A 52,009-nucleotide genomic window follows, 5' to 3' on the forward strand; every position below is an offset into this window, starting at 1 on the left:
CCCCGTCGACCTGGTTGGCTCCGGCGTCGACCACGTCCACCAGGACCGTCTCCAGCCTGTCCAGCTCCCGGAGCTCGATCACGAACGAGGCAGTGCACTCGTAGCCGAGGAACTTGCGCTCGCCGCCGTACGTCCAGGAGGACTTCAGGTCCAACTGGGACGTGGAGACCGCGGAGTCGGGGACGTTGTGGTTCCGCAGGGCCTCGCGGACCTGGTTGACCGCTGCCCGGGTGACCTCGAAGGCCTCACCGGGCTTCTGCCGTGTCTGGTTGATTGCGACCCGCAGCCGAGCGAGGTCCGGTGCGGCGTCCACGCTGGCAGCGCCGAAGACGGACATGCCCCAGGGGTTCTCTATGGATTGAGTGTCGTTCATGGCATGAATCCAACCAGCCGGGTGTGCCTTTCGGCAGGTGGATTTCCGTGGCAAGAGGGCTGGGCTGCCGGCGCTGGCTGGAGGACGACGCAGATGAGTGGGTCGCTTGCGGGGAGGCCCTGACCTCAGCGGCCTGCCGGTCGATAGCGTGTCCGACATGGTGACCTTGCTGAGCGATGATGAGCTGGAGCGCTCGCCGGTGGTGGCGAATCGGGCGATGAACCGCGAACGGGCCCTGACCGGCGTCAACAGCTACGCGCGTGAACTCGGCCTCGACCCGGCCCAATGGCTGCTCGACCGGCCCGAGCTCGGGTCGTGGCTGGACCTGTGCAGCGGTGAGGGACTGGCCTTGACGGCGGCGGCAGGTCGACTGCCGGCCGCCACGGTTCTCACCGGGGTCGACCTGGTGGGCCCAATTGGCCTGCGGCGTGTTGCACCAAACGTCCGGCTGATCGTGGCCTCGCTCGCTGACTGGGCGCCCCGGCAACCGTATGACCTGATCACCTGTGTGCACGGGCTGCACTACATCGGCGACAAGCTTGGTCTGCTCGGCCGAGCTGCCGGTTGGCTCAGCCCCGACGGACTGTTTCTCGCCCAGCTCGACCCGGCCTCACTACGCCGTGTCGACGGTCGGAGTCTGGCGAGGCCGGGGCTCGCGGCGCTGCGGGCGGCCGGGTTCGAGTATCAGCCGCGGCGGCATTTGCTGACGCTGCGAGGTCGGCGGAGCGTCAGGCTCCCGTTCGACTATCTCGGTGCAGATACGACTGCCGGACCCACCTACACGGGTCAGCCCGCAGTGGCGTCCTACTACGGCTGAGCCAACTTCACTGCCGCGCGCATCTCCTCCGCCCAGATACGCCGTGGATCGAGGTGCAGTTCGTTCTGCATGAGGCAGTCCGCCACGAGAGTGCCTACCGGATTGCCGCACGCGCACAGCTGGTTCGGGCCGTACATGCCGCTCGGTCCGCAGCAGCCGATCCATGGCTCCCGTTCGGGGGAGTCGTGGAGTGCGACGGCGTCGTCAGGGTGGAGGACCACCGTGTCCCTTGGGCCTGCGGATTTGAGAAACGCACCATTGCGGACCACGGTCATGTTCGCCATCGCGGCGACCGCTTCCTGTGGGTCGTCGTTCGGGATGAACGGTGCGCCGAACGGCTCCGGGTCGACGGCATAGCAGCCGCGCGGCACGGTGGAGGGCGCGATCTGCTGCTCCACCGGCTCGGGCCGCGTCGGGAACGGCGTGAGCGGCGTCAATGACTCGGTCAGAGGCTGGTTGCAGCGCACACAGCGGAAGACCGTCACAGGCTCGCCTCCACGTGGGGCTGCGGCCGGAACTCGTGCACCACCTCGATGCGGCCGACAATGTGCCGGTTGAACTCGTCCAACTCCTCCGCCGGCAACCACAGTTCGAGGATCGTGCGTCCGCCGGCCTGCCTGAGGCGGAATGTGCAGGGCGGGCACGCCCGGGATCATCGCGATCCCGAGGCCGGCCAGCACCAGCAGGGACGGGGCGGGCACACGCAAACGCCCGGCGAAAGTGGCCACGGTGGTGGCCAGGACGACCAGGAGCAGGATGATCCCCACGGCGTGCATCAGCGGCAGGCTCCATCACAAAGAGCGGGGCGCCGCCGCCCTATCGCCGCAGTCGTCCCCCGAGCCGACCAGACTTCCCGGCACACCTGAGGCGGTCATTTTATCGGGATGTTAGCGGGGGTGTCAGTCAGGGAGTCGGGGCTGCCGACTCCCGCCGCCGCGCCCGCCGCCGCCGCCCTCGGCATCGCTATGGGCTCCGGCACCGACGCCGCGATCGGCGCGGCCAGGCTCACCCTGGTGCGCGGTGACATCGACTCCCTGGTCACCGCCGTCCGTCTCGCCCGGCGCACCCTCGGCACCATCCGCGCCAACCTGGCCTGGGCCTTCGGCTACAACGACGTGCTGTTGCCGCCCGCCGCACTCGGCCTGCTCAACCCGATGATCGCGGCGCTCGCCATGTCCGCCAGCTCCGTGCTGGTGGTCGCCAACAGCCTGCGCCTGCGCACCTGGCAGCCCGTCCCGGCCCGGCGGGGCACGCGGTGAACCGCCGCGCCGTGGCGGCGCTCGCGCCGCTCGCCGTCGCCGCCACCCTCGTCCTGCTGACCGCCTGGAGCGCGGCCGGCCGGGCCGGCCGGGGAGCGCCCGTGGCGGCGCTGGACGCGAAGGTCATGGTGCCCGCAGCCCCGGGTGCGCCCACGGCCGCGCTCGTCGTCCTGCGCAACCCCGGCGACATACTGGAGCGCCTGACCGGTGCCCGCTGGGGCGCCGTGTCCGTGCCCCCGGGCGGCCTCGGCGCGCCCGGGCGCTGACTCCGGAGCCGCTGACGAGCACGTCCGGTACCCGGAGGCGGCGGCTGCCGAACTACGGTGTCCCGCCGAGCCCTTCGAGAAGCAGCAGGGACCAGTCCACCGGGACGCACCGGGCCGACCGGGCCGCCCCTTCGGTCTCCCTACCGCTGCCAGCCAGCGCCGGTCCGAGTGGCGCGGTTCCCGGCACGGTGCCGTCCCCATGTTCGTAAAAGAATCACGCAACTGTTCGGAACTTCCCGGGGTTCCGGTCCGACTCGTGTGCCGGGCGCCGTTGCCGACGGCGCCCGGCACACGAGGAAGGACAGGGCATGCGGCTCAACGAACGCTCGTCGCGCCGGTTCGGACCCGCCGTCAAGGGGATCGCCCAGTGAGCGCGCCGACGGCACAGCAGGTGCCGCAGGTGGCGGACCGGTGGAGCCTGGTCGCGGTTGCCGGGATGCTGTCGTTCGTGGCGATGCTCGACATGAACATCGTAAACATCGCGCTCGCCGACGTCGCCGACGGCTTCCACATATCCGCGCAGACCGCCCAGTGGGCCGTGCTGGGCTACCAGCTCCCGCTGGTGGCGCTGCTGCTTCCCGCCGGCCGCTGGCTGGACGCCGTCGGCACCCGGCCGGCCGTACTGACGGCCGTCGCCGGGTTCGCGCTGGGCAGCGTCGCCGCCGCGGCGGCGCCCTGGGCCGGTGCGCTGATCGCGGCACGGGTCGTCCAGGGTGCCTTCGGCGCCGTGCTGTTCGTCCTGATGCCGGTGCTGGCGATGCGCTCGGTCCGGCCGCAGCTGCGGGCGCGGGTGATGAGCGTGCCCGCGACGCTGGGCCCGCTCGGCGCCGTCACCGGCCCGGCCCTGGGCGGGCTGCTGCTCGACCACTTCGGCTGGCGGGCCATATTCCTCGTCAAGCTCCCCGTCTGCCTGGCCGCCTGGCTGCTCGCCCGCCGCCACGTCCCGGCCGGGGGTGTCCTGCGCGCACCGGGCCGGGCGGAGCTCGCGGACGCGGGCCTGATCGGGGGTTCCGTCGCCGCGGTGCTGCTGGGGCTCACCCTGTCGGCCGACTCGGTCGCCTGGCTGCTGCTGGCGGCACCCGCTCTCCCGCTGGTCCTGTGGTGGCTGCGCCGGGGCGGAGGGCGCCCGGTCCTGGCCGTCCTGCGGGAGAACCGTACGGCGGGGCTCAACACCGCGGTCCTGGCCGTCGCGGCGGCCTTCGCGGTGGTGCACTATCTGCTCGCCCTGCACCTGCAGCGCGACGAGGCCGAGAGCGCCACCGCCACCGGCCTGACCATTCTGTGCTTTCCCCTCGCCATGGGGATCGGCGGTCCGCTCGGCGGCCGGCTGGCCGACCGCTTCGGCGCCCGGTCCACCGCTACCGCCGGGGTCGCGCTCACCGCGTTCGGCTTCCTGCTGCTGGTGCCGCTCGGCGACTCCTGGAGCCTGCCGGACGTCGCCTGGCGACTGGCCCTGGCCGGGGCCGGGATGGGCCTGTACGGCGGGCCTACCCAGACCCTGGTGATGAGCGCCGCGACCCCGGCGACGACGGCCACCGCGAGCTCCACCGTCCAGCTGGCCCGCAGCCTCGGCTTCACCCTCGGCCCGGCCCTCGCCACGGCCTCCTGGAGCCTGGGCGGACCCGGTGCGGCCGGTCTGCACACCGGCATCGGACTCGCGGCGGCCGGCGCCTGCCTCGCCGTCGTCCTCCTGGCGTCACACGGCCGCCCCGCGGCCCGTACAGCCTGAAACCCCCTACTTCCAACCCAGTTCACGACAGGAGCACACGCATGTGCGGAATCACCGGCTGGGTGTCCTTTCACCAGGACGTCCGCCACATGGCCCCCGTCATCGAGGCGATGACCGCCACCATGGCCCTGCGCGGCCCCGACGCCGGCGGCGTCTGGCTCGGTGGCCACGCCGCGCTCGGCCACCGCCGCCTCTCGGTGATCGACCTTGCCGGCGGCACCCAGCCCATGACCGACCGCCCGGACCATCCGCAGGTGGTGCTCACCTACAGCGGCGAGGTCTACAACCACCACCGGCTTCGCGCCGAACTGCGCGGCAGAGGGCACCACTTCGTCACCCGTAGCGACACCGAGGTGGTGCTGCGCGCCTACCTGGAGTGGGGCGACGCCCTAGTCGACCAGCTGGAAGGCATGTACGCCTTCGCCATCTGGGACGAACGCCAGCAGCGGCTCCTCCTGGTGCGCGACCGGCTCGGCGTCAAGCCGCTGTTCTGGACGACAGTCGACGGCGGCCTGGTGTTCGGCTCCGAACCCAAGGCGCTGTTCGCCCACCCCGAAGTCACCCCCACCGTCGACGCCGACGGTCTGCGCGAGGCCTACAGCCTGCTCTTCAACACCGGCCCCACCGTATGGGCCGGCGTGCGCGAGGTGGAATCCGGCGCGCTGCTCGTCCTCGACCGCGACGGCGTCCGGGAGCGCCGCTACTGGGAACTGACCGCCCGCCCGCACACCGACGACCTCGCCACCACCACCGACCGGGTCCGCTCCCTGGTCAATCGCGCCGCGCGCACCCAGCTGGAGGCGGACGTCCCACTGTGCAGCCTGCTCTCCGGCGGCCTCGACTCCACCGTCGTCACCGCCCTGATCGCCGACGAACTGCGCCTTCGCGAAGGCGCACAGGCCAAACTGCGCTCCTACGCCGTCGACTACAGCGACCAGGCCGAACAGTTCACCGGCGACGTGCTGCGCACCGGCCACGACACCCCGTACGCCGCCGAGGCAGGCACCTTCATCGGCACCGAACACTCCACCGTCGTCCTCGACCCGCGCGCGCTGCTCGACCTGGAGAACCGGCGGGCCGTCGTGGTCGCCCGGGACTCGCCGATCGGTGTCGGCGACATGGACACCTCGCTCTACCTGCTGTTCGGCGAGATCCGCAAGCACTCCACGGTCGCGCTCTCCGGTGAGGCCGCGGACGAGGTGTTCGGCGGCTACCCCTGGTTCCACACCCCCGAGGCGCTCGCCGCGCGGGCCTTCCCCTGGCTGCTCGTCACCGGCGACGACGCCGCCATGCCGCTCAACCCCGACCTCGCCGCCCACCTGCGCATCCGCGAGTTCCGCGAGGACACCTACCGCAGCTCCCTCGCCGCCGTCCCGCACCTGGACGGCGAGAGCCCGGCCGAGCACCGCCAGCGCGAGATGCAACACCTCTCGCTCACCCGCTGGCTGCGCCAACTCCTGCACCGCAAAGACCGGCTCAGCATGGCCCAGGGCCTGGAGGTCCGCGTCCCCTACTGCGACCACCGCCTCGTCGAGTACGCCTTCAACACCCCCTGGGCGATGAAGAACCACGACGGCCGGGAGAAGAGCCTGCTGCGCGACACCGGCCAGGGCATCGCCCCGGACTCGGTGCTGTGGCGGCCGAAGAACCACTACCCGGCCACCCACCACGCCGACTACAACGCCGGCCTCCAGCGGCTCGCCCGGGAGGCGCTGGACGCGCCCTACGTACGCGACATCGCCGACGAGACGGTCATCAAGGCCACCCTCGACACCCCCGCCGACCAGCTGGCATGGGGTCACCGCCTGCGCCTGGAGCGGGTCGTCGACCTCGCGCTCTGGCTCGACCACCACCGCCCCGCCCTCTCCCTCTGAACCCCTCTCCACCGCACCACCCCTACCGGAGGAAACCGGCATGACCACCCCCGACCGTACCGAGGGCCGCTGCCCCGTCACCGGCGCCACCGCCGGCGAACCCATACCCCTGTACGGTGCCGCGTACAAGACCGATCCCTATGACCTCTACGAGCGGATGCGCGACGCGGGACCCGTCCACCGGGTGCGCTTCCCCTCCGGGATCGCCGCCTGGCTGGTCACCGGCTACGAGGCCGCCCACTCCGCGCTCAACGACCCGCGCCTGGGCAAGAACCACCGCCTGGGCAATGACAACTGGCGGTCGCTGGCCTCGATCATGCCCGAGCCCCAGCACTCCCAGCTCCAGGTGCACCTTCTGCACCAGGACCCGCCGGAGCACACCCGGATGCGCCACCTCGTCCTGAACGCCTTCGCCCCACGCCGGGTGGAATCCCTGCGGCCCCGGTTCCATGAGATCGCCGACAGCCTCGTGGACGAGCTGCCAGCCGAGGGCGGCGCCGACCTGGTGGCCGGCTTCGCCGCGCACTACCCGTTCCGGGTCCTCGCGGAGGTCATCGGCCTGCCCCCGGAGCTCGCCGCCCGCTTCGACCGCGACTGGGGCAAGGTCGTCCAGCCCGTCGGGCCCCAGGACCCGGGCCGCCCCGCCTACGAGGCCCGCCTGCTCGGCCTGCAGACCTACATCGCCGACGTCGTCGCCCACAAGCGCGAGCACTGGGAGGACGACCTCCTCTCCCGACTGGTCCTCGCCAAGGACCGCAAGGAGCTCACCCAGGCCGAACTCGACTCGATGATCTTCCAGCTCCTGGTCGCCGGCCAGGAGCCCGTCACCAACCAGATCACCACTATGATCATCACTCTGCTCCGCCACCCCGAGCAGCTGGCGCGCTTGCGGGACGAGCCGGACCTGATGCCCCGGGCGATCGAGGAACTCCTGCGCTACGACAGCGCCTTCGAGCTCACCACCTGGCGCTTCTTCGCCGAGGACAGCGACCTGCACGGCACCCGGATCCCGGCCGGCGACTCCGTCATCGTCTCGCTGTGCGCCGCAAACCGCGACGGCGAACAGTTCCCGGACGCCGACACGCTCGACCTGGAGCGCAGCCCTAACTCCCACCTGGCCTTCGGCCACGGCATCCATTTCTGTCCCGGCGCCGCCCTCGCCCGCGCCGAACTCCAGATCGCCATCGTCACCCTGCTCACCCGCCTGCCCGGCCTGCGGCCCGCGGGCTCCCTCGACGACCTGACCTGGATCCCGGCCGTCCTCGCCCGCGGCGTCAACCAGCTTCCCGTCGCCTACGACAAGCGCATCTGACCGACCCGGCAACACCGCGAGCCCCAACCCGCCCGTCGCAAGCGTCCTGGCCCGCCCGCCCCCACCGGAGGGTGCGGGCGCCGGGACGCCATCCCGCCATGCCCTCACGGAGAAGCCGCATGACCACCACCGGTACCGCCACGCCCATGTCCAGAGACGTCCGGCAGATCAGCGCCGCCGTCCTGGAACTGCTCCTGCCCCACCGCCGGGCCACCGACACCGCCACCCCGGCCACCGTCGACGACTTCCCCGAACAGCTGCGCCAGATAGGCGAGGTCGCTGAGCAGGGCGACCCGATCGTGTTCACCCTGCCCGGCTTCCCCTGCAAGTCCCCCAGCCCCGACAAGGTCCTCGGTCACCTCCCCGACGAGGGCGAACGGCTCTCCCTCACCTTCCTCGACGACCTGTGCCGCGCGGTCGGCGAGGTGTACGAGCCGGGCGCGCGGATGGAGATCTGCTCCGACGGCCACATCTTCGGCGACCTGATACGCGTCCCCGACCCGCAGATCGACGCCTACTCCGACGAACTCACCGCCGTGATCCGGCGCGAGGGCCTGACCCACCTGTCCGTCTTCGACCTTCGCGACGTGCTCGGCGACCTCCCGTACGACGAGAAGCGCGCCCGCGTCCACGCCGCCCACGCCCCGACCGTGGAGGAATTGCGCGCCGAGGTGAAGAGCGATGACCACGCCCGCGCCCTCTACTGCGGCATCACCCGCTTCCTCACCGAGGACACCGTCGACTTCACCGGCACCAAGTCGGCCCTCCAGCGCGAATGCCGGCAGCGCGCCTACGGCGTCATCCAGCGCAGCCGCGCCTGGGGCGACCTCATCGCCCAGCACCACCCCCGCACCGTCCGCCTGTCCATCCATCCCCAGCCGCGCGGCGCCGCAAAGTTCGGCATCCGCCTGCTCGACGCCCCCGACGCCTGGACCACCCCGTGGCACTCCGCCGCCCTCCACCGGCTCGACGGCAGCTGGCAGCTGATGCGCCGGGCCGACGCCGAGCGGCAGGGCACCCTGGTGCTACGCGACGGCCGGCCCAGCCACTTCGAGGCCTCCTGACCACCTCCGGCAGTGCAGGTGGCCCCCGGTCCCGTGGGGGGAACGGGGGCCACCTGCACCGATCTCACACCGTGACGGGTGACTCCTCCGCAGGCGGGGCGGGCATGGTCTTCCGGTGGTCGAAGGCGATCAGAGGATCCCCGGTCAGCGGGTGTTCGACCACGGCGGCCCGCACCCCGAACACCATCGCCAGCAAGTCCGGGGTGAGAACCTCCAGGGGTGTCCCGGAGGCGACGAGAGCGCCGTCGTGCAGGACGTGGAGCCGGTCGCAGAGCGAGGCCGCGGCGTTCAGGTCGTGCAGCGAGATCAGCGTGGTGCGGCGCTGTTCGCGCAGCAGGGCGAGCAGCTCCACCTGGTGCTGGACGTCGAGGTGGTTGGTCGGCTCGTCCAGCACCAGGACATCCGGCTGCTGGGCGAACGCCCGCGCGAGCAGGACCCGTTGGCGCTCGCCGCCGGACAGCTCCGCGAACCGATGCTCCGCGTAGGCCTGGAGACCGACCCGCTCCAGGGCCTCGGCCACCGTCGCGTGGTCGCGTTCGTCGTCGCCGCCGAAGGCCCGCTTGAACGGGGTGCGGCCCATCGCGACGACCTCGCGCACGGTGAACTCGAAGTCCGAGCCGCGCTCCTGGGGCAGCGCCGCGATGTGCCGGGCCGCCTGGGCCGGGGCCATGGACCGGACGTCCCGGTCGGCCAGCAGCACCCGCCCGGCGTGCGGGCGCAGATGCCGGTAGACGGTGCGCAGCAGGGTGGACTTGCCGCTGCCGTTGGGCCCGACGAGACCGGCGATCTCGCCCTCGGCGGCGATCAGGCCGACGTCGGAGAGGACGTCGCGCCCGCCGAGGGTGACGGTGATGTCCTCGACGGTGATCCTCATCAGCGTTCCAGCTTCCGGTCGAGGAGGTACAGCAGGACGGGTGCGCCGATGACGGCGGTCACGACGCCGATCGGCAGTTCCTGGGTGTCCAGGGCGGTGCGGGCGACGGTGTCGACGGCCACTAGGAGGACGGCGCCGGTCAGGGCGGACAGCGGCAGCAGCCGGCGGTGGTCGCCGCCCACGACGAGCCGGCACACGTGCGGCACCAGCAGGCCGACGAAGCCGATCGCGCCGGAGACCGCCACCAGGACGCCGGTGAGCAGGCTGGTGACGGCGAACAGTTCACGGCGCAGCCGGGAGGGGTCGACGCCGAGGCCGGCGGCGGTCTCGTCGCCCATCAGCAGCGCGTTGAGGTGCCGGGCGCGGCCCTGGAGGGCCAGCCAGCCCAGGGCGACGGCGGCGGCCGGGACAGCGAGTTGGTCCCAGGTGGCGGCACCGAGGCTGCCCATCAGCCAGAACAGCACGCCCCGGGTCTGTTGTTCGTCGCCGGCCTGGAGGATGAGGAAGCTGGTGAAGCCGGAGAGGAACTGCCCGATGGCCACCCCGGCGAGGACCAGGCGCATCGGGGCGAAGCCGCCGCCGCGCCGGGCGATCGCCCAGACGAGGGCGAAGGAGGCCAGGGCTCCGGCGAACGCGGCGGCCGGGACGCCGAAGCCGAACGCGAAGCCGGTGCCGGCGCCGAGGACGATGACGGCGACCGCGCCGAGCGAGGCGCCGGAGGAGATGCCCAGTAGGTAGGGGTCGGCGAGCGGGTTGCGGACCAGGGCCTGGACGGCGGTGCCGACCAGGCCGAGTCCGGCTCCGACGATCGCGGCCAGCAGGGCGCGGGGCACCCGCAGCTGCCAGACGATCAGGTCCCGGGTGCCGGCTTCCGGAGCCGAACCGGTGAGCCGGTGGCCGACGACGGTCCACACCTCGCGGACGGGGATGTCCACCGCACCGAGGGAGACGGCGAGGGTGAGGGCGAGGACCAGGGCGAGGGAGAGCGCGGACGCGACGAGGCCGGCCCGCGCGGTGCGCGTGGGCCGGCGGCCGGTCGCCGCGGTGGCGGCGGTCACTACTGGGCGTCCTTGACCTGGTCGGGGAAGAGGGTGTGGGCGATCTGTTGGACGGTGTCGGCGTTGCGGGTGCCGGCGATGGTGGTCACTTCGGAACCGATGCGCACGAAGTGGCCTTCCTGGACGGCCTTGAGGCCCTTGGTGGCGGGGAACTCGCGCAGGAACTTCTCCGCGTCGTCGAAGGCCTTCTTGTTCTCGGCGTCGCTGCCGCGGTTGCGCACCCCGAGCTGGATCCAGTCGGGGTTCCTGGCGACGACGTCTTCCCAGGAGACGGGCTTGAAGTCGCCGTCGACGTCGCCGAACACGTTGCGCGCGCCGGCCAGGGTGATCACCGCGTTGGCGACCTGCCGGTTGCCCACCGCCATCGGCTGCTTGGTGCCCGCGTCGAAGTCGAAGAAGAAGTAGCCGGGGCGCTTGTCCGCCGCCACGCCCGCCAGCGCGGTCTTCACGGCGCCGACCTTCTTCTCCATGTCCGCGACCAGCGCGTCGGCCTTGGCCGAGGTGCCGGTGACCTGGCCGAGGCTCTTGATGTCGCCCTCGACGCCGGTCAGGTCCCGCACCGTGGTTGGGGCCGTGGCCGCGCAGGCGGTGGAGTGCAGGAAGACCCGCTTGATCCCGGCGGCCTGGTACTCCTGGGCGGTCGGGGCGGTGCCCATGCCGCCGCCCATGCCGCCCATGTCGGCGAAGGTCTCCACGTACAGGTCCGCGCCGGAGCCGAGCAGTTTCTCCTTCGGGATCACCATGTCACCGAGGACCGGGACCTTTGCTCCGGCATCGGCGACGTCGGCGGGCAGCGTGCCCTTGCCGGGCGGGAAGCCGGTTCCGATGACTCTGTCGCCCGCGCCGAGCTTCAGCAGCATCTCCAGGCTGGAGGCGTTGCTGGTGACGATCTTCTTCGGCGCGGAGTCGAACACCGTCTCCTTCCCCGCGCAGTCAGTGACCTTGACCGGTGCCGCCGCGGCCGAGGAGGCCCCGCCGTTCGCCGCAGTTGCACCGGCGTCGCCGGACTCGGCGCTCCCGCCGCTGCCGCAGCCCGTCACGAGCAGGGCGACGGCGGCGGCCATGCCGCACAGAACACGAGAACGCATGGAACTCTCCTGGGACGATCCGGGTGCGAGGGGTCCGCCGTGTGCGGACCCGGCACTGGTAGTCGGACCGTGGCCCGGAAAAGTTCCGAAGAACGTCCGAAAAATCCCCCGCGCCAGTTCGGTCGCCGGGCGCCACCGCGCGGGCAGCGGGATCACGCCGTGCCTGACGTTGTGCGGGGTGGTGTACCAGAACAGCGGGATCGTGGCGATCCACACGACTATGCAGTACGGGCAGACCGCGCCGATCTCGTACAGCGTCTGGTCCGTCAGCCAGGTGACGAAGCCGACCCCGAACAGGGTCCCGGCCTGGAGGCCCAGCCAGAACCACATGCGGCCGAGCATGGCACGGCCTGTTCAATTCCGACCCCGCCAGTCCGCGGGTTGCCGGGCGGGGTCGGTGCGGGACGCGCGTCCCGCACCGACCCCGGACTCTTACGCCGAGGCGTCCGCGCCGGTGCCGCGACCGCGGCGGCCGATCACGACGCCCGCCACCGCGCCGAGGACGCCGACCACGATGCCCGCGATGCCCAGTGCGCGGGCGGTGGAGTCGCTGCCGCTCGCCTTCGCGGTCGCGGTGCTCGTCGGGTTCGCCGGCGCCGGGTCGGCCTTGGCGCTCGCCGCGGCGCCGGGGGCGGGAGCGTCGGAGTCACCGGCGGTGGCGGCGGTCAGCTTGAGCACCGGCGCCGGGTTCTTCGGCTCGGGCTGGCCGTCCTGGGGCTCCTCGATCCAGCGCACCACGGTGCCGTCGCTGTAGGTCTGCAGGGCCTTGAAGACGACCTTGTCCGTGCCGTCGGGCAGCGCGCCGAGGTCGACGGTGAAGTCCTGGAAGTGGCCGGGGGCGATCTGGCCGCCGGTCCAAACGACCTGGGAGACGGCGTCGGTGATGTCGCCGTCGTCGGTGTGGATCGGGGTGGCGAGCTTGGTGGTCTGGATCGCGTCGGTCCACCCCGGCACCGGCGCGACCTTGACGGACGGGATCGGGTGGTCGGTGGGGAAGTCGATCTCGACCTTCACCGTGCTGTTCTTGTCGTCCTCGTCGGGCACGCGGAACGCGAAGGTCTGGTCGGTCGCGTTCTTGGGCACGCTGTTCGGCTGCACGATGACGTGCGCGGACGCCGGTACGGCCGCGGCCAGCACGGTCGCGGCGCCCAGCGCGAAGGCGGCGGCAAGACGCTTCTTGGGGGACAGGTTCATGGCTGTGTGGTCTCCGGGTCGGAGGCACGAGCACACCGGTACGCACGGGCGGCGGGCGCGCGGGTGAACCGGCGCCGTTGCCCGTGGAAGCGGAGCACGCGTGAGTGATCAGGGGGAAGACGGACGGCCACGATCACGGAGCGTTGCGCTCCGGTCAGGCGGCCGGGACCGGTGGCGGACCTCGCCTGATCACCGCATGCCGCAGCAGCGCCGACTGCGGGACCCGCCGTTGGCCGTCGGCGGACGCGAAGCGCACCGCCCTTGCCCGCGACCGCCCGTCCACCCCGCAGCGCAGCACCGCGAACAGGGCCAGCAATCCGTGCAGCGGCGCCGCACAGGCGTGAGCCGTCGCGGTGACGGCTCCGGCGGTGAGCCGGACGAGCCGCCAGACGGCCGCCTCGCCCCGCTGCAGCCACCAGCCCGCCGCGACGGTCGCCGCGAGGTGCGCGACCAGCATCGCGGGACTCAGTCCCAGGTGCAGCGCGTGGCACCAGAAGGCGGCGTGCGTGGCCGCCGCGACGGCATGCGGAGCCCCCGTGCTTCCCGCCGCCACATGCGGAACCGCCGCTCCGGAGTGCCCACCGCCCGTCGCCAACATGCCGGGCATGTGGGCCATTCCAGGCATATCACCCATATCGGGCGCATGGCCCGAACCGTCCGCGCCCGCGGGCCTCGGAGGCGGCCGCAGGGACTGCGCGGCATGGAAGAGGACGTGCAGGCCCGCTTGGCCAGCGGCCAGACCGCCGACGATCGCGCCCATCGAACGCTCCCGCCGTGCCCCCGTCACCGCGGCGACAGTGGTGAGAACCCACCCGAGCAGCAGTGCGCCCAGAGGCACCGGGCTGCCGGACTCCAGTGCGTGCCCGGCTGCGGCCAGCACGACGCAGACCGTCGCGAAGGGCAGGGCCCGCAGTACGCGAAGGTCGAGCGCGGCGACACGTACCAGCGCGGGTACGGGCTCGGTTCTCGGGGCAGACATGGCCGGGACATCATGGCATCCGCGTCCACCACCCCGGGCGGGCTCCCCCCTATCGTTTCCCACCTGACACGCGCGGCCACCGGAGCGACGCATCGGGTGAGCACGGCCGAGCGAACGGGCACACCCCGCGGCGCCGTGACCGGCACCCGCCATCGACAAGCGGAGGTTCCCGTGCCCGAGTCCATGCACGAGCCGGTGGCGAGGTTCTGCGGAAACGGCAACTGCGGCTGCCCGCATGTGTTCGTCGACCCCGACGCGCGGAAGAGCGCCGTATCCGGATCACTGCCGACTTCGGCCAGCAGATCCAGCTGAGCGCCGAGCAGTTCCGCGACCTCCTCGACCCGGCGAAGACCGGTTCCCTCGACCCGGTGACGACCATGGCGGGCTGACGGGCCGGTCCGGCGTCAATCTTGAGCCCTTGGCCGAGGTCGGCACCGACATCTCCGCCGAGACTACGAAGATCCTCACCGCCGAAGCCGTCCAGGCCTCCGACATCGTGATCACCATCGACTGCGGCGACGCCTGCCCGTCCTTCCCCGGCAAGTGCTACCTCGACTGGAAGCTCGACGACCCGGCCGGCCAGGGCGTCGACACCGCCCGCCCGATCCGCGACCGGATCGAGTGGCGCATCCGCGGACTGCTCGCCGACCTCGGCGTCGAGGCCGCCGTATGAACGACGCCCGGTCGTGAGAACGACCGCCGTCACGCCCGAGCACCGCGACCATGTCCTGGCGATCCATCAGAAAATCTCTTTGCTGAATTCTCGTTAGATTCTTCCATTGTCAATGGTTTCGGCGGCGCGCAAATCCTTATTTTGCGCTATCCGTTGACTGAGGCCTGTCACCGCTGCTTTTCTTCGGTTCACGCCCCCTGCCGAAGCCCTCGGGCCGGCGGCCGGCGCTGGTTCCGCTGTTCCACCATCGCTTGGTGCTCAGTTAGCTGACGCGGCGTCGGTCATTGCGCGTCAGCCCCCCCACGGCACTACCGGCTAGCACGGGCCGCCCTCGATTCTATGCGCCTCTCGCCCGTGTGATCGCCGTACCCCGTCATGCCAAGAGCCGTCATCCGGGCCGACCGGCGCCGGAGACGGCGGGAGAGAGGATCCCCCACACATGGGCGTTCCCCGTAGCCGTGCGAGCAGAAGGCTGGCCCTGGCCGCCGTCGCCTCGCTGTCCCTCGTCACAGCCGCGCTGACAACCGGCGGCGCCGCCCAGGCGGCGGACCAGCCGGTGTCGTCGCAGAGCGGCACCGTGACCAACCCGTACAGCCCCGCGTACCAGCACCCCTACCGCCACGGCGCGGTACCCACCATCGCGCAGAACGAGAAGATCAAGCAGTGGGCCGCCACCCACCAGGAGAACAGCGCCGATGCGGCCACCGGTCCGCAGACCCTCTCCTACGGCGGAGGGATCGACGGCATCGGTGTCCAGAGCGGCCACTCCAAGGTCTACCTGGTCTTCTACGGAAACCAGTGGGGGACCCAGAGCACGGACGCCAACGGGAACGCGAAGTTCTCCGGCGACTCGGCCGGTGCGGCGGGCGCCGCCCAGCAGATGTTCAAGGGCATCGGCACCGGCAACGAGCTGTGGTCCGCGGACCTGACGCAGTGGTGCGACGGACCGAACGTGGCTGCGGGCGCCACCAGTTGCCCCTCGAACGCGAACTTCATCCCGTACCAGGCCGGTGGCGTCCTCGCCGGCGTGTGGTACGACAACGCGGCGGCGTCGCCGAGCGCGGCCACCGGCCACCAGCTCGGCCAGGAAGCCGTCAACGCCGCGGCGCACTTCGGCAACACCACGGCGGCGGCCAACCGCGACGCCTACTACGTGATCCTGTCGCCGCACGGCACCAACCCCGACAACTACCAGAACCAGTACTGCGCGTGGCACGACTACAACGGTGACACCACGCTCACCGGCGGCGCGGTGACCTCCCCGTACGGCGACGTCGCGTTCAGCAACCAGCCCTACAACATCGACTCGGGCGCCGGCTGCGGCGTCGGCTTCGTCAACTCGCCCGGCACGCTGGACGGCTTCACGATGACCCTCGGCCACGAATGGCACGAGATGATGTCGGACCAGAACCCGGCCGGCGGCTGGACCAACCACGTGAGCGGCAGCTCCTACAACGGCCAGGAGAACTCCGACGAGTGCGCCTGGCTGTCCCCGGGCACCACGGGCGGCGCGGCCAACATCACCTTCGGCAGCTTCGGCACCTGGGCCGAGCAGGCCAGCTGGTCCAACGACACCAACTCCTGCGCCATCTCCCACCCGATCGTGGGCGGCGGCTCGACGGGCAACACGGTGACCGTCACCAACCCCGGCAACCAGACCACCGCGCAGGGCAGTTCGGTCAGCCTGCAGATCCAGGCCGGTGACTCGGCCTCCGGCCAGAGCTTCACCTACTCGGCCACCGGCCTGCCGACCGGCCTGTCCATCAACTCCACGACCGGCCTGATCACCGGCACCGCCACCACCACCGGCAGCTACAACGTCACCGCCACCGCCAAGGACACCACCGGAGCCAGTGGCTCCACCAGCTTCGGCTGGACGGTCACCGGCACCGGCGGCTCCTGCACCCCGGCCCAGCTGCTCGGCAATCCCGGCTTCGAGACCGGCTCCGCCGCGCCGTGGACCACTACCAGCGGCGTCATCGACAACTCGACGTCCGAGCCTGCCCACAGCGGCTCCTGGAAGGCCTGGCTGGACGGCTACGGCACCTCGCACACCGACAGCCTGTCCCAGACCGTCACCATCCCGTCGGGCTGCAAGGCCAGCCTCAGCTACTGGCTGCACATCGACACGGCCGAAACCACCACCACCGCCCAGTACGACAAGCTCACCGTGACCGTCAACGGCACCACAGTGGCCACGTACTCCAACCTCGACCACAACACCGGCTACGCCCAGAAGACGATCGACCTGTCGGCCTACGCCGGGCAGAGCGTCACCCTCAAGTTCAACGGCGTGGAGGACTCCTCCCTCCAGACCAGCTTCGTGATCGACGACACCGCGATCCAGACCAGCTGACCCCTGGCCCGTCCGAACGTTCGGCCCGGCGGCTCCTTGCCGCCGGGCCCACCCTTTGGGTGGTCGGCCGACGGCGACGGCAGCCGGGGGTGACGAGGCGGAGGAGGTCCGATCGCGGCCTGAGCACTGCCCCACCGGCGCCGCGGCGCGGCGGTGACCCTCTTGTCTACAGGTGACGAGTCGGACTGCGGTGGCACTGGCGTCCACTCCGCGGGACAGGTTCGAAACGCTACGGACCGACGGCGGCAGCCCAGTTGGGTGAACTCGTCGGTCCGAGAGCTCGGAGGCGGTCGAGGACGGTCGGGTCCTGGGCGTCGAGCCAGTCGGCGAGTTGGCGGAAGGAGACGCAGCGGACGCCGTCGCGGTGGCAGAGGTCCTTCATCGTCGTCTCGGCGCTCTGGAGCTCGGGTGCGTGGCGGGGGTCGAGGTCGGTGTCGATGACGAGTGGTGCACGGCTGCCGTGGTAGACGCGGTCGAAGGCGTTCTGGTAGGTCTGCGGGGTCCGGTCGGTGGACAGTACCTCGTGCGCGTCGGAGGCGTCGGGGATCCGCTGGAGCGGGAAGTCCCAGGTGCCGTCGGTCTGCGTCGGCCAGCGCTGGGTGCCGCCCGGCGAGCTGGCGTCGTAGCGCCAGCCGGCGTCCTTCTCGGCGGGGAGCAGATTGGGCCGGCCCTCCAGACACGGGGCGCGGCCGCCGGCCAGATCGGTCTGGTAGTCGAAGGGCAGCGGGGGCAGGTCGGTGAAGCCCGTTCCGGTCTTCCAGAAGTTGACCATCGAATAGCCCTGGCCGATTTCGCTCTGCCAGTCGGCGGTCGACCAGTCCCGGCCGCCTTTGGGGCCGCAGAACTGGCCGATGAAGCCGTCGGCGATCTCGTCGCCGTCCAGCCAGGCGCGGCCGAGCTGCTGCAGGGTCGCGCGGACCTGGGCGTCGGTGGGGAAGGGGACGGCGGCGGTGCCGGCCTCGTGCTGCGGCGGCTGGTACTGCCAGCGCTTGGTGGCGGGGAGCAGGTCGATGCCGCGCAGGAAGAACGTCACGTCGGCGCCGCTCGCCTTGGCCGACGTGCGGGCTCGCGAGAACAGGTGGTTGTCGTCCTCGGTGGGGGCGTCGAAGGAGAAGACCACGAACTGCGGCGGCTGCTCGCCGGGCTTGAGCCGGACGGGAGTCGGCCGGCCCGGCTGCGGGCCGGTGTCGGAGGTCGACCCGTCGCCGAGCACGGTGACGGTCGGGTCCGTCGCGTCGGCGCTGGGCGTGGCCGCGGCGTCGGGCGTGACCGGGCCGCTTCGCTGGTCGGGGACGGCGGGCATGAAGGCGAGCGCGGCGACGACACCGAGCGTGAGTACGGTGGCCGTGCCGCGACGGGGGCCCGTGGGTGTGCCGGTCGGAGCCGACGGGCGCTCACTCATAGGGGTTCTCCGGTTCGGCGATCCGGCGGATCTGGTTCGCGGTCAGGGTGGGAACCGCGCCGTCCTGGCCGCTCGCCCCGTCCGGCTGCCACTCGCCGGTCACCTCGACCCACGCGCCCTCGGGCGGTGCGTCGGCGCCGCGGATCACGACCTTGCTGCTGGACGCGTCGGCGGCGCAGCAGGAGATCGTCAGCCGGGCGAGGTCCCAAGTCCCGTCGCCGGAGCCGGGGGTGGCGAAGCCGGTGAGCCGGATCCGGTGGCCTTTGAGTGAACCGCTGCTGTCCCAGAGCGCGCGGGAGTCGAAGTCGGCGAGCCGCATGCTGACCGGGTCGGTCGTGGGCAGCGGTGCGAAGCCGCCCGCCGCCTCAGCGGGTCTGACGGCGGTGTTGTCCGAGTGCTGCGCGGTGAAGGCGCCGAGCGCCCGGGGCTGGAGCAGGTAGATCGCCAGGACGGGCAGGAGCAGCAGCCACGCCGTACGGGGCGCGCCGTGGTGGTCGTGGCCGTGCCCGTCGTGGCCCTTGGGTCCGTCGTGGGCATCGGGCCCGTCGTGGCCGGGGCGGAGCAGCTTCCGTGCGGCGCTGACCGCGCCGACGAGCCCGACCGCCACGAGCAGGACGCCGCTCGCGATCAGGTACGGCCGCAGGCCCTCGCGGACGTACCGCAGGTACAGCTCGCTGAAGAGCGAAATGTGCAGCACCGCCGCGCCGAGCAGGATGTGCAGCAGTGCCCGGACCTCGCGCGTCACAGGAGCCACCAGCCGGTGAGGGTCGCCGCGGTGACGGCGACGACGAAGGTGGTGGCGCTGAAGCGCCAGGCGAAGGCCCGTCCGAAGGTGCCGGCCTGGAGGGCGATCAGTTTGGCGTCCACCATCGGGCCGACGACCATGAACGCGAGCTTGGCGGTGGTGGAGAAGGAGGTCAGCCCGGCTGCGACGAAGGCGTCCGCCTCCGAGCAGACCGCGAGCAGGACGGCGAGCACGGCGAGCGCCAGGACGTCGACGCCCGGCAGCCCGGCGAGGCCTTTGAGCAGGTCGCGCGGCACGGCGACGTTGAGGGTGGCCGCGGTCATCCCGCCGATCACCAGGGAACCGCCGGCGTGCAGGAAGTCGTGTTCCAGCGAGGCGCGGAAGGCCGCCCAACCGGTCGGGCCGTGCGATATTCCCGGTCCGCACGACCCACGGCCCGCGGCCGCGTTCGGCCTGCGGCGCCACACCTGCCTTGACGCTGTGGCGCAGTAGCGCGATGGCGGGTCCGCGCCACGACACCCTGCACGACGATGCGGACGAACCTCGGCCCGGATCCTGTGGCTGTGCTGCGCCCGGACTCAGGTCGCTGTGGAGTGAAAGGCCGTCAGACGGCCGGGGCGGCCAGGGTGTCCAGTGCGCCGCTCTTGGCCTGGGCGACGAGGTCGCGGAACTGCTCCTCGCTCATCTGCACCTGTTGCCCGAAGTCGTCGGTGATCCGCACCCGCTTCTCCGCCGGAGCGGCTGGGTCCACGAACAGCTGCGGGCAGCCGCAGTTGCAGTTTCCGCAGAAGGTCGCGATCGGGCCCGTATTGGTTCCGTGCATCTGTGCCACCTTTGTCGCCTCCGGCGTGGGCGTATTTCCCCACCCGGCGATTCCCGCAAGCGGAGTGTTCAAACCAACTTCCGGGCGCCGAAGGGCTGGTGGGGTGGTGAGCCACCGGTGCCTCTCGTGGGCGATCGGCCCGCGAACCGGGTGGCAGCGGGCACATGCGCCGGGACATGCGCCGGCGAGGCGAGCGCGACGTCGGAGGCGGGAGTCAGCACAGCAGCACGATACATAGAATCCTGAATTCAGGAAACCATGAGGTTTTGGCTGCCGCGCCGGAGCCTTCACCGGGCTGCTGTGGTCGCTGTCCGTCGGCGGCCGCATCCGCTGACCGGAGCACCCGCCGGCATGTGTCGCTAATTCGGCGGGTCGGCCCCCAGGGCGTCGGCGAAGGGGTCGTCATCGGACAGTTGCCGTCGGTGCATGCCCAGGGCGAGTTCGGCGTCGGTGAGCAGGCAGCTGTCCAGGAGGCGGTGGAGTGCGGGGACGTCGAGGCCGATGCCGGTGAGGGTGAGTTCGCAGCGGCGTTCGCCGTAGTACGGGTCCCAGAACAGGGCGGCGAAGGTGCGGCGTTGCGGGGAGGCGGAGCGCCAGGCGCTGTCGTCCTGTTCCGGTAGCCAGGTACCGGCCGTTTCGATGGCCAGGTGTTCGCCGGCGGATTCCCATCGGTGGATGGACTGGGGCCGGTTGGCGAGCCATAGGTGGCCGCGTCCTCGGATGACGCCTGCGCAGATCTGTTCGAGCGCGTCGTGCAGGCGTTGTGCGTGGAGGGGTCGTCGTGACGACCAGTGTGTGGTGCGGACTCCGAACTCCGGTCGACGGGGTTGACGGGGGATGGGGAGCGGCCCGTGCCGGTCCCGGACCCGGTCGGCGTCGAAGAGGTTCCCGCCGACCAGCGGCGAGAGGTCCGGCAGGCGGAGCGCGCCGGTCAGCGGATCGTGGCAGACGTGGGCCATGGCGGCGCGCGGGGCGAGATGGTGCACCAGGGCAACGGCGCGTGCGGAGGCGGCGGGATCTGGATCGTTCATGCTGGCGGTCACCACGGCGTCGGCGGCTTCGAGGTGCCGGGCTGCGGTCTCGGCGAGGGTCCGCCGGTCGTCCGGGCCGAGGCCGAGGTGGTGGTCCACCAGCCGGTCGCCGCCACTGAGGTCGTCCTCGATCCGGGACAGGTCGACGGCGGCGGCGACCGCGTCGATCCGCACGTCGTCGGCGAGTGCCTGCCCCCGGGCGCGGCCGTCCAGCAGGCCCAGAGCGACCAGGTCCGCCTGCATGCCCGGCGGGAGCGTGAGCAGCAGGTGCCGGTGGCGGCCGGTGCGGGCCGCGCGCAGCAGGACGGGGAGGAGGGCCGACGGCAGCAGGTGGGAGGAGCACGGGCGGGGGAGCGTCACCGAGCCGCCGTCCACCGGGCCGGAGCGCTCGTACAGCCGCCAGGACCAGGAGGCCGTCCGGCCCTGGGAGTTGACCCGTACGGCGAGTACCGCGAGCCCCGGCACCTCGATGCGGGCCAGGTCGGCGGCGCAGTCGCGTACGCCGGTGGCGAGGCCGCCGAGCACGGTGACGGGCAGCCGGCGCGGCCTGCCCTGCGCGGTCATCTCCCACTCCTCCCCGATGTGCCGACTGAGTTGATGCGAGCTCAGCTCGCCGTGCCGGGCCTGGTGCCGACGAGTCCGTAGCGGCGCTGGAAGCGCTCGACGCGGCCGGCGGTGTCTAGGACGCGGGCGGTGCCGGTGTAGAAGGGGTGGCTGGCGGAGGAGATCTCGACGTCGATAACGGGGTAGGTGTTGCCGTCCTCCCAGTCGACGGTGTGGATGCTGGTAGCGGTGATGGGGGCACCCCCGGCCGAAGGCTGGGGGAGGGTGAGGAAGGCGAGGCCGCCGGCCTTGTCGCGGAAGACGACGGGGCGGTACTCGGGGTGGATGCCGGACTTCATGGTGATCTCCAGAGGGGTTGTGGGGCGGGTCAGCGTTCTTCGCGGAACGTCACGTGCGTGCCGGCGACGGGGTCGTACTTGCGCAGGACCAGCCGGTCGGGATCGTTGCGACGGTTCTTGCGGGTGACGTAGGTGTAGCCGGTTCCTGCGGTGGAGCGGAGCTTGATGATCGGGCGCAGTTCGTTGCGGGCCATCGGTGCCTCCATGGCGTGTCGGGGGGCGTTGACCCACCATAGCGTAATGGTTTTCGTTTTCATCTACCTGCTAGTGTCGGCTCACCGTTCGCGGCCGGCTCGGCATTCCCGTCCGCCGCCGTCCTGACCGACACGGAGTCGCCATGTCCGCCCACTGCCAGCTCACCGGCCGAATCCCCGGGTTCGGCAACGCCATCTCCCACTCGCACCGCCGCACCAGGCGCCGCTTCGACCCCAACATCCAGACCAAGCGCTACTGGCTGCCGAGCGAGAACCGGTTCGTCCGGCTGACGCTCAGCGCCAAGGGCATCAAGACCGTCGACAAGCTCGGCATCGAGAAGGCCGTCGCCCGGCTGCACGCCCGTGGGGAGAAGGTCTGATGGCCAAGCGCAGCAAGATCGCCAAGAACGAGCAGCGCCGCGTGATCGTCGCCCGGTACGCCGAGCGCCGCGCCGAGCTCAAGCGCCTGATCTCCGCCCCGGCGACCTCGCACGAGGACCGCCTCGCCGCCCAGGCCGAGCTGCAGCGCCAGCCGCGCGACGCCAGCGCCACCCGGGTCCGCAACCGCGACGCGGTCGACGGCCGCCCCCGCGGCTACTTCCGCGCCTTCGGCCTCTCCCGCATCGGCCTGCGAGAGCAGGCGCACGCCGGGTTCCTCCCGGGCGTCCGCAAGGCCAGCTGGTAACACCCACCCACAAGCCGGTCGCGTCCCGTGCCGCGCGATCTCTCCCGGGCCGTGTGGCCCGGGGCGCGACCACCAAGCCGCTCCACCGGCTCACGCCGGTGCGGTGGTCCTCAGAAAGGAAGAACCGGTGTCCCAACCCAGCCTGCTGCCCGTGGTGGTGGTCGGAGGACTCCACGAGACCGAGCGCCGCCAGGCCGTCCTGGAGCTCCTCGCCGACCATGAAGGCGCCGTGGTCCTGCACCACGACCTCACCCGTGCGGGCGAGGGCCGCGTGGACCGGGGAGTCTGGGACACGTCCGGTCCGCTCGGCGGGGCGAACCTGCCGCTCACCAACGACTGCCCGTGCTGCGCGCTGCGCGAGGACCTGCTGCCCGAACTGCTGAAGATCGCCGAAGCCGGACGCCACCGCCTCGCGGTAGTGGAGCTGTGGGGCGGCAGCGACCCGCACCCGCTGGTCGAGGTCATCGCGGGCGGTGAGGTCGGCGACCGCTGCATGCACGAGGTGGTGGAGGTCGTCGGCGTGGTCACCGCCGTGGACCCGCTCAGGGTCGTCCCGGAACTCTCGGTCTCGGACGAACTCTCCGAGCACCACCTGCACACCTGCGCCGACGACGACCGCACGGTCGCCGAGGCGCTCGCCCACCAGATCGAGTACGCCGACGTGTTGGCCGTCTCCCACGCCGACCAGGCCGCCGGGACGCCCGAGTTGCACGCCGGCATCGCGATGCTGCGCCAGCTCCACCCGACCGCCCGCGCCGTACGGCTGGGCACCGGCACACTCCTCCGCGCGGCGCTCGCGGGCTTCGACGTGGCCGCCGCGCGTGACCGGGTCAACCCGGCGCTGGCCCTGCTGCCGCAGGAGGCCGACGAGGCCGGGGTGGCCACGCTGGTGTGGGAGCGGCGCCGGCCGCTGCACCCGGCCCGGTTGCACGAGGCGCTGGAGCAGCTCGTCCCGGCCGCGCAGCGCAGCCGGGGCCGGTTCTGGCTCGCCAACCGCCCCGACCTGATGCTCGCCTGGGACGCGGCCGGGGCCAACCTCGCCGTGGAGGAGTGCGGGCCGTGGCTGGTCTCGCTACCGGACGCGGTGTGGGAGCTCTACCCGCCCGCGCGCCAGGCCGCCGCCGCCCTCGACTGGGACTCCGTCCACGGCGACCGGATCCAGCAACTGAGCTTCACCGCCGAGGGGTTGGACGTGGACGGAATCACCGAACTGCTCGACTCCTGCCTGCTCACCGATGCCGAACTCGCGGCCGGAGAGCCCGGTTGGAAAGCCATGCCGGATGCCTTCGAGGACCTGCTCGACCCCGTCGCCTGAACCTTCCGACCCGCACTGACCTGAAGGAGAGAACCAACCATGGCCAAGATCGCTGCCGCCCGCAAGGACCGCAAGCCCCGCCCCAACCCGCTGCACGAGGCCCGCATCACCTACATCGACTACAAGGACACCAATCTGCTGCGGAAGTTCATCTCCGACCGCGGCAAGATCCGCAGCCGCCGCGTCACCCGCCTCACCGTTCAGCAGCAGCATGCGATGGCCAGGGCCATCAAGAACGCCCGCGAGATGGCGCTGCTCCCGTACGGCTCCGGCTCGCAGCAGGCCGCACGATGACCGAGCTACTGTCAGCCCCGGTCGCGGCTGATGTCAGGCTCTCCGTCACCGTTCTGTCCGGGTTCCTCGGTGCGGGCAAGACCACCCTGCTCAACCACCTCCTGAACAACCGGGAGGGCCTGCGGGTCGCGGTCATCGTCAACGACATGAGCGAGATCAACATCGACGCCGCGCTGGTCCGCGAGGGGGGAGGGGCGCTCTCCCGAACCGAGGAACGCCTGGTCGAGATGACCAACGGCTGCATCTGCTGCACCCTGCGCGACGACCTGCTGGAGGAGGTCGACCGCCTCGCGCGGGCCGGGCGCTTCGACTACCTGCTGATCGAGTCCAGCGGCATCTCCGAGCCGATGCCGGTCGCGGTGACCTTCGCCTTCGCCCGTGACGACGGCGCCGCCCTCGGCGACGTCGCCCGCCTGGACACCATGGTCACCGTCGTCGATGCTGCCAACTTCCTGCCCGAACTGCGCGGCGGCGACGAACTGACCGCGCGCGGGCTCGACCAGTACGAGGACGACGAACGCACCGTCAGCGACCTGCTGATGGACCAGGTGGAGTTCGCCGACGTCCTCGTCCTCAACAAGACCGACCTGGTCACCGCCGACGAAACCGACCGCCTCGCCGCCGCGCTCAGCCGCCTCAACCCCGCCGCCCGCATCGTACGCGCGACCGGCGGCCGCGTCCCGCCCCCCGAACTCCTCGGCACCGGCCTCTTCGATCTTGCGAAGGCCCAGGAGGCCCCGGGCTGGGTTGCCGAACTCAACGGCGACCACGTGCCGGAGACCGAGGAATACGGCATCACCAGCCTGGTCTTCCGCGCCGAACGCCCTTTCCACCCCGGCCGGCTCTGGGAGTTGGTGGGCGAGCGCCTCGACACGGGCGAGTTCGGCACGGTACTGCGCTCCAAGGGCTTCTTCTGGCTCGCCTCCCGGCCGGCCGTCACCGGACTGTGGTCCCAGGCAGGCTCCGTCGCCCGCTTCGAACCCTCCGGCATGCGCTCAGCCGTGACCGGCCGGACCGGCCTCACCGCGTTGACCGGACTGACGGACGCCACAGGCCTGACGGGTCTGACCGACCTGAACGACGAACAGGCGCACAGCGGCCAGGAACTCGTCTTCATCGGCACCGGGCTCCGACAGGACGAACTGCGCGCCGCGCTCACCGACTGTCTCCTGGACGACGCCGAGCACGCGGCCGGACCACATGCCTGGACGGCCTTCGAGGACCCGTTCCCGGAGTGGGACGAGTACGCCCTCCAGGACGATCACGACCACCAGCACCTCAACTAGCCACCACCACAAAGGAGGAAGCCCTCATGGCCGTACCCAAGCGCAAGATGTCCCGCAGCAACACCCGCCACCGCCGAGCCCAGTGGAAGGCGACCACGCCCCAGCTGGTACCGATCACCGTCGACGGCCGCGAGCACCTGGTACCGCGCAACCTGGTCCGCGCCTACGAGCGCGGACTGCTGACACCCAAGTCGTCAACTTGACCCGGCCCTGATGGACCGGGCTGGTGGGTAGGGCGCGGCTGGCTGTCGCGTGGCCTCCCACGTCTGAGCCACCTAGGGGATGGCTGGGACGCGTGACTCACGCCCCGCGATCCACGCTGTCTCGCCCTTGCGGGCGATGTTGCGGGACGCGTTGTGATCCGCGTGCATCATGACGCCGCAGGCACGGCACGCGAACTCGGATTGCGTCGCCCGGTTCTTCAGAGCTGGTCGAGTTCAACGGCGAACGCGACCACGTCCAGCTCATCGTGCACTACCCGCCGAAGATCGCCCTGTCCCGACTGGTCGGCTCTCTCAAGGGCGTATCGGCCCGCCGCCTGCGCCAAGAGTTCCCCACCCACATCCGCAAGTACCTGTGGGGCGCGCAATTCTGGTCACCGTCCTACTTCGCAGCCTCCTGCGGCGGCGCGCCTCTGTCGATCATCAAGGAATACATCGAGAACCAGAAACGGCCCGAGTGATGCGGCGTCGCTCCGCGACGCCGAGACTCAGGAAGCGATTCCTCTCGGGCGTGAACCGCCCGGGGCTCCTCGCTAGATCACGCTGAAGCCCGCTGGGCGGTTGTCGGCCCCCCGTGGAAGGCGCGGCGGGCCGGCCGCGCAGTCGACTCGGTCCGGCTCCTCGTCCGGGCAGCCGCAGCCGGCCGTCGGCGTGCGGGCTACGGCGTGGCCGCTGCGCTCGGCCGGGTGCCCGGAGCCGGCGGGGCGTCCCGGTAGGGGTTCTTCGGCTGGGGGATGACCGTCAGGCCGGTGACGTCGAGCGCGGGCACCCGTGTTCCGGCGGTGGGCCGCCACACGCCGGTCACGGTGACCCAGGTGTTCGCCTGCGGGGTGCCGACGCCGTGGATCTCCACGTCCACCACCCGGGCGTCGGCGGCACAGCAGCTCACGATGACCCGGCTGAGCTGCCACATTCCGCCGGGCTTGGGCGTGACGAATCCTTCGAGCCGGACGGAGTGGCCCCTGAGGGACTCCTTGTCGTCCCAGACGGCGCGGCTGGTGAAGTCGGTCAGCGAGAGGGCGAGGGTGCCCTGCGGGGGGAGCGGGGGGAAGTCGGCCCGCCTGGCGATCGCGCCGGATCCGTCGCGGGCGACGGTGTAGGAGCCACCGCCGCCGACGGCCGTACCGTGGCGGGCGCCGACTTCGCGATCACCAACGGGATCGGCTACGACGCCTGGTCGGACAAGCTGCTGGCCGCCAACCCGGCGAGTAGCCGCACCGCGCTCAAGGTCGGCGACCTCCTCGGCAAGAAGGAGGGCGACAATCCGCACCAGTGGTACTCGGCGGAGAGCGTGACCAAGGTGATCGACCAGATCACCGCCGACTACAAGAAGATAGACCCGGCCGACGCGGCCTACTTCGACCAGCAGAAGACGACGTTCACCACGAAGACGCTGGCCCGGTACAACCAGCTGGAAGCCGACATCAAGGCCAGGTACGCGAGCACCCCGATCGGCGCCTCGGAGTCGATCGTCACGCCGCTCTCCGAGAGCCTGGGCCTGAAGATGCTCACCCCCGAGACCTTCCTGGACGCGATGAGCGAGGGCACCGACCCGACCGCGGCCGACAAGGCGACCATCGACCAGCAGATCAGCGGCAAGCAGATCAAGGTCTACGTCTACAACTCCCAGAACTCCACCCCCGACGTGGCCGCGCAGGTCGACGCGGCCAAGAAACAGGGCATCCCCGTAGCGACCGTGACCGAGACCCTCGCTCCCGCGAACGCCACCTTCCAGGACTGGCAGACCCAGCAGCTGCAGGGCATCGCGGACGCGCTGAAGGCGGCGACGGGCAAGTGAGCATCCACCCGACCGAGAAGGTCCGATCGGACGAAGGCCACGCGGCCCCGGTCTCGGAGTCGTCACCGGTCGCAGCGCCGGTGCTGTCGCTGCGCGGCGCGGCCGTGCGGGTCGGCGGGCGGACCCTGTGGTCGGGTGTCGATCTGACCGTGGCGACAGGGGAGTTCACCGCTGTCCTCGGCCCCAACGGGGTCGGCAAGTCGACCCTGGTGAAGGTCCTGCTCGGGCTGCTGCCGGCGGCGGCCGGTGAGGTGCGGGTGCTCGGCGGGGCGCCGGGGGCGCACAACGGGGCCGTGGGGTATCTGCCGCAGCGGCGCAGCTTCGACGCGTGTGTGCGCATCCGCGGCGTGGACGTGGTGAGGCTGGGCCTGGACGGGGATCAGTGGGGGATCCCCGTCCCGGGCCTGGGCCGTGCGAAGCGGCGCGCGGCCCGTGAACGCGTCGCGGAGGTGGTCGAGTTGGTGGGCGCCTCCGGCTACGCGCACCGGCCGATCGGCCAGTGCTCGGGCGGTGAGCAGCAGCGCCTGTTGATCGCCCAGGCGCTGATACGGCGCCCGCAGATCTTGTTGCTGGACGAGCCCCTGGACAGCCTCGACCTGCCCAACCAGAGCGCGATCGCCGCGCTGCTGGGCCGGATCTGCCACCAGGAGGGAGTGTCGGTGGTGATGGTCGCCCACGACGTCAACCCGATACTCCACCACCTCGACCGGGTGGTCTACATCGCCGAGGGCGGTGCCCTCGCCGGGACACCGGCCGAGGTGATCACCTCCGAGACGCTGACCCGCCTGTACCGCACGCCCGTCGAGGTGCTGCGCACCAGCGGCGGGCGGCTGGTCGTGGTCGGGCAGCCGGAGGCGCCGGCGCTGCACAGCGACCGGCACGCCGGCCACGGGACGGGAGGCGGCCATGCAGCTGGCCTCTGACGCCGCGTTGCCGGTCTTCTCCTGGAACCTGTTGAACGACTTCCAGGACATGTGGTCCTACCTGTCCATGGTGAACGCCTTCCGGGCGGGCGCGATCGTGTCGGTGGTCTGCGCGGTCGTGGGCTGGTTCATGGTGCTGCGCCGGCAGACCTTCGCCGGGCACACCCTGTCGGTGGCCGCCTTCCCCGGCGCCTCCCTGGCCACCCTGGCCGGGTTCAGCCTTTCACTGGGGTACTTCGGCTTCTGCGTGGCCGCCGCGCTGGTCGTCGCGGCGCTCGGGCGCAAGGGCCGGGAGAGCGGCGCGGAGGAGTCGGCCGTCACGGGGACGGTTCAGGCGTTCGCGCTGGCCTGCGGCTACTTGTTCATCAGCCTGTACAAGGGCCTGCTGGAGGGGCCGACAGCGATGCTGTTCGGTGACTTCCTGGGCATCACCACCGGCCAGGTGGTGATCCTGGCGGTCGTCGGCGCGGCGGTGTTCGCCGTCCTGGCGGTGATCGGGCGCCCCCTGCTGTTCGCCTCCGTGGACCCGCAGGTGGCGGCCGGGCGCGGTGTCCCGGTGCGGCTGCTGTCCACGCTGTTCCTGGTGCTGCTGGGGGCGGCGACCGCCGAGGCGAGCCAGATCACCGGCACGCTGCTGGTGTTCGCGCTGATGGTGATACCGGCCGCTACTGCTCAACAGCTCACCGCCCGGCCCGCCCTGAGTCTGACGCTGTCGGTCCTGCTCGGTCTGGCCGCCTGCTGGGCCGGCCTGATCGCGGCCTACTACCAGCCCTACCCGCTCGGCTTCTTCGTGACGGCCTTCGCCTTCGCCGGCTACGTCCTGGCCCACCTGCCGCGTCTGGGGCGCGAGGTGCTCGGCCGAGTCCGGACGCCCATTGCGACCGGAGGTGTGGCATGACCGCCGTCCTCACCCAGACATTCTTCCAACACGCGCTGCTGGCCGGGACGTTCATCGCGCCGGCCTGCGGTCTGGTGGGCTACTTCCTGGTGCTGCGCGCGCAGATCTTCACCGGCGACGCGCTCAGCCACGTCGCGTTCACCGGCGCGATGGCCGCGCTCGCAGGCGGGTACGACCTGCGGCTCGGCCTGTTCGCGGCAACCGTCGGCGTCGGCCTGCTGCTCGGTGGACTCGGCCGCCGGGGACGGCCGGACGACGTGGTCATCGGCAGCGTCTTCGCCTGGATCCTCGGGCTCGGCGCGTTCTTCCTCACCGTCTACACCACCTCCCGCAGCGCCGCCCGGGGCGGCGCGGGCACCAGCGTGCTCTTCGGTTCCATCTTCGGGCTGAGCAGCGGCCAGACCACGCTCGCGGTGCTGATCGCGGCCGGAATCTGCGTCGCGGTGCTGCTGATCGCCCGACCGCTGCTGTTCGCCACCCTGGACGAGGCCGTGGCCGCCGCACGCGGCGTCCCGACCCGGGTGCTCGGCCTCGCCTTCCTGGCCCTGGTCGGCGCCTGCGCCGGAGAGGCGACCCAGGCGGTCGGCTCGCTGCTGCTGCTCGGCCTGCTCGCGGCCCCGGCAGGGGCGGCGATCCGGCTCACCGACCGGCCGTTCCGCGCCCTCGCGCTGTCCGCCGCCCTCGCCGTCGCGGAGATGTGGGGCAGCCTGCTGCTCAGCGCCGAGGCCCCCGAACTGCCCCCGAGCTTCGCCATCATGGCCACCGCGAGCGCCGTCTACGCCGCCACCTTCCTCGTCCGCCCGAACCGCGCCCTGCGTACGGCAGCGGCCTGACCGGCGCGCACATGGAACGGGGCAGCCAAGTAACCGGCGTCGGGGCCGATGCAGCAACGGCCGCGATCCGGCGCGCAGTCCGCAGGCCGCTCCGGCCACCGGCGGACGGTGTCGAGCTGATCGGCCGGCCGACCCCGCAGCGCGCCGAGGTGCTGGAGACCCTCGCCGGGTGCGAGGAATTCGTCAGCGCCCAGGCCCTCCACACCCGACTGGTGCTGGCCGGCTCCCGGGTCGGCCTGAGCACTGTCTACCGCACCCTGACCGCTCTCGCCGAGGCGGGACGCGCCGACGTCGTGCGCGACACCAACGGCGAACGCCTCTTCCGGTACCGGGCGGACGGAGACCACCGGCACTACCTGATCTGCCGCCAGTGCGGCCTCAGCCTCCCGGTGGACTCCACCGTGGTCGAGACCTGGGCCGACCAGATCGCCGAAACATCCGGCTTCAGGTGCGTCCAGCACACCGTAGAACTGACCGGTACCTGCGGCACTTGTCTCGACGCAGGAACCGCCGATTGACGTCCCGGAACACCCACCACCTCCGCCTCCTTCGGCATGCGTTACTGACTTCGGCTCGTCAGGGCGAACCGGAAGGTTGCCCAGTCCCGAACGCAGTGCGGCCGCGCGGGCGGGCGGCTGCGGTCCGTGTGTCCGCGCCCTTGTCCGGGCAGGGCGGGGACGCGCTCAGCGGATGACCTTGTAGCGGCCGACCATGCCGCCCATCATGTGGTCGGTGACGTGGCAGTGGTAGATCCAGTCACCGGGGTTGTCCTCGGTGTACTCCACGGTGAGGGTGGTGGAGGGTGTACTTGCCGAAAACCTCATCCGCCCTGTTCAGGCTGCATGTCGGTATTCGTGGAGGAGGGCGCCGAGTCGGTCGGTTCAGCGTATGTTGAGGCGGGCGATCTGCTCCGGGGTGTCGATCGGTGCGGGAAGGGGGCGGAGGGGCCGGGCGTTCGCGATGGCCTGGTGTGGCCTGTGGTCGTTGTAGAACCTCTCGAACTCGCGTAGCGCGTGCAGGAGGTGGCGCTGGTCCCAGATCAGCGTGCGGTCCAGCAGTTCTCGCCGGCAGGTCTGCACCCACCTTTCCAGGATGGAGTTCATCCTCGGCATGCGGACTCCGCTGAGCACGACCTGGATACCTGCGTCGGCGAGGACGGCGTCGAACAGTTCGGGGAACTTCCCGTCCCGGTCCGGGAGCATGTAGCGCGCCCGGTACCCGGCGTCCTCGAGGTCCGTGACGAGGTTCTTCGCCGCCTGCGCCACCCAGGACGCAGTCGGATGAGCGGTTGCGCCCAGGATCCGGATCCGTCGGGTTGCGTGCTCGATCACCGCGAGCACATGCAGCCGGGCGCCGGACAGGGTGACCGTTTCGAAGAAGTCACAGGCGAGGAGTGCGTCCGCTTGGGAGCGCAGAAAGGACGCCCAGGTGCTGGAGGTCCGCTCGGGCGCTGGTGGGATGCCGGCCTCCTTCAGAATCTGCCAGACCGTGGACGCGGCCACCTTGACGCCGAGGACGAGCAGTTCGCCGTGCAGGCGCCGGTAGCCCCATGCCGGATTCTCGGCGGCCAGGCGCAGGACCAGGGCGCGGACGGAGCGTACGGTGCGCGGTCGGCCTGGGCGCTTGGGCCGGGACCGGGCGGCGTGGCGGCGGGCGACCAGGTCGCGGTGCCATCGAGGAACGGTGTCCGGCCGCACCGGCAACCGCATCCGACGCAGCACCTGCGTCGGCAGACCTCGCAGCAGCACGGTCGATCATCATGCCGCGGGTGTCGTCGGCTCTGCCAGAGCGCTGGCTCTACTGGAGAGGTCGACACCAGTGAACTCTCGCGCAGTGCCTCTTACCAGGGCGGATGAGGCTATCGGCAAGGGCAACGCCCTGTTCCCGGGCTCGGGAGTGTGTCGCCGGTGTCCCGGGGGGGCGGCGCGGTGGGGGTGCGCAGGGTAAGGACGGCGAGGTCGTCACGTCCATCGGCGAGGTGGGCGTCGGCCAGGGTCCGGCACAGGTCTTCGAGGGGCAGATCTGCGTGGGCGGCGGCGACCTTGGCAAGGGCGGTGAGGCCGGCGTCCAGGGGGCGGTGGGGGTGCTCGACCAGGCCGTCCGTGAAGAGCACCAGGATGGCGTTGCCGGGCAGGGGGTGCTTGTGGTCGGGGCGGGGCACGTCGGGGTCGACGCCGAGGGGCAGGCCGGGGTCGGTGTGAAGGTAACGGGCTGTGCCGTCGGGGCCGATCAGGAGCGGTGGGGGATGTCCGGCGTTGCTCCAGTGGAGTGTCCAGCCGTCCTCGGCCGGTTCGATGCGGGCGAGGCAGGTGGTGGTGATCGGGTTGTCGGTGATCGCCTGGAGGGTGCGGTCGAGCTGCGTCAGGACGGCGCTGGGCGGGGTGCGGCGGTCGTAGAGGAGGGCGCGCAGCATGTTGCGGGTCTGGGCCATGGTGGCGGCGGACTTCAGGTCGTGTCCGGCGACGTCGCCGATGACCAGGGCGCAGGCGCCGTCGGGGAGCATCAGGGCGTCGTACCAGTCGCCGCCGACGTGGTCCGGGGCGGCGGCGGGCCGGTAGATCGCCGCGACGGAGAAGGGCGCCACATCGGGCAGGCTGGGAAGCAGGAGACGCTGGAAGTACTCGGCGTTGGCACGGACCTGCCGGTAGAGGCGGGCGTTCTCGATGGCGAGGCCGGCCGCACCGGCGAGCGCCACGAGGATGTCCTGATCGTGGTCGTCGAAGGGTTGCCCGTCGCGCCGCTCGCAAAGATAGAGGTTGCCGTAGACCCGTCCACGTCCGGTGAGTGCCACCCCGAGCAGTGTCCGCATCGGCGGGTGGCCCGGTGGGAAGCCCACCGCGTCCGGGTGAGCGCCGATGTCCGCGACACGCAGCGGTTCGGGGTGGTCGATGAGGTGTCCCAGGAGTCCGCGTCCGTGCGGAAGGGCGACCCCGCTCAGCGCTGCGACCTGCTGCTCGCTCAGCCCTACGGGGATGAACTCCTCCAGGTGGTCGCCGTCCTCGCTCAGCACCCCGAGTGCGCCGTAGCGGGCGTCGACCAGGCCCATCGCGGTGGTGATCACCCGGCGGAGCACGACCGGCAGGTCCAGCTCCCGGCCCACCGCGATCACCGCGTCCAGCAGGTCCTGGAAACGGCTCTGGGTGTGAGCCAGGTTCCGCAGACGTCCGACGATCTCGTCCATCTCGTCGTCGATTCGGTGGCTGCGGTCGGGAACATCCGCCCACCCGGATCCATCCTCCGGATCCACCCGGCCCACCTTCGATTCCTCTGCTGGACGACCGTACCTTCGACGCGTTGCGCAACCGGAAGCCGGACATCGGCGCGTCCTGCTTTCAACCGTAGGCGGGCCCGTCGCCGACGGCGACTGCGACGGGCGCCGCTGTTCCTCAGCTGTCGCGGCATCGCTCGGACGGCCTCCCGCCACGGTGTTGCCCACAGGGCTGGGACTTGGTTGGCCCCGGTGGGTGATCGGGAGGGGCTATGGCTTGGATGCCCTTCGCTCGGCCGCGTCGTCAGCGGTGCCACCGTCGTTGCTCTGCCATCCGGCGCCGGATGACGATCAGGCCGATCACCGCGACGGCGGTGGACACGGCGCACAGCACGGCGAGGCCCGCGTAGAACGCATCGCGAAGACGTGTGGGCCGACCACGACGTATCCGCTCATCACGGGTTCGGTCCGGGCATTGCTCAGCCCGGGGCAGCGGCGGCGTCGATACCGCGCGAGTGGCGCTTCCGGCGCGCGAGGCAGGGGCCGTGGCAATCCCCCGCGTTTCCTTCGTGATCGATCGGTGGCAGTCTGGTGACACGGAGTGTGTCCGGGGCTGCCGGACTGCGCTCCCGCCGGACGACGTGGCTCAAGGACGTGACTCAAGGCGGTGAAGGTGATCGATGAGCGGCACCCCGTACGCCACGTCCGAGTCCCGGCCTGCGCCCCGTTCGGCCGTCGGACCTGAGGGCGACTGGGGCAACCGGCCCGGGCGGCCCCCAGGATCCGGCCGGGAAAGCCCATGACGGTCTCCGCGCCCGCGCATTCGACCAGCTCCGTGGCCGGGGCAGTGTCCGCGGCCGCGCTGCCCGTCGCGGACGTGCTGCAGGAGTTTGGTGTGGCCGCCGACCGGGGCCTGCCCGGCGGGGAGGTCGCACGGCGACAGGCGCAGTTCGGCCCGAATGCGGTCGCCTCGCACCGGGCTCGGTTCCTTCCCGTGCTCTGGCACCAGCTGCGCTCTCCGCTGCTCGCTCTGCTGCTGATCGCCGCCGTCGCCTCCTACCTGGTCGGCGAACGCAGTGACGCCGTCATCATCGGTCTGATCGTGAGCGTGTCGGTCGGGCTCGGCTTCGTCAACGAGTACCGGGCGGAGAAGGCCGCCGAGGCCCTGCACTCCCGGATCCGCCACCGGACGGTGGTCATCCGCGACGGGCGCCCCGGCTCGGTGGACGTCACCGAGCTGGTCCCCGGCGACGTGGTCGAGCTGCGCCTGGGGGACATCGTCCCGGCCGACATACGACTGTTCGACGTCGCGGGCCTGGAGTGCGACGAGTCGGCCCTGACCGGCGAATCGCTGCCCGTCGACAAGCACACCGCCCCCGTACCTGCGGGAACGCCCCTGGCGGAGCTGTCCGGGTGTGCACTGATGGGCACTGTGGTAAGAGCCGGAAGCGGAAGCGGGATCGTGGTGGCCACCGGCGCCCGCACCGAGTTCGGCAGGATCACCGCCGGACTGAGCACGCACCTGCTCGACACCGAGTTCCAGGTCGGGCTGCGCCGCTTCTCCATGCTTCTGGTGTACGTCGCGGGCACGCTGACCGCGTCGATCTTCGTGATCAACGTGGTCCTGCACAAACCGATCATCGACGCACTGCTGTTCTCACTGGCGATCGCGGTCGGCATCACCCCGCAGCTGCTGCCTGCCGTCGTCTCCACCAGCCTCGCCGCCGGATCCCGGCGGATGAGCCGCCGCAAGGTGCTGGTCAAACGGCTGGTGTGCATCGAGGACCTCGGCGACGTCGACGTTCTGTTCACCGACAAGACCGGCACCCTCACGCAGGGCCGCATCCACTACATGCGCGCTGTGCCGGCCGGCGACAACACCCCTGACACGGTGCTGCGCTGGGGGCTGCTGTGCACCGAGAACACCACACCGGACGGGCAGCCCGTCGGCGGGAACCCCCTCGACCAAGCGCTGTGGCAGTCCCCGGCCGCCGTCGGTGAGCGGACCGCACCGGCGGGCTACACCCGGCTGGGGGTGCTCCCTTTCGACCACGAGCGCCGCATGGTCACCGTCCTCGTCCGCGACACGGCCGGCCAGGTGACCCTGGTGACCAAGGGGGCACCGGAGAGCGTCCTCGCCCGCTGCTCCGACGTGCCGGCCGCAGCCCACGACGCCCTGGCGGCCGAGTTCACCGCCGGCAACCGGGTCGTCGCCGTGGCCACCCGCCCCGCCGACAGCAGCGGCCCGCCGCAACCCGCGGACGAACGCGACCTGCGCCTCCTGGGACTGCTCGTGTTCCTGGACCCACCCAAACACGACGCCGCCGAAGCTCTGCGCCGGCTGGCCGACCTCGGCATCGCGGTGAAGGTCGTCACCGGCGACAACCCCACCGTCGCCGCCAAGATCTGCCGCGACCTGGGGCTGGCCGAGGGCGGCGCGCTGACCGGCACCGACCTCGACGCAATCGACGAGCCCCAACTCGCCGCAGCCATCGCACACACCACCGTCTTCGCCCGGGTGACCCCGGAGGACAAGGCCCGCATCGTGCACGCCCAACGGCACGGCGGCCGCGGGGTCGCCTTCCTCGGCGACGGCGTCAACGACGCACTCGCCCTGCACGCGGCCGACGTGGGAATCTCGGTCGACTCGGCCACCGACGTCGCCAAGGACGCCGCCGACGTCATCCTGCTGGCAAAGGACCTCAACGTACTCGCCGACGGCGTCGCCGAAGGGCGGAGGATCTTCGCCAACACCATCAAATACGTGCTGATGGGCACCTCCAGCAACTTCGGCAACATGGCCTCCGCCGCCGGCGCCTCGCTGTTCCTGCCCTTCCTGCCGATGCTTCCGTCCCAGATCCTGCTCAACAACCTGCTGTACGACACCAGCCAGCTGGCCATCCCCACCGACAACGTGGACGAGGAGCAGCTGCGCCGCCCCTCGCACTGGGACATCGGCTTCATCCGCCGCTTCATGCTCTACTTCGGGCCGTTCAGCTCGGTCTTCGACTTCCTCACCTTCGGGGTAATGCTCGGGGTCTTCCACTCCGGACCCGAGCAGTTCCGCTCCGGCTGGTTCGTCGAGTCCCTGGCCACCCAGACCCTGGTCATCTTCGCGATCCGCACCCGCCGCATCCCGTTCTTCCGCAGCCATCCCAGCCTGCCGCTCACCCTCGCTGCCCTCGGTGTCGTCACCGTCGGCACGCTCATCCCCGCCACGCCCGTGGCCGCCGCACTCGGCTTCCATCCCCTGCCGGGCGCGTTCTTCGCCGCACTCGTCGGCATGGTCGTCGGCTACCTCGCCCTGGTAGAGGTCGGCAAGCGGATCTTCTACGGCGCCGCGCCCGCCGTACCGGGTGCGCCCCGTTACAGCAGTCGCCGCCACCTGCGCCGCCGCGCCGCCTACTTCACCACCGCCAGACGCCGGCACAACCCGTCCTCCGCCGAACCATGACACGCGGCCCCCACCCCAGAAAAAGGCCGTTCCCCGCATCGCTGCGGGGAACGGCATTCCGGCCTGCCTAGACGTAGCGCCGACCAGGGCAGCAGAGTCTGAATCCACGCCCCCCGACCCCCATTCACCCTATGATCTTCCCGCCGAAAAGGCGGACATTTTTTTCGATCACGGGCCGCAGAGCCAGGGACCCTGCCTCAGTGATCTGCATATTCGCCTCCTCGCGATCGTCCTACCGGTAACTCCTACCGGCACCTTCCAGGATACTCCGCATTGCGAGAATTCGAGCCGCCGTACACATGAATCAGTATGTGAAAATTCCCCCGCGCCACGTTCGACCAGAATAGCCACCCGACATTTCTTGCGCCGCACCCCACAGCCACAGGAGCCATCCTGGCCGAGGTGTCGCCGGGTGAGAGCCGGTGCAATGGTGGGACAGGGCCCAACGCTTCCGCGCGTACTGGAACCTGTGGGGCGACCACCTGCCGCTGAAGATCCTCCTCTCCCCCTACCGTGCGATCGTCGCACCGCTGGTCAAATACATCGAATCGCTGGACCACCAGCGCCCGGGCCTCACCCTGACCGTCATCCTCCCGGAGATCGTCGTACGGCACTGGCGCCACCGCCTGCTGCGCAACCGGCTCGCGGCGAGGCTACGGAGAGCGCTGCGCTCCCTGCCGAGGGTGGTCGTCACGACCGTTCCGTTCCACGTGTAGGACAGCGACGGCACCGAGCAGCCCGACGTGTCCGACCGCGCACAGCGGCACATCCGTTCTGTCGGGCCACCGGGACGGTTCCTCGTCCCCCTGGAAAAGCCGACCCTCGGCAAGGGCGGGCGCAACGGATAGCTGGCCCCGGGCCGACCAGGGCACGGAGGTGGACACCAGACCCCTTGGGCGGGCATGACAGGGCTCCGATGGTGGACCCGGGAGCAAACGTGGACAATCAGGTCATGGCAGGCCTTGAGGCGAACCCCGGAACAGTGCATCTGGCCCATGGGGCGGGATACGTCAGCCCCGGCGTTGCGCTCGGCGAGTCGGTCGCGGGCATCATTCGTATCGACGAGCGCGGATGGGTGCACGTCACTCAGAAGGACGGATCTCGGGTGTCGTTCCCGCCGCATGCTGTGGAACGCATCAACTGGGGCGAGCCCGCTTCCCAGTAGGGGTCGCGGTGGCTGGTAGGGCAGGCGCCGGCCCAGGTCGCGAGAAGTATCTGCAGCTCGCGGACGACCTGGTAGAGGCTCAGGCCGGCCCCGGGTCTTTGGGGGCGGCGACCAGTCTGCGCGGGGTGCAGAAGGCGTGGGCGAGGGACACGAGGGTGACGTGGTGGTGCCGGCCGGTGAACGTGCGGCGCACGTTCGCCCCGTCGCACGCTGGGGCGCCCGTGCCGTGCCAGTGAGCAGCCGCGGGGCGCAGGGTTCAGCCACGGCCGCCGGCCCGCCACCACGAGCCGGCGGGGTGCCCCGGTGGGCGGGCCTGTCGGGGCGGGGCCGGGTTGTCGTGACTGGAGGGTGGCCGCTGTCACTGATGCCCCCCCGGGGCGGTCGCCCCGGGCCCGGATCCGCGGGCCGGCTCATCCGGCTTCTCCTTTCGGGGTCTGGTCGTCGACGATCTCCGCATCGACGACCTCGTCCTCATCGCCGCTCTGCGTCGGGCCGGTGCCGGCCGCGGCTTGCGAGCCGCCGGCCTGGGCGTAGAGGGCGGTGCCGATCTTCTGTGCGACGGTGGCCGCGCGCTCCATCGAGGTGCGGATGGCCGTGGTGTCCTCGCTCTTGAGCTTGTCCTTGAGATCCGCCAGGGCCCCGTTGACCTCGGACGTGACGTCTGAGGGGATCTTGTCCGGGTTGTCCTGGAGGAGCTTCTCGGTGGAGTAGACGAGGTGCTCGGCCTGGTTGCGGGTCTCGGCGGCCTCCTTGCGGCGACGGTCCTCCTCGGCGTGCTGCTCGGCCTCGCGCATCATGCGCTCGATGTCCTGCTTGGGCAGGGAGGAGCCGCCGGTGACGGTCATCCTCTGTTCCCGTCCGGTGCCGAGGTCCTTGGCTGCGACGTGCATGATGCCGTTGGCGTCGATGTCAAAGGTGACCTCGATCTGCGGCAGGCCGCGCGGCGCCGGCGGCAGACCGGTCAGCTCGAACATGCCGAGCTTCTTGTTGTACGCGGCGATCTCGCGCTCGCCCTGGAAGACCTGGATCTGCACGGACGGCTGGTTGTCCTCGGCCGTGGTGAAGACCTCGGAGCGCCGGGTGGGGATCGTGGTGTTGCGCTCGATCAGCTTGGTCATGATGCCGCCCTTGGTCTCGATGCCGAGAGACAGCGGGGTGACGTCCAGCAGCAGGACGTCCTTGACCTCGCCCTTGAGGACACCGGCCTGCAGGGAGGCACCGACGGCGACGACCTCGTCCGGGTTGACGCCCTTGTGCGGGTCCTTGCCGGTCAGCTCCTTCACCAGGCCGGTGACGGCCGGCATGCGGGTCGAGCCGCCGACGAGGATGACGTGGTCGATGTCGGACACCTTGATCCCGGCGTCCTTCACCGCCTGGTGGAACGGGGTCTTGCAGCGTTCCAGCAGGTCGGCGGTGAGCTGCTCGAACTGGGCGCGGGTGAGCTTCTCGTCCAGGTGCAGCGCGCCCTCGGCGGAGGCCGTGACGTACGGCAGGTTGATCGTCGTCTCGCTCGTCGAGGACAGCTCGATCTTGGCCTTCTCGGCAGCCTCGCGCAGCCGCTGCGCGGCCATCTTGTCCTTCGACAGGTCGATGCCGTAGCCGTTCCTGAACTGCTGGACGAGGTGGTCGACGATCTTCTGGTCCCAGTCGTCGCCGCCGAGGTGGGTGTCGCCGTTGGTGGCCTTCACCTCCACCACGCCCTCGCCGATCTCCAGCAGGGAGACGTCGAAGGTACCTCCGCCGAGGTCGAAGACCAGGATCGTCTGGTCACTCTCCTTGTCCAGCCCGTACGCGAGGGCCGCGGCGGTCGGCTCGTTGACGATGCGCAGCACCTTCAGGCCGGCGATCTCCCCGGCTTCCTTGGTGGCGGTGCGCTGGGAGTCGTTGAAGTAGGCGGGGACGGTGACGACGGCGTCGGTGACGTCCTCGCCGAGGTAGGCCTCGGCGTCGCGCTTGAGCTTCTGCAGTACACGGGCGGAGATCTCCTGCGCCGTGTACCGCTTTCCATCGACGTCGCCGGCGTCGGGGAAGCGCCAGTGCGGGTCGCCCACGTGCCGCTTGACGGAGCGGGCGGTGCGGTCCACGTTCGTGACGGCCTGGCGCTTGGCGATTTCGCCGACCAGCACGTCGCCGCCCTTGGCGAAGGCCACGACTGACGGGGTGGTGCGCGCCCCTTCCGCATTGGGGATGACGGTGGGCTCGCCCCCCTCCAGGACACAGACGACGGAGTTCGTGGTGCCCAGATCGATGCCGACGGAGCGAGCCATCGCGGGGGCCTCCTCCCGCACGAGCGGATTCCTTGAGCCAACCCCTCTGCCTCACTCGTAAGACGTGAATTGCCCGGTGTCAAGGGCTTGCGGGAGTCCGGCGGCCGCCGCCGCCGGACCACCGCGGTACGCGATTGCCCTGCCCGGTGCTCCCGGCACCCACGCGCCGCCCGAGACGGTCTTCGTGCATTTGACCGCCGACCTCGGCCCGAACGGGAGCCGGTGTACGCGGACGTCTCGGAGTGTGTGCGCGTACAGGTGGCCGCCGGCGGGATCGCGCGGACATCATCACGCGGGGCGACCGCGATCACTTCAGCCTGCTCGTCGTCCCCCCGCGGGCGAGCCGGGGTGCGGCCCTGGCCGCGTGGCCCGCGCGGTCGAGGCCGGCGGAACCGACTCGGCACGGCCGCCACCGGCATCGGTCCCGAGCCACCGGCCGAAGCGTCCTGAGGGACGGCCTCGTGGGCCGGGCTCCTCGGGCAGACAGGAAAGGCGGGACGCAGAGATGTCCGTCTACGTGAAGCTCTCGGCCGACGCCCGGGCGCCGGCGGAGCCGTCGAAGGGGCCGCTGGACCTGCAGTACGAGGACGTCACGGACAATGGCGTCACCTTCGAGTACGACCTGCACCCGAGCGGCGCGCTGCGCGTCCCGCGGGTCTTCGGGGACACGCCGCACCGCATCGAGGCGTGCTTCAGCCCGGGGGCGTGGCTCCAGGTCGTGGGCACCTACCTGCGAAGCGGCTCCGAGTACTGACGGCGGTCCGCTCCGGGCGAAAGCGCCGTCGGAGGGAGCGGCGGCCGACGGCAGGGTATCCGGTGCCGGCATGCGAAGTGCCTTGGGTGATATTCAGGTAATGGATGGCGTCCAGGTAGTCCTGAGTGCTGGGCTGGGTCCGCTCCCCCGTGTCCAAGCGGACCGCTCAGCCGAGCAGGAGTTCTGCCGCCGGGGTGTGGTTCCCGGTCGCCGAGGCGCCGGCCATCGCCGAGGCGGCCGTCGCCGGGTTGGTGCCGGGCGGTACCACCAGCAACAGGAAGTGGTCCTGGAACCCCCGGGTGACGCTGATCGTCGCGTCGCTGCCGGCGAACCAGTTGATCCTGATCGTCAGGCCGTTCGCCGCGAGGGACCGTGGTACACCGTCCCAGGCCGTAGTGTCGAGGCCGACCCGGACGATGCGTCCGAAGTGGGCGCCGAGCGCGGTGATCAGGTCCGGCAGTTCGGCGAGGACGTGGTTCGAGCGGGGCCACCAGGCCCCGTCGAAGATCCCGTCCCGCGACATTGTCGGCTCCAGTTCCAGGCGGGGCAGCAGCGGAGTGCCGGGCACCGGCCACGGCCGGGAAGAGGAAGGGGTGGGGAAAGAATTCGGCATCATGCGAAGCCGCCCGTCCGGTCCGGAAAGGGACCAATCACGACCCAGGGCGACGTCGGCGCTGATGCCGGTGTGCGGAATGTCCTCGGTTGTCTCTCAACAGTACTCCGCTGCGGTCTCCCCTGGGCCGCCCGCCACGGGAGTAGGCTCGAAGAGATCCAAGGGCATCCCGCATTCCGGTACCCGTTCCGGCTTCGTTCTGGGTGAAGGACAGCCCGGCAGCCCCGAGCCGGCAGCCGGAGACGGGAACGGTGGACACCGTGACCACTCACTCCCCGCAGTCGGCACGGCCCGGCCACGGCCTCACGGTCGCCGACGCCATGGAACCCTGCGACTACCAGACAGCCGACGACAGCACCGTCGACCAGGCCAACGACATCTTCCGCGACGCCGACATCGAGTACCGGCCCGTCCGCGACCACGACGGCCGGTGCGAGGGGCTGGTCACCCGCGCCGGACTCCACCCGTTCCTGGCCCGCTCCTGGTACACCGAGCTGACCACGATCAGCGCCACCTCGCACCAGCGCGGCCCGTTCGCCTGGCCCACCATGGGCCTGGCCCTGGCCGCGATCGCGATGCGGATCGAGCACCTGGCGGTCTGGCCCGTCGTCGACGAGGACGGCCACATCCTCGGCGTGCTCACCGCGGCCCGCGCCACCGGCCTTTGCTCACCGTCGCACCGACTCCGTGAAGCCGTCGGTGCTCCCCGCTGCTCGGCGAGAACCGGCCGGACCGACGAGACCAGGGCACGACGAAGGACCCGACCGCTCAGCAGTCGGGTCCTTCGTTATGGCTGATCAGCCGTGGCGGAGGTACGAGATTCAACTTCGAGTCACGGTACCGGATCAGGCGGGTGAAGTCGGCAGCGCGGTCGCCGAGTTGCCGGAGCAGCTGGCGAGCCTGCTGGGTGGCTCGGGCGGCGGTGTACGCCAGATGCGCGATCGGGCCGTGAGCGGGGGCGAAGCGGGGTTCACTGTTGCGAGCCTGTCCACCGTCTGCGAAACGGATTCGTGCCTGTACCCGACCGGTCGGTACCGATACCTGCTCGGCCGCGACGGCCCGGAGGCGTTCGAGCGGAGGTGGAAGGGACAGGCGGCTGGTAGCCGGACTCGTCAGGTGCCTCTCACGCGCCTCTCACGGATTGGGCGTCACGAGGTGTCATTGGGCGTCATACGTGGTGGACGAGGTGGGCCCTGACCTGCGGGTTCTCGTCGAGTCACTGGCGCAGGTACTCGGCGGTCTTCTGCCGCGGGTCGGTGACGAAGCCCAGGGCGAGGCCTTGGTTGAACTGTCGTAGTGCGGTGCGGGCGTGGATCTCGTTGGTGAAGCCGCTGCGGGTCCGCCCGCCGCCAGGACAAGTTGGTCGCGGGCGGCAGTGCAACGCACGCGGACCCGCCATCGACCGAGCCACCTACAAGGCCACCATCAGCATCAACATGCTTACGGTCGGTCAACCCTCGACGCCGCAGGGCCTGCATGTTTCCGTCCGGCAGCCGCTCGGCCATCGGCTGGGTCGACTTGCGCCGCCCGTCCAGCATCAGCCCGCGCAGATAGCAATCCCCCTGCCGTCGCTGGTCCTTGCGGGCCAGCGACGCGAACCCCTCGGCGACGAACGTGCGGTTCGGGCGCGATCGGCTCTTGCCGGGCATCGACTGTTGGCCGCTCCGCCGTCGCGGCGGATCGGCCTGCGGCGCTTGAGCGCCGGGCGGTCCCTTGCCGGGAAGGGGCCGCCCGGCGGAGGCTCAGGCCGCGGGGCCGGCGGGCGCGTGCAGGACCTCGGCCAGCACCTTGGGCAGCTCGTCGGCGGAGTCGGCGGTCCGGGCGCGCCAGGCCACGTGTCCGTCCGGGCGGACCAGGACGCCGCCGTCGGCGTCGACCTCGCGCAGCCGCTCCCACGCCCCGTACGGGTCGCGCAGGCCCTGGGCGGAGCCGATCGTGCGGACCGTCACGGATGCGGGGCCGCCGTCAGGGCCGTCGGACCCGTGCTGGTCGCTTTCGACTCCGAGCGTCGGGCAGGACAGCCCGACAACGGCGACCGGGTCGTGCTCACAACTCGTCTGCGGCACTGTGTACTCGGCTTTCCTCGTGGTCTTGATCTGCTGGCCGGTCCGCCGGAACGGACGGCTACGGGGAGGCGCGGCTTCGTCGGCAGCGGTGCGCGTTCCTTTCCGTCGAGTCCCCGCATCCCTGCGGTCGCCGTGCGGGTGAGATGGCTGCCGACGCTTCATCTCGATCTACCCGCTCGGCGATTGAGAGCCTGCCAGGATGATCTTGGCAGCGACTTGGAGTCGACTTGGAGGAGTCCTGGAGCGCGTGCGCAACCCCTGCCGTGAGCATGAATTCCCGTGAGGTGATCATGCGCATGTCATTGCAGAAATGAAAAGCGGGCCCGGTGGCGACGGCCATGTTGCCGTCGCCACCGGGCTGTTGACGGGAACCTATCGCTGTGGCGTGCTCATGCGCAGCCCGCGATGGGGTCGCCGCGCAGGATCGAACCGAACAGCTCCTGCAACTCGGCGCCCGGGTCCACGCCGTACTCCTCCGCCAGGGTTCGTCGGGTTCGGTGGTACGCGTCGATCGCATCGGCCCGCCGGCCGGACCAGTACAGGGCCTTCATCAGCAGCCAGCTGAACCGTTCTCGGGTAGGGAACCGCAAAGTGAGCGCGGGTAGTTCGGCGGCGGCAACCGAGAAGTCACGCGCCTCGGACAGCTTGGCCTCCCACAGGCCATCCTGCGGAGAAGTCGGGGCATTCCGGGCTGCGGCCTGGGTCACGCGTGGGGTTCCCCTCTTTCGCGAGTCGTCGAAGCATCCAGCCGCAGCGCGACGCCTTCGTCCTGGGCGTAGGCGCAGACGTCCGCGAGAGTCCGCAGCCGGACCCCGGGCGACTCGTCAGGTACCGGGCGGGAGTTCGCCGGAGCCGCGGACGATGAGGCGGGTGGGGACGGTAACGGTCCGGGCCCGGGTACGGTCACCGTCGAGGCGGGCGAGGGCGAGTTCGGCCGCGGCGGCGCCGATGGCGGCCGGGTCCTGGGCGACGGCGGTGATGGCGGGCTCCAGCACCTCAGCGAACGGCAGGTCGTCGAAGGAGACGAGGGCGATGTCGCGTCGGCCGGCGCGGGCCAGGCCGAGTACGGTGCCCATGGCCGAGAGGTTGTTGGCGGCGAGGATCGCGGTTGGCGGTTCCGCCCGGCGCAGCAGTCTGACGGTGGCCTCGGCGGCCTCGGCCTGGGTGTGGCCGTCCACTACCAGCGAGCGGTCGTAGGGCAGGCCGGCGGCCTCGAGCGCCTCTCGATAGCCAGCCAGACGCTCCCGGCGGGTGAACAGGCCCACCGGCCGGTCGCCGATGAAGGCGATCCGCCGGTGCCTGCCGGCGATCAGGTGGGCGGTGCCCTCACGGCCCCCGGCCCGGTTGGAGCTGACGACGCAGTCGGCGGTCAGGCCTGCGCCGGGCCGGTCGAGGAAGACCACCGGCATCCCGCTACTACGGGCCGTCCGCAGGTGGGCGTGGTCGGCCCGGGCCGTGGGTGCCACCATCAGGGCGCTGACCCGGCGGGCCAGGAAGGTGGTGATCAGCGCCCGTTCCCGGTCGGGGTCGTCGGCGCTGGAGCCCATCAGCAGGGTCAGTCCGCGTTCGCGGATCGCGTCCTCTATTCCCCGGGCGACGGTGCCGAAGAACGGGTTGCCCATATCGGGGATGATCAGTCCGACGGTGGTGTCCGGGCCGCCGGTGCGTATGTTGCGGGCCATCAGGTTCGGCTGGAAGCCCAGCCTCTCGACCGCCGCCAGGACCTTCTCGCGGGTCTGCGCCGAGGTCGGGCCGTCGCCGTTGAGTACTCGGGAGACGGTCTTGGCGCTGACGCCGACCTCCTGAGCCACATCGTGCAGCGTCGTACGACGGGGCGCGGCCATGTACCCACCTTCGCCAGGCGGCGGCCCCGGTCTCGCGCGCGGGGCCACTGCGGAGGACTGTCTTCTCAGTTGGTGCCGATCCCGGCGGCCTTGGCGGCCTCGGCATCCGCGACAACGGTACCGCCACCGTCCTCGTCGACCGTGAGTGCGCCGGTCATGATGGCGACCACCTCCGACATCGAGTAGTCGCCGGGCTTGATCAGGGCTGCGCGCCGGCCCATCCGGTGCACGTGGATCCGGTCGGCGATCTCGAAGACGTGGGGCATGTTGTGGCTGATGAGCACAACCGGGAGGCCCTTGTCGCGGACCCGGCGGATCAGGTCGAGCACCTGTCCGGACTCCTTGACGCCGAGGGCGGCCGTGGGCTCGTCCATCACCACCACGCTGCGGGCCCAGGCGACGGCGCGGGCCACGGCCACTGCCTGGCGCTGGCCGCCGGAGAGCGTCTCCACCGGCTGGGTGAGCGAGCGCAGGCCGATCTTGAGGTCGGCCATGTGCTCGGCCGCCTCCTCGCGCATCCGTTTCTTGTCGAGCATGCGCAGCACGCTGCCGAGCGGGCCGGGCCGACGCAGTTCGCGGCCGAGGAACATGTTGGAGGCGATGTCCATCGAGGCGGCGACCGCGAGGTCCTGGTAGACCGTCTCGATGCCGTGGCATCGGGCGTCCTGCGGGCCGTTGAAGCGGATGACCTCGCCGTTCAGGCGGATCTCCCCCTCGTCGGGGGTGACGGCTCCGGTGAGGGCCTTGATGAGGCTGGACTTGCCGGCGCCGTTGTCGCCGATGACGGCGAGGACTTCTCCGGGCAGGAGGTCGAAGTCGGCGCCGTCGATGGCGGTGACGTGGCCGTAGCGCTTGACCAGGCCGCGGGCCTGCAGGACGGGCGTGGGGGTCTGGGTGCTCATCAGCGGGTCCTCTTCCGGGAGATCTGGTCGACGGTGACGGCGAGGATGACCAGGACGCCGGTGATCAGCGTCTGGTAGATGGACGCGACGCCCATCAGCTGCAGGCCGTTGCGGAACACACCGACGATGAGGGCGCCGATCAGGGAGCCGAGCACGCTGCCGCGGCCGCCGAAGAGGCTGGTGCCGCCGAGTACCACGGCGGTGATGCTGTCGAGGTTGTCCGTCTGCCCGGCCTGCGGGTCGCCGACACCGGTGCGGGAGACCAGGAGCAGCGCGGCGATGCCGTAGACCACTCCGGCTAGCGCGTACAGGCCGATGGTGAGGCGGCCGATGCGGACGCCGTTGAGCCGGGCGGCCTCGGAGCTGTTGCCGAGTGCGTACACGTGCCGGCCCCAGGAGGTGCTGCTCAACAGGTGGGCGAAGACGGCGAACAGTGCGAGGGCGACGAGCGAGCCGTAGGTGACGTCGGTGCCGCCGAGCGGGAAGGTGTTGCCGAGGAAGGTCAGCTGGCTCGGCAGGTCGGCGACGGTCTGCTCCTTGGAGTAGATGTGGGTGAGCGCGAAGGCGACGTTCAGCATGCCAAGGGTGACGATGAACGGCGGTAGCGGGATCAGCTTCACCAGCAGACCGTTGACCAGTCCGAAGCCCGCGCACACCGCGAGCCCGAGCGCGATGGCGACCAGCGGCGGCACCGTGCCCTCCGCAGCCATCTTGGCGATCATGATCGATCCGAAGGCCATCACCGCCCCGCAGGACAGGTCGATGCCTGCGGTCAGGATGATCAGCGTCTGGCCGATGGCCAGGGTGCCGACCACCATCACCTGCTGGATGATCAGCGAGAAGTTCCCGCCGGAGAGGAACTGGTCCGTCGCCAGGGAGAAGAAGGCGCACGCCAGAACGAGCGCGGCGAGCGGGCCCGCGGTCGGCGCGGTCATGATCCGGCGAGCGAGCGTCGGCCCGGTGAGATCCGCGTACGGGGCGGTGGATGTGGTCATGAGGAGGTCCTTGCCGGTGAAGCGGGTCGAAGCGTCGAGCGGACGGCGTCGCGACGGCGCTGGGGAAGCGGCCCGGGCCGGGTCAGGGCTGGGAGGTCAGCCCGGGCCGCTGCTTCGGAGCGGGGAGGGTCAGCCCCAGCAGTTGGTAAGGCCGAAGCCGGTGTCCTTGGAGTCCACACCGGTCTGCGGCGTGTCCGAGATCAGGGTGACGCCGGTGTCGGTGTAACCCGAGGCCTTGGTACCGGTCTTGGCGAAGTCGGCGACCGCCTTGACGCCCTTCTCGGCCATCAGCATCGGGTACTGCTGCGACGTCGCCGCGATCTTCCCGTCCTTGACTGCCTGGGTGCCGGTGCAGCCGCCGTCCACCGAGACGATCAGCACGTCCTTCTCCCGGCCCTTGGCCTTCAGCGCCGTGTACGCACCGAGCGCGGCGGGCTCGTTGATCGTGTAGACGAGGTTGATGTCGGGCGCCTTCTGCAGGCAGTTCTCCATCGCGGTCTGGCCCTTGGCCTGGTCGCCGCCGGTGTCCTGCGAGCAGACGATGGACGGGTCGCCGGCGGCGACGCCGAAGCCCGCCAGGAAGCCGTCGTGGCGCAGCTGGCCGACGGCGACGCCGGGGGCGAGATCGAGGGTGGCGATCTTCGCGGGCTTGCCGGCCATCGCGGCCTTGGCGTACTGGCCGATCAGCTCACCAGCCTTCTTGTTGTCGGTGGCGAACAGGGCGTCCGTGCCGTCCTGCGGGTCGGTCGGGCTGTCCAGGGCGATCACCAGCACACCCTTGTCCCGGGCCTTCTTGATGGCCGGCAGGATCGCCTTGGAGTCGCTGGGCGTGATCAGGATGCCCTTGACGCCCGAGGCCACCATGTTCTCGATCGCGGCGATCTGGCCGGCGTTGTCGCCGTCGAACTTGCCTGCCGCCGTGGTCAGCGTGACGCCGTCCTCCTGCGCGGCCTTCTGCGCGCCTTCCTTCATCTTGACGAAGAACGGATTGGTGTCGGTCTTGGTGATCAGCCCGACCTTGACCGTACCTCCGGAGGAACCGGCAGCGGTGGAGCCCTTCGAGCCCGAGCCGCAGGCGGTCAGCGTGAGCGCCATGGCGCCGACGAGGACGGTGGCGGCGGCTCTGAACAGGGTGGGGCGGGGAGTGCGGAACATCGTGGCTCCTAGAAGGTACGGCTCAGGCGGGGTCAGGGCTGGGGTCAGCGGCTACCAGCACTGTCATCGTTGACTTATGTCAGCGTTGACATCCGCTTGACGAGGATGATGAAGTCTGCGAGACCCGGGTCACAAGCCCCGCAGCCGTAACGACTGGGTAACGCGACCGCAATAACCCGTACTGATCTGCGGAAACACTCCGCAGTCCACAGACCGGACCTGAGGCCGTTTCAGGCCCCGGACTCCAGCCCTACCTGATCCCGAAAGGCGGACCGATGGTCCAGCGCCCGATCGCCGTCCTCGGCGAGTGCGTCGCCGACGCCTTCGCCGACACCAGCCGGCCACGCCCCGGCGAGCTCGCCCTGCGCGTGATGCCAGGCGGCGGACCGGCCAACACCGCGGTGGCGCTCGCCCGGCTCGGTACCACCACCCGCTTCCTCGGCCGGATCTCCGCCGACCCCTTCGGCGACCTCTTCCGGACCCACCTGGCCTCCTCCGGCGTCGACCTCACCGGCGTCGTCGCGGCGCCCGAGCCCAGCACGATGGCCATCGCGACGTTCGACGCGCAGGGCCAGGCCCGCTACTCCTTCCACGCCCAGGCCACCGCCGACTGGCAGTGGACCGACGCCGAGCTCGCCGCCGCCCACAGCGAGGACGCAGCCTGTCTCCACACCGGCTCCCTCGCCCTGGTCCGAGAGCCCGGCGGCGAGCGGATCGAGCACCTGCTCGCACAAGCACGGGCCGACGCAACCATCTGCATCGACCCCAACGTCCGCCCGCTACTGGTCGATCCACGCATCTACCGGACCCGCCTCGCGCACTGGTGCACGCTGACCGACATCCTGCGCCTCAGCTCGGACGACCTGGAACTGCTCATGCCGGGTGTGACACCCGAGCACGCCTGCGACACCTGGCACCTGGCCGGGGTACGGCTGGTGGTGATCACCCTGGGCGCCCGGGGCGCGGTGGCGTCCCTGGACGGCGTCCGGGTACACGTTCCCGCACCGCCGGTCGAGGTCGTGGACACCATCGGCGCCGGCGACTCGTTCACCGCCGGCCTGCTCCACCGCCTGTCCCTCGCCGGCCGGCTGGGCGGACGGCTGGACGGCCTGACCACCGACGAGGTCTCCGACGCCTGCCACTACGCCGCCCGCGTCGCCGCCCTCACCTGCTCTGCCGCCGGTCCCAACCCACCGTGGGCACACCAACTGGACGCGGGGCCCGCAGTCGCCACCCACTAACGGCGGCCGGTCGAGCCGCCGGCTGCCGCGCGGCGGGACCGTGGGACACGGACTCGAACACCGACTGTACGTCCGTCGGCGGAGCTCGCCCGAGGTCGGCACGACCCGGAACAGCCCCACAGCGGGACCGCCAACTCGTTGGTCCATAGCGGAGTTGGCATTGATCAGCGATCACCCGGCCAAGCCGCCTCACCCTCTCAGCCGTCAAGGCAGCGGCTGGCGCGCCTCTCGGAAACCCGCGCCGAGTCTCCTGCGCCGGCTCGGACCGCAGCCTGCCACCCTGGTCGCGGCAGCCGCACCGGTGGTAGACGTGTCCGGTGTGGGCTGCGGAGCGCACATGGTGATCACTTCCAACGCGGGTCGTGCGAACAGCCATGCTCATGGTCTCCCGACCGGCGTCAGCAGACGGTGAACCCCCGCGCTCACTCCGTACCCACAAGCAGGCGGAATGGTGTCCTGGCCTGCTGCGTGCCCTTGCCGTGGCGACAAGTGTTTCTACGACCCCTGATGGCGTTCTACCGCGCCGTTGGGTGGTCGAACGTAGCTTCTCCCGTCTGATCCGGGCCCGTCGCCTGGCCCGGGACTACGAGACCCGGATCGATAGAGCCGAGGCGATGGCCTGGTGGGCCGCGACCCCCGCCACCCGGCGACTGGCCCGCCCCGGCCTTGGCTTGAAGAGCCCCGGCCGCTCCTCGCTCAACCACCCACGCTCCACCAGCCGCTTGGAGCGGACCCGAGCGGCCTGCTCCCGCGCACCACTGGTCGGCCAGCCGAGATGATCGCGCATCTGCCGGCCCGCACGCCGCCCCCGCCGCCAGCCGTGTCGCCCTCGACCAGCGCCACGATCGCGGCGCAGTCACCCGGCAGCACCGTAGCCCAACCCCTGTTGGCGGTGACGTTGGTTAACCGCTGTTGGTGGGCTTGGCGAGGGTGGTAGTGCGTTCGACATGGCTTTCCGGGGCCCTGACCTGCGGCTCGCGGTGCGGACCCGCCTGGGCGGCTGCCTCACCCGATCGAGGTGGGCCCGTCGTCGCTGGGCCGCGGTCGGCATCGGAGCTGGTAGGCGGTCTTCTCGGACCCGCCGGGCCGCTCGGGGGTGACCTGGATCGGTGAGGTCAGGCGAACGGCCACGGCGGGTCGGCGTCGGGGTGGGGGAGCCAGTGGACGGTGCCGGTGCCGAGGGCGACGGTGGCGCGGACGCACATCGGGCCGCCGGCCCGGCGGGAGAGCAGGGAAAGTTCGTCGACGCGGGCGGTGGTGCTGCCGAGGCGGGCGGCGAGGTCGGGGGCGAGGTGCCGGGGGTCGCGGGTGCGGCCGAGCGAGAGGTGCGGGGTGAAGCGGTCGCCGTGGGTCCGGCAGTGCGGGAAGCGGGCGGAGAAGGCGCGGTGGAGGCGTACCCAGGGGCCGGTACCGGTGGCGGCGGGGTCGAGCCAGACGGTGGAGTCGTGCCGGTGGCGGAAGCTGTGGACGCCCGACAGCCGCGCCGCGAACGGCCGGATCTCGGCGGCCGCCTCGGCGAGCAGGGGTGCGGCGGCCGGGAACGCGTCCTCCGGGACGAAGCCGAAGAGCACGTTGACGTGCGGCGGCCAGCGGCGGATCTGCCGGTCGTGGACCTCGCGGACCGCCTGGATCGCGGGCCACAGTTCGGCGGGCGGGAGCCAGGCCACGGCGGTGCGGGCCGTCGGCGGGAGATCGAGCACGCCGGCACCGGTGGCGGTGGGACGGGCGACGGGCGACGGGTAGCTGTCCACCTCTCCATCGTGCCCGCCTGCAGGCCGCCTCGCGTGGCGCGTCGGATCGGTGCGAGGGGTGAGACGGTCCGGCCAGGGGGCCTGATGGTTCGGTCGGGGGTAGCGACGCCCAGTCGCGGGTACGCGCCCGGACAGGGCTGCTTCAGCGTTCACAAGGCCCCGCGCATCATTGAGCTGGATGCGCGGGGCCGACCGGCGGATTAGAAGCCGGCCCAGAGGCCGTTGCCGGGGAGCATCTGGGTGCCGCCGCTGACGTGGCCGGCGCCGTCGCCGGGGTAGAACTTGAGGTTGTTGTTGGCGTCGATGCCGGCGATGCCGAGCTTGCCGG

At 71.1% G+C, this 52,009-nt stretch carries 51 protein-coding genes and 6 pseudogenes (1 of these 57 running past the window's edge); 27 read left to right on the plus strand and 30 right to left on the minus strand.

From position 1 onward, the window contains the following. On the minus strand, positions 1-373 hold the 5' portion of the coding sequence (locus tag HS99_RS11065; protein WP_046385853.1) for an SIMPL domain-containing protein. Its footprint begins 275 nt before the window's first position; the window shows 373 of its 648 coding nt (coding positions 1-373); it begins with the start codon at positions 371-373; the stop codon falls past the left edge of the window. A 157-nt stretch (positions 374-530) separates the two neighbouring features. On the opposite strand from HS99_RS11065, the gene HS99_RS11070 reads away from it, so the two are divergent. After that, on the plus strand, positions 531-1,190 hold the full coding sequence (locus HS99_RS11070) for a class I SAM-dependent methyltransferase (RefSeq protein ID WP_030558442.1): 660 nt from the start codon (positions 531-533) through the stop codon (positions 1,188-1,190). On the opposite strand, the gene HS99_RS44760 is transcribed toward HS99_RS11070, so the two are convergent. Next, positions 1,181-1,675 (minus strand): hypothetical protein, encoded by a 495-nt coding sequence (locus HS99_RS44760; RefSeq protein WP_050366503.1) that lies wholly within the window; start codon positions 1,673-1,675, stop codon positions 1,181-1,183. The two genes, HS99_RS11070 and HS99_RS44760, sit on opposite strands and share 10 nt — an antisense overlap. 444 nt (positions 1,676-2,119) lie before the next feature. Between HS99_RS44760 and HS99_RS11080 the strand changes: the two are divergent. The 6 genes and pseudogenes from HS99_RS11080 to HS99_RS11105 form a co-directional block, all read left to right on the plus strand. Then, positions 2,120-2,449, plus strand: a pseudogene (locus HS99_RS11080) (heavy metal translocating P-type ATPase); the annotation flags it as partial. After that, positions 2,446-2,715 (plus strand): hypothetical protein, encoded by a 270-nt coding sequence (locus HS99_RS11085; protein ID WP_141763695.1) that lies wholly within the window; start codon positions 2,446-2,448, stop codon positions 2,713-2,715. The pseudogene HS99_RS11080 and the gene HS99_RS11085, both read left to right, overlap by 4 nt. Before the next feature lie 367 nt (positions 2,716-3,082). Then, entirely contained in the window at positions 3,083-4,444 is a 1,362-nt protein-coding gene (locus HS99_RS11090) for an MFS transporter (protein WP_046386163.1), read from the plus strand. 41 nt (positions 4,445-4,485) lie between these two features. Beyond that, positions 4,486-6,318 carry an asparagine synthase (glutamine-hydrolyzing) gene (gene asnB, locus HS99_RS11095; protein WP_030289158.1) on the plus strand — a complete coding sequence of 611 codons (1,833 nt, stop codon included), beginning with the start codon at positions 4,486-4,488 and terminating at the stop codon, positions 6,316-6,318. Between the two features lie 40 nt (positions 6,319-6,358). Beyond that, complete coding sequence (locus tag HS99_RS11100; protein ID WP_046386164.1) at positions 6,359-7,630, plus strand: cytochrome P450 family protein; 1,272 nt, start codon at positions 6,359-6,361, stop codon at positions 7,628-7,630. A 119-nt stretch (positions 7,631-7,749) separates the two neighbouring features. Further along, complete coding sequence (locus HS99_RS11105) at positions 7,750-8,694, plus strand: L-tyrosine/L-tryptophan isonitrile synthase family protein (RefSeq protein WP_232543318.1); 945 nt, start codon at positions 7,750-7,752, stop codon at positions 8,692-8,694. A 64-nt stretch (positions 8,695-8,758) separates the two neighbouring features. Here the strand turns inward: HS99_RS11105 and HS99_RS11110 are convergent, their stop codons facing one another. The 5 genes from HS99_RS11110 to HS99_RS11130 all read right to left on the minus strand — a co-directional run bounded on the left by HS99_RS11110 (position 8,759) and on the right by HS99_RS11130 (position 13,788). Beyond that, positions 8,759-9,568 (minus strand): ABC transporter ATP-binding protein, encoded by an 810-nt coding sequence (locus HS99_RS11110; protein ID WP_043389411.1) that lies wholly within the window; start codon positions 9,566-9,568, stop codon positions 8,759-8,761. Then, positions 9,568-10,626, minus strand: coding sequence for a FecCD family ABC transporter permease (locus HS99_RS11115; RefSeq protein WP_030556761.1), 1,059 nt, complete (start codon positions 10,624-10,626; stop codon positions 9,568-9,570). The genes HS99_RS11110 and HS99_RS11115 overlap by 1 nt, the downstream gene beginning before the upstream one ends. After that, positions 10,626-12,044, minus strand: a complete 1,419-nt coding sequence (locus HS99_RS11120; protein ID WP_158876589.1) for an ABC transporter substrate-binding protein — start codon at positions 12,042-12,044, stop codon at positions 10,626-10,628. Before HS99_RS11120 ends, HS99_RS11115 begins: the two co-directional genes overlap by 1 nt. Before the next feature lie 102 nt (positions 12,045-12,146). Then, on the minus strand, positions 12,147-12,908 hold the full coding sequence (locus HS99_RS11125) for a YcnI family copper-binding membrane protein (protein WP_030289172.1): 762 nt from the start codon (positions 12,906-12,908) through the stop codon (positions 12,147-12,149). Positions 12,909-13,062: 154 nt separating this feature from the next. Further along, positions 13,063-13,788 (minus strand): hypothetical protein, encoded by a 726-nt coding sequence (locus tag HS99_RS11130; RefSeq protein WP_141763696.1) that lies wholly within the window; start codon positions 13,786-13,788, stop codon positions 13,063-13,065. A 517-nt stretch (positions 13,789-14,305) separates the two neighbouring features. On the opposite strand from HS99_RS11130, the pseudogene HS99_RS11135 reads away from it, so the two are divergent. Further along, positions 14,306-14,560: pseudogene (locus HS99_RS11135) on the plus strand (low molecular weight phosphatase family protein); the annotation flags it as partial. Between the two features lie 439 nt (positions 14,561-14,999). Continuing rightward, complete coding sequence (locus HS99_RS46480; RefSeq protein ID WP_046385832.1) at positions 15,000-16,916, plus strand: putative Ig domain-containing protein; 1,917 nt, start codon at positions 15,000-15,002, stop codon at positions 16,914-16,916. A 229-nt stretch (positions 16,917-17,145) separates the two neighbouring features. Here HS99_RS46480 and HS99_RS11145 read toward each other — a convergent pair whose 3' ends face one another. The 7 genes and pseudogenes from HS99_RS11145 to rpmG form a co-directional block, all read right to left on the minus strand. Further along, entirely contained in the window at positions 17,146-18,318 is a 1,173-nt protein-coding gene (locus tag HS99_RS11145; RefSeq protein WP_050366501.1) for a polysaccharide deacetylase family protein, read from the minus strand. Next, positions 18,311-19,072, minus strand: coding sequence for a TIGR03943 family putative permease subunit (locus HS99_RS11150; protein ID WP_305953109.1), 762 nt, complete (start codon positions 19,070-19,072; stop codon positions 18,311-18,313). Before HS99_RS11150 ends, HS99_RS11145 begins: the two co-directional genes overlap by 8 nt. Then, positions 19,060-19,548: pseudogene (locus tag HS99_RS11155) on the minus strand (permease); the annotation flags it as partial. The pseudogene HS99_RS11155 and the gene HS99_RS11150, both read right to left, overlap by 13 nt. 119 nt (positions 19,549-19,667) lie before the next feature. Further along, positions 19,668-19,886 (minus strand): hypothetical protein, encoded by a 219-nt coding sequence (locus HS99_RS11160; protein ID WP_030289184.1) that lies wholly within the window; start codon positions 19,884-19,886, stop codon positions 19,668-19,670. A gap of 359 nt (positions 19,887-20,245) precedes the next feature. Then, positions 20,246-21,481 (minus strand): CobW family GTP-binding protein, encoded by a 1,236-nt coding sequence (locus HS99_RS11165; RefSeq protein ID WP_030556743.1) that lies wholly within the window; start codon positions 21,479-21,481, stop codon positions 20,246-20,248. Between the two features lie 41 nt (positions 21,482-21,522). Next, on the minus strand, positions 21,523-21,819 hold the full coding sequence (locus HS99_RS11170; protein ID WP_030556741.1) for a type B 50S ribosomal protein L31: 297 nt from the start codon (positions 21,817-21,819) through the stop codon (positions 21,523-21,525). Between the two features lie 29 nt (positions 21,820-21,848). After that, on the minus strand, positions 21,849-22,013 hold the full coding sequence (gene rpmG / locus HS99_RS11175) for a 50S ribosomal protein L33 (RefSeq protein ID WP_030289191.1): 165 nt from the start codon (positions 22,011-22,013) through the stop codon (positions 21,849-21,851). A 143-nt stretch (positions 22,014-22,156) separates the two neighbouring features. Here rpmG and rpmB point away from each other — a divergent pair, with 143 nt between their 5' ends. From rpmB to rpmF, 6 genes are all read left to right on the plus strand, one after another. Next, complete coding sequence (gene rpmB / locus HS99_RS11180; RefSeq protein ID WP_030289193.1) at positions 22,157-22,393, plus strand: 50S ribosomal protein L28; 237 nt, start codon at positions 22,157-22,159, stop codon at positions 22,391-22,393. After that, entirely contained in the window at positions 22,393-22,698 is a 306-nt protein-coding gene (rpsN, locus tag HS99_RS11185; protein ID WP_030289195.1) for a 30S ribosomal protein S14, read from the plus strand. The genes rpmB and rpsN overlap by 1 nt, the downstream gene beginning before the upstream one ends. A 127-nt stretch (positions 22,699-22,825) precedes the next feature. Beyond that, positions 22,826-24,013, plus strand: coding sequence for a CobW family GTP-binding protein (locus tag HS99_RS11190; RefSeq protein WP_030556739.1), 1,188 nt, complete (start codon positions 22,826-22,828; stop codon positions 24,011-24,013). Between the two features lie 39 nt (positions 24,014-24,052). Further along, positions 24,053-24,307, plus strand: coding sequence for a 30S ribosomal protein S18 (gene rpsR, locus HS99_RS11195; RefSeq protein ID WP_030289199.1), 255 nt, complete (start codon positions 24,053-24,055; stop codon positions 24,305-24,307). Further along, complete coding sequence (locus tag HS99_RS11200) at positions 24,304-25,593, plus strand: GTP-binding protein (RefSeq protein WP_046385833.1); 1,290 nt, start codon at positions 24,304-24,306, stop codon at positions 25,591-25,593. Before rpsR ends, HS99_RS11200 begins: the two co-directional genes overlap by 4 nt. Before the next feature lie 26 nt (positions 25,594-25,619). Then, positions 25,620-25,796: a 50S ribosomal protein L32 gene (gene rpmF, locus HS99_RS11205; protein WP_030289203.1), complete on the plus strand. Its 177-nt coding sequence runs from the start codon at positions 25,620-25,622 to the stop codon at positions 25,794-25,796. 72 nt (positions 25,797-25,868) lie between these two features. On the opposite strand, the gene HS99_RS47730 is transcribed toward rpmF, so the two are convergent. Further along, positions 25,869-26,018 carry a zinc ribbon domain-containing protein gene (locus HS99_RS47730; RefSeq protein WP_232543319.1) on the minus strand — a complete coding sequence of 50 codons (150 nt, stop codon included), beginning with the start codon at positions 26,016-26,018 and terminating at the stop codon, positions 25,869-25,871. A 2-nt stretch (positions 26,019-26,020) separates the two neighbouring features. Between HS99_RS47730 and tnpA the strand changes: the two are divergent. Next, a pseudogene (tnpA, locus tag HS99_RS40980) lies at positions 26,021-26,275 on the plus strand (IS200/IS605 family transposase); the annotation flags it as partial. A gap of 197 nt (positions 26,276-26,472) precedes the next feature. Here tnpA and HS99_RS48385 read toward each other — a convergent pair. Further along, positions 26,473-26,883 (minus strand): TIGR03943 family putative permease subunit, encoded by a 411-nt coding sequence (locus tag HS99_RS48385; protein WP_342342346.1) that lies wholly within the window; start codon positions 26,881-26,883, stop codon positions 26,473-26,475. Here HS99_RS48385 and HS99_RS11215 point away from each other — a divergent pair. From HS99_RS11215 to HS99_RS11235, 5 genes are read left to right on the plus strand one after another with little or no spacing between them, the layout of a single operon-like run. Beyond that, complete coding sequence (locus HS99_RS11215) at positions 26,770-27,612, plus strand: metal ABC transporter solute-binding protein, Zn/Mn family (protein ID WP_267885584.1); 843 nt, start codon at positions 26,770-26,772, stop codon at positions 27,610-27,612. The two genes, HS99_RS48385 and HS99_RS11215, sit on opposite strands and share 114 nt — an antisense overlap. After that, complete coding sequence (locus tag HS99_RS11220; protein ID WP_232543316.1) at positions 27,609-28,535, plus strand: metal ABC transporter ATP-binding protein; 927 nt, start codon at positions 27,609-27,611, stop codon at positions 28,533-28,535. Before HS99_RS11215 ends, HS99_RS11220 begins: the two co-directional genes overlap by 4 nt. Next, positions 28,519-29,433: a metal ABC transporter permease gene (locus HS99_RS11225; RefSeq protein WP_030556728.1), complete on the plus strand. Its 915-nt coding sequence runs from the start codon at positions 28,519-28,521 to the stop codon at positions 29,431-29,433. The genes HS99_RS11220 and HS99_RS11225 overlap by 17 nt, the downstream gene beginning before the upstream one ends. Next, on the plus strand, positions 29,430-30,266 hold the full coding sequence (locus tag HS99_RS11230) for a metal ABC transporter permease (protein ID WP_030556726.1): 837 nt from the start codon (positions 29,430-29,432) through the stop codon (positions 30,264-30,266). The genes HS99_RS11225 and HS99_RS11230 overlap by 4 nt, the downstream gene beginning before the upstream one ends. 11 nt (positions 30,267-30,277) lie before the next feature. Then, entirely contained in the window at positions 30,278-30,784 is a 507-nt protein-coding gene (locus HS99_RS11235) for a Fur family transcriptional regulator (protein ID WP_078867602.1), read from the plus strand. 165 nt (positions 30,785-30,949) lie between these two features. Here HS99_RS11235 and HS99_RS40985 read toward each other — a convergent pair whose 3' ends face one another. The 3 genes from HS99_RS40985 to HS99_RS11245 form a co-directional block, all read right to left on the minus strand. Then, positions 30,950-31,090 (minus strand): multicopper oxidase domain-containing protein, encoded by a 141-nt coding sequence (locus HS99_RS40985; RefSeq protein ID WP_078938639.1) that lies wholly within the window; start codon positions 31,088-31,090, stop codon positions 30,950-30,952. 57 nt (positions 31,091-31,147) lie between these two features. Continuing rightward, positions 31,148-31,975, minus strand: a complete 828-nt coding sequence (locus tag HS99_RS11240; RefSeq protein ID WP_050367115.1) for an integrase core domain-containing protein — start codon at positions 31,973-31,975, stop codon at positions 31,148-31,150. A gap of 149 nt (positions 31,976-32,124) precedes the next feature. Beyond that, entirely contained in the window at positions 32,125-33,447 is a 1,323-nt protein-coding gene (locus HS99_RS11245; protein ID WP_050367114.1) for a PP2C family protein-serine/threonine phosphatase, read from the minus strand. Positions 33,448-34,273: 826 nt separating this feature from the next. Between HS99_RS11245 and mgtA the strand changes: the two genes are divergently transcribed. The 3 genes and pseudogenes from mgtA (at position 34,274) to HS99_RS43980 (ending at position 38,093) form a co-directional block, all read left to right on the plus strand. Further along, positions 34,274-36,928, plus strand: a complete 2,655-nt coding sequence (mgtA, locus tag HS99_RS11250) for a magnesium-translocating P-type ATPase (RefSeq protein ID WP_030556722.1) — start codon at positions 34,274-34,276, stop codon at positions 36,926-36,928. 434 nt (positions 36,929-37,362) lie between these two features. Then, a pseudogene (locus HS99_RS11255) lies at positions 37,363-37,644 on the plus strand (amino acid permease); the annotation flags it as partial. Positions 37,645-37,865: 221 nt separating this feature from the next. Beyond that, positions 37,866-38,093, plus strand: coding sequence for a hypothetical protein (locus HS99_RS43980; RefSeq protein WP_141763697.1), 228 nt, complete (start codon positions 37,866-37,868; stop codon positions 38,091-38,093). 410 nt (positions 38,094-38,503) lie between these two features. Here HS99_RS43980 and dnaK read toward each other — a convergent pair whose 3' ends face one another. Beyond that, positions 38,504-40,360, minus strand: coding sequence for a molecular chaperone DnaK (gene dnaK / locus HS99_RS11260; protein WP_030556720.1), 1,857 nt, complete (start codon positions 40,358-40,360; stop codon positions 38,504-38,506). Between the two features lie 505 nt (positions 40,361-40,865). Between dnaK and HS99_RS11265 the strand changes: the two genes are divergently transcribed. Then, positions 40,866-41,114 (plus strand): hypothetical protein, encoded by a 249-nt coding sequence (locus HS99_RS11265; protein ID WP_030556718.1) that lies wholly within the window; start codon positions 40,866-40,868, stop codon positions 41,112-41,114. A gap of 166 nt (positions 41,115-41,280) precedes the next feature. Here HS99_RS11265 and HS99_RS11270 read toward each other — a convergent pair whose 3' ends face one another. Then, entirely contained in the window at positions 41,281-41,682 is a 402-nt protein-coding gene (locus HS99_RS11270; protein WP_232790685.1) for a DUF5994 family protein, read from the minus strand. 305 nt (positions 41,683-41,987) lie between these two features. Between HS99_RS11270 and HS99_RS11275 the strand changes: the two genes are divergently transcribed. Continuing rightward, complete coding sequence (locus tag HS99_RS11275; RefSeq protein WP_141763698.1) at positions 41,988-42,524, plus strand: CBS domain-containing protein; 537 nt, start codon at positions 41,988-41,990, stop codon at positions 42,522-42,524. A 419-nt stretch (positions 42,525-42,943) separates the two neighbouring features. On the opposite strand, the gene HS99_RS44770 is transcribed toward HS99_RS11275, so the two are convergent. The 8 genes and pseudogenes from HS99_RS44770 to HS99_RS11300 form a co-directional block, all read right to left on the minus strand. Beyond that, positions 42,944-43,126: a hypothetical protein gene (locus HS99_RS44770; protein ID WP_167344958.1), complete on the minus strand. Its 183-nt coding sequence runs from the start codon at positions 43,124-43,126 to the stop codon at positions 42,944-42,946. Between the two features lie 61 nt (positions 43,127-43,187). Continuing rightward, positions 43,188-43,376 (minus strand): annotated as a pseudogene (locus HS99_RS40990) (transposase); the annotation flags it as partial. A gap of 93 nt (positions 43,377-43,469) precedes the next feature. Next, the gene (locus HS99_RS43985; protein WP_141763699.1) at positions 43,470-43,676 is read right to left on the minus strand and encodes an aromatic-ring hydroxylase C-terminal domain-containing protein; all 207 of its coding nucleotides are present in this window, start codon (positions 43,674-43,676) and stop codon (positions 43,470-43,472) included. A gap of 506 nt (positions 43,677-44,182) precedes the next feature. Next, complete coding sequence (locus HS99_RS40995) at positions 44,183-44,500, minus strand: AfsR/SARP family transcriptional regulator (protein WP_030556712.1); 318 nt, start codon at positions 44,498-44,500, stop codon at positions 44,183-44,185. Positions 44,501-44,617: 117 nt separating this feature from the next. Continuing rightward, positions 44,618-45,637 carry a LacI family DNA-binding transcriptional regulator gene (locus HS99_RS11285; RefSeq protein ID WP_030291122.1) on the minus strand — a complete coding sequence of 340 codons (1,020 nt, stop codon included), beginning with the start codon at positions 45,635-45,637 and terminating at the stop codon, positions 44,618-44,620. 65 nt (positions 45,638-45,702) lie between these two features. Further along, positions 45,703-46,539 carry an ATP-binding cassette domain-containing protein gene (locus HS99_RS11290; protein WP_030291123.1) on the minus strand — a complete coding sequence of 279 codons (837 nt, stop codon included), beginning with the start codon at positions 46,537-46,539 and terminating at the stop codon, positions 45,703-45,705. Beyond that, positions 46,539-47,534, minus strand: a complete 996-nt coding sequence (locus HS99_RS11295) for an ABC transporter permease (RefSeq protein WP_030556711.1) — start codon at positions 47,532-47,534, stop codon at positions 46,539-46,541. The genes HS99_RS11290 and HS99_RS11295 overlap by 1 nt, the downstream gene beginning before the upstream one ends. Before the next feature lie 129 nt (positions 47,535-47,663). Continuing rightward, complete coding sequence (locus HS99_RS11300; protein WP_030291127.1) at positions 47,664-48,689, minus strand: sugar ABC transporter substrate-binding protein; 1,026 nt, start codon at positions 48,687-48,689, stop codon at positions 47,664-47,666. 275 nt (positions 48,690-48,964) lie between these two features. Between HS99_RS11300 and HS99_RS11305 the strand changes: the two genes are divergently transcribed. Then, positions 48,965-49,930: a carbohydrate kinase family protein gene (locus tag HS99_RS11305; RefSeq protein ID WP_030556709.1), complete on the plus strand. Its 966-nt coding sequence runs from the start codon at positions 48,965-48,967 to the stop codon at positions 49,928-49,930. Between the two features lie 1,115 nt (positions 49,931-51,045). Here HS99_RS11305 and HS99_RS11310 read toward each other — a convergent pair. Next, positions 51,046-51,681 (minus strand): 2'-5' RNA ligase family protein, encoded by a 636-nt coding sequence (locus HS99_RS11310; protein ID WP_078938755.1) that lies wholly within the window; start codon positions 51,679-51,681, stop codon positions 51,046-51,048. Positions 51,682-52,009 lie beyond the last annotated feature (328 nt).

The organism is Kitasatospora aureofaciens, assembly GCF_001188955.3.
In the GTDB taxonomy this organism is placed as follows: Bacteria; Actinomycetota; Actinomycetes; order Streptomycetales; family Streptomycetaceae; genus Kitasatospora; species Kitasatospora aureofaciens.

What these genes read in the sequence shown, in the direction of transcription:
- HS99_RS46480 (WP_046385832.1), top strand. Translation starts at nt 15,000, where the DNA reads ATGGGCGTTCCCCGTAGCCGTGCGAGCAGAAGGCTGGCCCTGGCCGCC.
- HS99_RS11285 (WP_030291122.1), bottom strand. Translation starts at nt 45,637, where the DNA reads ATGGCCGCGCCCCGTCGTACGACGCTGCACGATGTGGCTCAGGAGGTC.
- HS99_RS11160 (WP_030289184.1), bottom strand. Translation starts at nt 19,886, where the DNA reads ATGCACGGAACCAATACGGGCCCGATCGCGACCTTCTGCGGAAACTGC.
- HS99_RS11295 (WP_030556711.1), bottom strand. Translation starts at nt 47,534, where the DNA reads ATGACCACATCCACCGCCCCGTACGCGGATCTCACCGGGCCGACGCTC.
- asnB (WP_030289158.1), top strand. Translation starts at nt 4,486, where the DNA reads ATGTGCGGAATCACCGGCTGGGTGTCCTTTCACCAGGACGTCCGCCAC.
- HS99_RS11235 (WP_078867602.1), top strand. Translation starts at nt 30,278, where the DNA reads ATGGAACGGGGCAGCCAAGTAACCGGCGTCGGGGCCGATGCAGCAACG.
- dnaK (WP_030556720.1), bottom strand. Translation starts at nt 40,360, where the DNA reads ATGGCTCGCTCCGTCGGCATCGATCTGGGCACCACGAACTCCGTCGTC.
- HS99_RS11230 (WP_030556726.1), top strand. Translation starts at nt 29,430, where the DNA reads ATGACCGCCGTCCTCACCCAGACATTCTTCCAACACGCGCTGCTGGCC.
- HS99_RS11125 (WP_030289172.1), bottom strand. Translation starts at nt 12,908, where the DNA reads ATGAACCTGTCCCCCAAGAAGCGTCTTGCCGCCGCCTTCGCGCTGGGC.
- HS99_RS11265 (WP_030556718.1), top strand. Translation starts at nt 40,866, where the DNA reads ATGTCCGTCTACGTGAAGCTCTCGGCCGACGCCCGGGCGCCGGCGGAG.
- HS99_RS11105 (WP_232543318.1), top strand. Translation starts at nt 7,750, where the DNA reads ATGACCACCACCGGTACCGCCACGCCCATGTCCAGAGACGTCCGGCAG.
- HS99_RS11200 (WP_046385833.1), top strand. Translation starts at nt 24,304, where the DNA reads ATGACCGAGCTACTGTCAGCCCCGGTCGCGGCTGATGTCAGGCTCTCC.
- HS99_RS11170 (WP_030556741.1), bottom strand. Translation starts at nt 21,819, where the DNA reads ATGAAGTCCGGCATCCACCCCGAGTACCGCCCCGTCGTCTTCCGCGAC.
- HS99_RS11300 (WP_030291127.1), bottom strand. Translation starts at nt 48,689, where the DNA reads ATGTTCCGCACTCCCCGCCCCACCCTGTTCAGAGCCGCCGCCACCGTC.
- HS99_RS11110 (WP_043389411.1), bottom strand. Translation starts at nt 9,568, where the DNA reads ATGAGGATCACCGTCGAGGACATCACCGTCACCCTCGGCGGGCGCGAC.
- rpmG (WP_030289191.1), bottom strand. Translation starts at nt 22,013, where the DNA reads ATGGCCCGCAACGAACTGCGCCCGATCATCAAGCTCCGCTCCACCGCA.
- HS99_RS11070 (WP_030558442.1), top strand. Translation starts at nt 531, where the DNA reads ATGGTGACCTTGCTGAGCGATGATGAGCTGGAGCGCTCGCCGGTGGTG.
- HS99_RS11245 (WP_050367114.1), bottom strand. Translation starts at nt 33,447, where the DNA reads ATGGACGAGATCGTCGGACGTCTGCGGAACCTGGCTCACACCCAGAGC.
- rpsN (WP_030289195.1), top strand. Translation starts at nt 22,393, where the DNA reads ATGGCCAAGCGCAGCAAGATCGCCAAGAACGAGCAGCGCCGCGTGATC.
- HS99_RS11165 (WP_030556743.1), bottom strand. Translation starts at nt 21,481, where the DNA reads ATGACCGCGCAGGGCAGGCCGCGCCGGCTGCCCGTCACCGTGCTCGGC.
- HS99_RS11120 (WP_158876589.1), bottom strand. Translation starts at nt 12,044, where the DNA reads ATGTGGTTCTGGCTGGGCCTCCAGGCCGGGACCCTGTTCGGGGTCGGC.
- HS99_RS11145 (WP_050366501.1), bottom strand. Translation starts at nt 18,318, where the DNA reads ATGAGTGAGCGCCCGTCGGCTCCGACCGGCACACCCACGGGCCCCCGT.
- HS99_RS11225 (WP_030556728.1), top strand. Translation starts at nt 28,519, where the DNA reads ATGCAGCTGGCCTCTGACGCCGCGTTGCCGGTCTTCTCCTGGAACCTG.
- rpmB (WP_030289193.1), top strand. Translation starts at nt 22,157, where the DNA reads ATGTCCGCCCACTGCCAGCTCACCGGCCGAATCCCCGGGTTCGGCAAC.
- HS99_RS11305 (WP_030556709.1), top strand. Translation starts at nt 48,965, where the DNA reads ATGGTCCAGCGCCCGATCGCCGTCCTCGGCGAGTGCGTCGCCGACGCC.
- HS99_RS11290 (WP_030291123.1), bottom strand. Translation starts at nt 46,539, where the DNA reads ATGAGCACCCAGACCCCCACGCCCGTCCTGCAGGCCCGCGGCCTGGTC.
- mgtA (WP_030556722.1), top strand. Translation starts at nt 34,274, where the DNA reads ATGACGGTCTCCGCGCCCGCGCATTCGACCAGCTCCGTGGCCGGGGCA.
- HS99_RS11100 (WP_046386164.1), top strand. Translation starts at nt 6,359, where the DNA reads ATGACCACCCCCGACCGTACCGAGGGCCGCTGCCCCGTCACCGGCGCC.
- rpsR (WP_030289199.1), top strand. Translation starts at nt 24,053, where the DNA reads ATGGCCAAGATCGCTGCCGCCCGCAAGGACCGCAAGCCCCGCCCCAAC.
- HS99_RS11240 (WP_050367115.1), bottom strand. Translation starts at nt 31,975, where the DNA reads ATGCGGTTGCCGGTGCGGCCGGACACCGTTCCTCGATGGCACCGCGAC.
- rpmF (WP_030289203.1), top strand. Translation starts at nt 25,620, where the DNA reads ATGGCCGTACCCAAGCGCAAGATGTCCCGCAGCAACACCCGCCACCGC.
- HS99_RS40985 (WP_078938639.1), bottom strand. Translation starts at nt 31,090, where the DNA reads ATGAGGTTTTCGGCAAGTACACCCTCCACCACCCTCACCGTGGAGTAC.
- HS99_RS44770 (WP_167344958.1), bottom strand. Translation starts at nt 43,126, where the DNA reads ATGGCGGGTCCGCGTGCGTTGCACTGCCGCCCGCGACCAACTTGTCCT.